At 32.9% G+C, this 50,106-nt stretch carries 49 protein-coding genes; 31 read left to right on the top strand and 18 right to left on the bottom strand.

The window, feature by feature from the left end:
* Nucleotides 1-139 precede the first annotated feature (139 nt).
* The gene (locus Q0075_RS09200) at nucleotides 140-814 is read right to left on the bottom strand and encodes a hypothetical protein (RefSeq protein ID WP_297869261.1); all 675 of its coding nucleotides are present in this window, start codon (nucleotides 812-814) and stop codon (nucleotides 140-142) included.
* Between the two features lie 123 nt (nucleotides 815-937).
* Here Q0075_RS09200 and Q0075_RS09195 point away from each other — a divergent pair, with 123 nt between their 5' ends.
* From Q0075_RS09195 to Q0075_RS09175, 5 genes are read left to right on the top strand one after another with little or no spacing between them, the layout of a single operon-like run.
* Entirely contained in the window at nucleotides 938-3,304 is a 2,367-nt protein-coding gene (locus tag Q0075_RS09195) for a TonB-dependent receptor (RefSeq protein WP_297869262.1), read from the top strand.
* Nucleotides 3,305-3,306: 2 nt separating this feature from the next.
* Nucleotides 3,307-4,131: a DUF4249 domain-containing protein gene (locus Q0075_RS09190; RefSeq protein WP_297869260.1), complete on the top strand. Its 825-nt coding sequence runs from the start codon at nucleotides 3,307-3,309 to the stop codon at nucleotides 4,129-4,131.
* Between the two features lie 39 nt (nucleotides 4,132-4,170).
* Nucleotides 4,171-4,833, top strand: a complete 663-nt coding sequence (locus Q0075_RS09185) for a thiamine diphosphokinase (RefSeq protein WP_291106761.1) — start codon at nucleotides 4,171-4,173, stop codon at nucleotides 4,831-4,833.
* Nucleotides 4,834-4,874: 41 nt separating this feature from the next.
* A complete protein-coding gene (gene uvrB, locus Q0075_RS09180) occupies nucleotides 4,875-6,866 on the top strand; it encodes an excinuclease ABC subunit UvrB (protein ID WP_297869259.1) in 1,992 nt (663 codons plus the stop codon).
* A gap of 12 nt (nucleotides 6,867-6,878) precedes the next feature.
* Nucleotides 6,879-7,349, top strand: coding sequence for a DUF4375 domain-containing protein (locus Q0075_RS09175; RefSeq protein ID WP_291106757.1), 471 nt, complete (start codon nucleotides 6,879-6,881; stop codon nucleotides 7,347-7,349).
* Here the strand turns inward: Q0075_RS09175 and Q0075_RS09170 are convergent.
* Entirely contained in the window at nucleotides 7,346-7,747 is a 402-nt protein-coding gene (locus Q0075_RS09170; protein WP_297869258.1) for an excinuclease ABC subunit B, read from the bottom strand. The two genes, Q0075_RS09175 and Q0075_RS09170, sit on opposite strands and share 4 nt — an antisense overlap.
* Before the next feature lie 74 nt (nucleotides 7,748-7,821).
* Between Q0075_RS09170 and Q0075_RS09165 the strand changes: the two genes are divergently transcribed.
* On the top strand, nucleotides 7,822-8,256 hold the full coding sequence (locus tag Q0075_RS09165; protein WP_297869257.1) for a DUF1456 family protein: 435 nt from the start codon (nucleotides 7,822-7,824) through the stop codon (nucleotides 8,254-8,256).
* Nucleotides 8,257-8,282: 26 nt separating this feature from the next.
* On the top strand, nucleotides 8,283-8,714 hold the full coding sequence (locus Q0075_RS09160; RefSeq protein WP_297869256.1) for a VOC family protein: 432 nt from the start codon (nucleotides 8,283-8,285) through the stop codon (nucleotides 8,712-8,714).
* Nucleotides 8,715-8,728: 14 nt separating this feature from the next.
* On the opposite strand, the gene menD is transcribed toward Q0075_RS09160, so the two are convergent.
* Complete coding sequence (gene menD, locus Q0075_RS09155) at nucleotides 8,729-10,381, bottom strand: 2-succinyl-5-enolpyruvyl-6-hydroxy-3-cyclohexene-1-carboxylic-acid synthase (RefSeq protein ID WP_297869255.1); 1,653 nt, start codon at nucleotides 10,379-10,381, stop codon at nucleotides 8,729-8,731.
* A 77-nt stretch (nucleotides 10,382-10,458) separates the two neighbouring features.
* Between menD and Q0075_RS09150 the strand changes: the two genes are divergently transcribed.
* On the top strand, nucleotides 10,459-10,953 hold the full coding sequence (locus Q0075_RS09150) for a GNAT family N-acetyltransferase (RefSeq protein ID WP_297869254.1): 495 nt from the start codon (nucleotides 10,459-10,461) through the stop codon (nucleotides 10,951-10,953).
* A gap of 70 nt (nucleotides 10,954-11,023) precedes the next feature.
* Here the strand turns inward: Q0075_RS09150 and Q0075_RS09145 are convergent, their stop codons facing one another.
* The 3 genes from Q0075_RS09145 to Q0075_RS09135 form a co-directional block, all read right to left on the bottom strand.
* Entirely contained in the window at nucleotides 11,024-11,617 is a 594-nt protein-coding gene (locus tag Q0075_RS09145) for a glutathione peroxidase (RefSeq protein WP_291106745.1), read from the bottom strand.
* 90 nt (nucleotides 11,618-11,707) lie between these two features.
* Nucleotides 11,708-14,866, bottom strand: a complete 3,159-nt coding sequence (gene ccsA, locus Q0075_RS09140) for a cytochrome c biogenesis protein CcsA (protein ID WP_297869253.1) — start codon at nucleotides 14,864-14,866, stop codon at nucleotides 11,708-11,710.
* Nucleotides 14,867-14,972: 106 nt separating this feature from the next.
* Nucleotides 14,973-15,704 (bottom strand): biotin--[acetyl-CoA-carboxylase] ligase, encoded by a 732-nt coding sequence (locus Q0075_RS09135; protein WP_297869252.1) that lies wholly within the window; start codon nucleotides 15,702-15,704, stop codon nucleotides 14,973-14,975.
* A gap of 85 nt (nucleotides 15,705-15,789) precedes the next feature.
* Here Q0075_RS09135 and rsfS point away from each other — a divergent pair, with 85 nt between their 5' ends.
* The 8 genes from rsfS (at nucleotide 15,790) to Q0075_RS09095 (ending at nucleotide 21,874) form a co-directional block, all read left to right on the top strand.
* On the top strand, nucleotides 15,790-16,161 hold the full coding sequence (gene rsfS / locus Q0075_RS09130; protein ID WP_291106740.1) for a ribosome silencing factor: 372 nt from the start codon (nucleotides 15,790-15,792) through the stop codon (nucleotides 16,159-16,161).
* Between the two features lie 7 nt (nucleotides 16,162-16,168).
* On the top strand, nucleotides 16,169-18,112 hold the full coding sequence (gene ftsH, locus Q0075_RS09125) for an ATP-dependent zinc metalloprotease FtsH (RefSeq protein WP_297869251.1): 1,944 nt from the start codon (nucleotides 16,169-16,171) through the stop codon (nucleotides 18,110-18,112).
* A 105-nt stretch (nucleotides 18,113-18,217) separates the two neighbouring features.
* Nucleotides 18,218-18,823 (top strand): LUD domain-containing protein, encoded by a 606-nt coding sequence (locus tag Q0075_RS09120; RefSeq protein WP_291108046.1) that lies wholly within the window; start codon nucleotides 18,218-18,220, stop codon nucleotides 18,821-18,823.
* Between the two features lie 2 nt (nucleotides 18,824-18,825).
* Nucleotides 18,826-19,632, top strand: a complete 807-nt coding sequence (locus Q0075_RS09115) for a phosphatidate cytidylyltransferase (RefSeq protein ID WP_297869250.1) — start codon at nucleotides 18,826-18,828, stop codon at nucleotides 19,630-19,632.
* Nucleotides 19,622-20,275, top strand: coding sequence for a phosphatidylserine decarboxylase family protein (locus Q0075_RS09110; protein WP_291108054.1), 654 nt, complete (start codon nucleotides 19,622-19,624; stop codon nucleotides 20,273-20,275). The genes Q0075_RS09115 and Q0075_RS09110 overlap by 11 nt, the downstream gene beginning before the upstream one ends.
* Nucleotides 20,276-20,278: 3 nt before the next feature.
* Complete coding sequence (locus Q0075_RS09105; RefSeq protein WP_291108057.1) at nucleotides 20,279-20,560, top strand: acyl-CoA-binding protein; 282 nt, start codon at nucleotides 20,279-20,281, stop codon at nucleotides 20,558-20,560.
* A gap of 8 nt (nucleotides 20,561-20,568) precedes the next feature.
* Complete coding sequence (locus Q0075_RS09100) at nucleotides 20,569-21,342, top strand: superoxide dismutase (RefSeq protein WP_297869249.1); 774 nt, start codon at nucleotides 20,569-20,571, stop codon at nucleotides 21,340-21,342.
* On the top strand, nucleotides 21,317-21,874 hold the full coding sequence (locus tag Q0075_RS09095) for an STM3941 family protein (protein WP_297869248.1): 558 nt from the start codon (nucleotides 21,317-21,319) through the stop codon (nucleotides 21,872-21,874). Before Q0075_RS09100 ends, Q0075_RS09095 begins: the two co-directional genes overlap by 26 nt.
* 398 nt (nucleotides 21,875-22,272) lie before the next feature.
* Here Q0075_RS09095 and Q0075_RS09090 read toward each other — a convergent pair whose 3' ends face one another.
* Nucleotides 22,273-24,459, bottom strand: a complete 2,187-nt coding sequence (locus Q0075_RS09090; RefSeq protein ID WP_297869247.1) for a glutamine synthetase III — start codon at nucleotides 24,457-24,459, stop codon at nucleotides 22,273-22,275.
* 125 nt (nucleotides 24,460-24,584) lie between these two features.
* Here Q0075_RS09090 and Q0075_RS09085 point away from each other — a divergent pair, with 125 nt between their 5' ends.
* Nucleotides 24,585-25,148 (top strand): DUF1543 domain-containing protein, encoded by a 564-nt coding sequence (locus Q0075_RS09085; protein WP_291108071.1) that lies wholly within the window; start codon nucleotides 24,585-24,587, stop codon nucleotides 25,146-25,148.
* A gap of 37 nt (nucleotides 25,149-25,185) precedes the next feature.
* Here the strand turns inward: Q0075_RS09085 and Q0075_RS09080 are convergent, their stop codons facing one another.
* Nucleotides 25,186-25,704 (bottom strand): hypothetical protein, encoded by a 519-nt coding sequence (locus Q0075_RS09080; RefSeq protein ID WP_297869246.1) that lies wholly within the window; start codon nucleotides 25,702-25,704, stop codon nucleotides 25,186-25,188.
* Between the two features lie 106 nt (nucleotides 25,705-25,810).
* Between Q0075_RS09080 and Q0075_RS09075 the strand changes: the two genes are divergently transcribed.
* Nucleotides 25,811-25,951 carry a hypothetical protein gene (locus Q0075_RS09075; RefSeq protein ID WP_291108076.1) on the top strand — a complete coding sequence of 47 codons (141 nt, stop codon included), beginning with the start codon at nucleotides 25,811-25,813 and terminating at the stop codon, nucleotides 25,949-25,951.
* A gap of 3 nt (nucleotides 25,952-25,954) precedes the next feature.
* Nucleotides 25,955-26,326, top strand: a complete 372-nt coding sequence (locus tag Q0075_RS09070) for a YchJ family metal-binding protein (RefSeq protein WP_291108079.1) — start codon at nucleotides 25,955-25,957, stop codon at nucleotides 26,324-26,326.
* On the opposite strand, the gene Q0075_RS09065 is transcribed toward Q0075_RS09070, so the two are convergent.
* The 6 genes from Q0075_RS09065 to prfA form a co-directional block, all read right to left on the bottom strand.
* Nucleotides 26,323-26,799 carry a GyrI-like domain-containing protein gene (locus tag Q0075_RS09065; RefSeq protein ID WP_297869245.1) on the bottom strand — a complete coding sequence of 159 codons (477 nt, stop codon included), beginning with the start codon at nucleotides 26,797-26,799 and terminating at the stop codon, nucleotides 26,323-26,325. The two genes, Q0075_RS09070 and Q0075_RS09065, sit on opposite strands and share 4 nt — an antisense overlap.
* A 56-nt stretch (nucleotides 26,800-26,855) precedes the next feature.
* A complete protein-coding gene (locus tag Q0075_RS09060) occupies nucleotides 26,856-30,281 on the bottom strand; it encodes a methylmalonyl-CoA mutase family protein (protein ID WP_297869244.1) in 3,426 nt (1,141 codons plus the stop codon).
* Nucleotides 30,282-30,714: 433 nt separating this feature from the next.
* Complete coding sequence (locus tag Q0075_RS09055) at nucleotides 30,715-31,497, bottom strand: alpha/beta hydrolase (RefSeq protein ID WP_291108087.1); 783 nt, start codon at nucleotides 31,495-31,497, stop codon at nucleotides 30,715-30,717.
* Nucleotides 31,498-31,555: 58 nt separating this feature from the next.
* On the bottom strand, nucleotides 31,556-32,344 hold the full coding sequence (locus tag Q0075_RS09050) for an ABC transporter substrate-binding protein (RefSeq protein ID WP_297869243.1): 789 nt from the start codon (nucleotides 32,342-32,344) through the stop codon (nucleotides 31,556-31,558).
* Nucleotides 32,345-32,362: 18 nt separating this feature from the next.
* Nucleotides 32,363-33,187, bottom strand: coding sequence for an orotidine-5'-phosphate decarboxylase (gene pyrF / locus Q0075_RS09045; RefSeq protein ID WP_297869242.1), 825 nt, complete (start codon nucleotides 33,185-33,187; stop codon nucleotides 32,363-32,365).
* An 81-nt stretch (nucleotides 33,188-33,268) separates the two neighbouring features.
* On the bottom strand, nucleotides 33,269-34,342 hold the full coding sequence (gene prfA, locus Q0075_RS09040) for a peptide chain release factor 1 (RefSeq protein ID WP_297869241.1): 1,074 nt from the start codon (nucleotides 34,340-34,342) through the stop codon (nucleotides 33,269-33,271).
* Between the two features lie 187 nt (nucleotides 34,343-34,529).
* On the opposite strand from prfA, the gene Q0075_RS09035 reads away from it, so the two are divergent.
* The 3 genes from Q0075_RS09035 (at nucleotide 34,530) to Q0075_RS09025 (ending at nucleotide 38,032) form a co-directional block, all read left to right on the top strand.
* Nucleotides 34,530-36,734, top strand: a complete 2,205-nt coding sequence (locus Q0075_RS09035) for a TonB-dependent receptor (protein WP_297869240.1) — start codon at nucleotides 34,530-34,532, stop codon at nucleotides 36,732-36,734.
* Between the two features lie 20 nt (nucleotides 36,735-36,754).
* Nucleotides 36,755-37,303, top strand: a complete 549-nt coding sequence (locus Q0075_RS09030) for a PepSY-associated TM helix domain-containing protein (RefSeq protein WP_297869239.1) — start codon at nucleotides 36,755-36,757, stop codon at nucleotides 37,301-37,303.
* A 102-nt stretch (nucleotides 37,304-37,405) separates the two neighbouring features.
* Nucleotides 37,406-38,032, top strand: coding sequence for a hypothetical protein (locus tag Q0075_RS09025; RefSeq protein ID WP_297869238.1), 627 nt, complete (start codon nucleotides 37,406-37,408; stop codon nucleotides 38,030-38,032).
* 232 nt (nucleotides 38,033-38,264) lie between these two features.
* Here Q0075_RS09025 and Q0075_RS09020 read toward each other — a convergent pair whose 3' ends face one another.
* Nucleotides 38,265-39,731, bottom strand: a complete 1,467-nt coding sequence (locus tag Q0075_RS09020; protein WP_297869237.1) for an aminoacyl-histidine dipeptidase — start codon at nucleotides 39,729-39,731, stop codon at nucleotides 38,265-38,267.
* Nucleotides 39,732-39,836: 105 nt separating this feature from the next.
* Between Q0075_RS09020 and Q0075_RS09015 the strand changes: the two genes are divergently transcribed.
* Complete coding sequence (locus Q0075_RS09015; protein ID WP_297869236.1) at nucleotides 39,837-40,913, top strand: DUF3810 domain-containing protein; 1,077 nt, start codon at nucleotides 39,837-39,839, stop codon at nucleotides 40,911-40,913.
* A 72-nt stretch (nucleotides 40,914-40,985) separates the two neighbouring features.
* Here Q0075_RS09015 and Q0075_RS09010 read toward each other — a convergent pair whose 3' ends face one another.
* Nucleotides 40,986-42,290: an NAD(P)/FAD-dependent oxidoreductase gene (locus tag Q0075_RS09010; protein ID WP_297869235.1), complete on the bottom strand. Its 1,305-nt coding sequence runs from the start codon at nucleotides 42,288-42,290 to the stop codon at nucleotides 40,986-40,988.
* A gap of 226 nt (nucleotides 42,291-42,516) precedes the next feature.
* Here Q0075_RS09010 and Q0075_RS09005 point away from each other — a divergent pair, with 226 nt between their 5' ends.
* The 3 genes from Q0075_RS09005 to Q0075_RS08995 are packed head-to-tail and all read left to right on the top strand — an operon-like array spanning nucleotide 42,517 to nucleotide 44,512.
* Nucleotides 42,517-43,011 (top strand): RNA polymerase sigma factor, encoded by a 495-nt coding sequence (locus tag Q0075_RS09005; protein ID WP_297869234.1) that lies wholly within the window; start codon nucleotides 42,517-42,519, stop codon nucleotides 43,009-43,011.
* Nucleotides 43,012-43,013: 2 nt separating this feature from the next.
* A complete protein-coding gene (locus Q0075_RS09000) occupies nucleotides 43,014-43,655 on the top strand; it encodes a hypothetical protein (RefSeq protein ID WP_297869233.1) in 642 nt (213 codons plus the stop codon).
* The gene (locus Q0075_RS08995) at nucleotides 43,655-44,512 is read left to right on the top strand and encodes a TraB/GumN family protein (RefSeq protein WP_297869232.1); all 858 of its coding nucleotides are present in this window, start codon (nucleotides 43,655-43,657) and stop codon (nucleotides 44,510-44,512) included. Before Q0075_RS09000 ends, Q0075_RS08995 begins: the two co-directional genes overlap by 1 nt.
* A gap of 39 nt (nucleotides 44,513-44,551) precedes the next feature.
* On the opposite strand, the gene Q0075_RS08990 is transcribed toward Q0075_RS08995, so the two are convergent.
* Together Q0075_RS08990 and Q0075_RS08985 are read right to left on the bottom strand one after the other, a co-directional pair.
* Nucleotides 44,552-45,361, bottom strand: a complete 810-nt coding sequence (locus tag Q0075_RS08990; RefSeq protein ID WP_291106787.1) for a lysophospholipid acyltransferase family protein — start codon at nucleotides 45,359-45,361, stop codon at nucleotides 44,552-44,554.
* Nucleotides 45,362-45,467: 106 nt separating this feature from the next.
* The gene (locus Q0075_RS08985; protein WP_297869231.1) at nucleotides 45,468-46,121 is read right to left on the bottom strand and encodes a CoA pyrophosphatase; all 654 of its coding nucleotides are present in this window, start codon (nucleotides 46,119-46,121) and stop codon (nucleotides 45,468-45,470) included.
* A 70-nt stretch (nucleotides 46,122-46,191) separates the two neighbouring features.
* On the opposite strand from Q0075_RS08985, the gene Q0075_RS08980 reads away from it, so the two are divergent.
* The 5 genes from Q0075_RS08980 to Q0075_RS08960 all read left to right on the top strand — a co-directional run bounded on the left by Q0075_RS08980 (nucleotide 46,192) and on the right by Q0075_RS08960 (nucleotide 49,380).
* Entirely contained in the window at nucleotides 46,192-46,635 is a 444-nt protein-coding gene (locus Q0075_RS08980) for a DUF4268 domain-containing protein (RefSeq protein ID WP_291106791.1), read from the top strand.
* 70 nt (nucleotides 46,636-46,705) lie between these two features.
* Nucleotides 46,706-47,182: a peptide-methionine (R)-S-oxide reductase MsrB gene (gene msrB / locus Q0075_RS08975; protein WP_297869230.1), complete on the top strand. Its 477-nt coding sequence runs from the start codon at nucleotides 46,706-46,708 to the stop codon at nucleotides 47,180-47,182.
* A 4-nt stretch (nucleotides 47,183-47,186) separates the two neighbouring features.
* The gene (locus Q0075_RS08970; protein WP_297869229.1) at nucleotides 47,187-47,675 is read left to right on the top strand and encodes a DinB family protein; all 489 of its coding nucleotides are present in this window, start codon (nucleotides 47,187-47,189) and stop codon (nucleotides 47,673-47,675) included.
* Complete coding sequence (locus tag Q0075_RS08965; protein ID WP_291106797.1) at nucleotides 47,663-48,337, top strand: NRDE family protein; 675 nt, start codon at nucleotides 47,663-47,665, stop codon at nucleotides 48,335-48,337. The genes Q0075_RS08970 and Q0075_RS08965 overlap by 13 nt, the downstream gene beginning before the upstream one ends.
* 2 nt (nucleotides 48,338-48,339) lie before the next feature.
* Nucleotides 48,340-49,380: a D-alanine--D-alanine ligase gene (locus Q0075_RS08960; RefSeq protein ID WP_297869228.1), complete on the top strand. Its 1,041-nt coding sequence runs from the start codon at nucleotides 48,340-48,342 to the stop codon at nucleotides 49,378-49,380.
* Nucleotides 49,381-50,106 lie beyond the last annotated feature (726 nt).

The raw sequence follows: 50,106 nt of genomic DNA, 5'->3' as shown, positions 1-50,106 counted from the left end.
GTGGTTACTATCATCCAAGTTTTGAACTAACGGAGAAAGCAATGCGTCCAAGTGAGACTTTAAATACAATTTTAGCTCTATTAAGCTAACTTGATATTCATAAATAAAACAAAAAAGCAACCATTAATGGTTGCTTTTTTTATTCTGATTTCTTTTGCTCTTCTTCTTTAATTACAATAATAGATGCTTTTACACCTATAGTAAGATTCCATTCATTAGATGTTATCAAATTTCCAGCATCATCATAAACACTAAATGCAGCCGTATTAGGACCCGATGCCCCTTGATTTAATGCCACAAAATCTAATTTATTAAATCCATCAACAACATCAATATAGTATTCTTTAGGAGCAGCCTCTAATAAGATATCATTTATTATTGACTTGTCGTTTAAATATAATCTTACTCGATCCCCATCAGGGTATTCATGGTCTCTACAAACAATTTTAACATACTTTGTTTTAACCCTAAACTCTCCTAAAAATTGATTAGATCTAAATTCTGGTTTTATTTCTTTATCTTTATTATTTAATTTTTTTTTAATTTCTTCCCCAGGATTTTTAAATTCATTTTTCTGAACCATTACACTTTCCTCGCCTTTCTTCTGATTAAGAATAGAATATCGTTTTAAATAATTATCCTCTTTATCAAAAACACTTTTATAGGGTAATGTAACTGTATTTTTATTGGACTCAACTTTAGATGGCTCATCCCATTTAAGCTTTAACTTAACACTTTTAAAAGGATTTTCTTTTTGTCCAAAAGTTGAAACTAAATGGAAAATAAATAATATAATTAAAAAATGCTTATTCATTTGTTCTTGTTGTAAGATGTAAAATTATAATATAAATTCATTTTCGGTTACAAATTAACATATGTTTTAAATTTTCATGCTTTTTTTTCATGAAATTTGCACAACAAAATCTATACCTAAATGATGTTTCTTAAAAAAATATTATTCTTTTTATTACTACCTTCTTTTGTTTTCAGTCAAGAGAAAGTTACTATAAGTGGAATTATTTCCGATACAAATAGCAATGAAACACTTATTGGTGTTTCAGTTTATGTCGCTGAGTTAAACATTGGCACTTATACTAACGAATACGGATTTTACTCTATTACCTTACCAAAAGGAAATTACACAATTCTAACTAGCTATATTGGTTTTGAAACACTTTCTGAAAAAATTGAAATCAATCAAAATGTTAAGAAAAATTTCAGCCTAAAAGAAAGTAAACAAGAACTAAAAGAAGTTGTCATTACAAGTAATATCTATAAAAACAATGTAAAAAAACCTGAAATGAGTGTTAACAAACTCTCTGTTAATACGATAAAACAAATGCCTGCCATTCTTGGAGAAACAGATTTAATCAAATCTATATTAACACTACCGGGGGTTACAAATGCTGGAGAAGGACAATCGGGATTTAATGTTCGAGGTGGAGCTGCTGACCAAAACTTAGTTTTATTGGATGAAGCTACCATATATAACACTTCTCATTTATTCGGGTTCTTTTCTGTTTTTAATACCGATGCGATAAAAGATATAAAACTGTATAAAGGAGGTATTCCATCGAGATTTGGTGGTAGAGTTGCTTCTGTTTTAGAAATTTATCAAAAAGATGGAAACAGTTCTGATTTTCATATGAATGGAGGAATTGGTATCATTTCAAGTAGATTGCTTGCAGAAGGTCCAATCATTAAAAATAAAGGTTCGTTCTTATTTGCAGGAAGAAGTTCGTATGCTCATTTATTTTTAAAACTTACGGATAATAAAAACTCGGCCTATTTTTATGATTTGAACACCAAACTAAGTTATAAACTTAACGAAAATAACAACTTATATTTATCTGGTTATTTTGGAAGGGATGTTTTTAGTTTAAATGAAAGCTTTATGAATACCTATGGAAACTCGGTGTTTAATTTGAGATGGAATCATTTATTTTCAGATAAATTGTTCTCTAATTTATCCTTAATTTATAGTGATTATTATTATGGATTAACTTTAGACTTCATTGGATTTAACTGGGATAGCGGGATTAAAAATTATAATTTAAAGTATGATTTTAAACACTATGTATCTGATAAAACAAAATTGTATTATGGTGTAAATGCCATTTATCACGATTTTAATCCTGGAAAGATTAAACCTACAAACAGTTCTTCAGGAATTAATCCAGATCAATTAGCCAAAAAATATGCATTTGAACCTTCAGCTTACATTGATGTAGAGCAACAAATTACAGATAAGCTAAGTATCAATTACGGAATTCGTTATAGTAAATTCTACCGATTAGGAAACGAAGAAATAAATATTTACGCCAATAATCAAGCTGTTACCTACAATCCAGATTTTGATATTTATGAAAAAGCGACTCCAATTGGAACAAAATATTATGAAAAAAACGATATAATTTCGCAATTTGGTAATTTTGAACCTCGTTTCTCAGTAGCTTATATTTTAAACGATAACAGTTCTATTAAAGCAAGTTACAATAGAATGTCGCAATATTTACATTTGATCTCTAATACGCAATCACCTACTCCATTAGATGTTTGGGCTCCAAGTGATGATTATTTAAAACCTCAAATTTTAGATCAAGTTGCACTTGGATATTTTACTAATCTTAATGATGATAATTACACATTAGAAATCGAAACATTCTACAAAAAACTAAAAAATAGATTAGATTATATTGATGGAGCTGATTTAATTGCTAACGACGATATTGAACAAGTTGTCCTAAATGGTGAAGCTAGAGCTTATGGATTAGAAATCTTAGCTCGAAAAAACAACGGAAAACTAAACGGTTGGGTTTCCTATACTTTATCGCGTTCCGAACAAAGAACACCAGGAAGAAATTCGATTGAATCTGGAATAAACAATGGCGATTGGTACAAAACGGGTTGGGATAAACTACATAATATTTCCGTTACTGGAATGTATAAAATTAATGAAAAATGGAGTTTAAGTAGTATTTTTTCGTTACAAAGCGGACAACCGGTTACTTATCCAAACGGACAATACCAATATCAAGGCATTACTGTACCAACGTACGGTCTAAGAAATGAAAACCGACTACCCACTTACCATCGTTTAGATATTTCGGCTACATTAATTCCAGAAAAAAATAAAAATAGAAGTTGGCACGGAGAATGGGTTTTTGGAATTTATAATGTTTACAGTAGAAAAAATGCCGCTTCAATTAGTTTTAGACAAAACCAAGATTCAGGAAATAATGAAGCGGTTCGTCTTTCTATATTCGGAATTGTGCCAAGTGTAACCTATAATTTCAAGTTTTAGTTATGGTAAAGAATTTATTAAAAATAGTTAGCCTGTTCATTATTTCAGTTGCATTTTTTAGTTGTGAAGATGTTGTTGACATTGATTTATCAACGGCACCTGCCAAATTGGTTATTGATGCCTCAATCAAATGGCAAAAAGGAACGACAGGAAATGAACAAACAATAAGATTAACCACTACGACCGACTTCTATGCTTCAACGATTCCGACTGTAAGTGGTGCTACCGTTTTCATTACCGATGGAAATGGCATTCAATATGATTTTATTGAAACACCTGGCAGTGGCAATTATGTATGCACTAATTTTAATCCCGAAATCAGACAAACCTACACTCTAACAGTCATTTATGACAGTCAGGTTTATACCGCAACAGAATCATTAATTGAAGTTCCAACAATCGATTATGTTGAACAAACCGAAAATGGTGGTTTTACTGGAGATCAAATAGAAGTAAAATTCTTTTACCAAGACATACCAAATCAAGATAATTTTTATTTGATAATGTTCAATAGTTCCAATGTATCACTTCCAATATTTGATGTAGTTAATGATAGTTTTTTTCAAAATAATCAGATGTTTGGATATTTAGCAAATGAATTGGAAAAAGATGATATTATTTTATTTACACTACAAGGCATCTCTGAAAGTTATTACAATTATATGAACATTTTATTAGGAATTGCTGGCACTAATGGAGGAAGTCCTTTTCAAACACCACCAGCAACGGTTAGAGGAAATATTGTAAATCAAACGAATACAAATAATTTTGCTCTTGGATTTTTTAGATTATCTGAAATCGATACAATAAGTTACACTGTACAGTAATTATCGTTACATTCGTAATCTAAAAATTGAACTTAAAAAATGTCATCACATCACATTGTTAGAGACGATCAAGAACCAGCATTAATTATTGCCAATGGCGCTGCATGTAGCGAAGAGCTTATTGGGCAATTATTGGAATGGTCTCCACTTGTAATTGTTTTAGATTCTGCTATTGAGCGCGTTTTAGAACTTGGTATCAAAGTTGATGTACTTTTAGGCGATTTTGATAGAGGTTTTAATCCAGAATATTACCTACAAAAACAATATCCACTAGAAATTGTTCATACGCCAAATCAAGATAAAACAGATTTAGAAAAAGCTTTTGATTATCTTATTGAAAAAGGTCATAAAGCGGTAAACGTAATTTGGGCAACCGGAAAACGCGCCGATCATACCATTACCAACATAACCAATATAGTAGCTTATCGCAACCAATTGAAAATTGTAGTGCTCGATGATCATTCAAAAGTATTTTTGCTACCCAATAAATATGAAAAATGGTATACTGCGAATACAACACTTTCTTTAATTCCAATTGGAACAGCATCGGGTATTACTACCAAAAACTTATTTTATCCTCTAAATAATGATGAATTAACAATAGGATATCGAACAGGAAGTAGCAATCATGTTACAGAAGATGGAATCGTTTCTATTGAACACACCGATGGCAATTTATTGTTGATGGAATGTTGGGATTAACTTCGTAACTTTGTAACTTATATTTTACACTTTGTACTTTAATGAAATTCCAAGTCGTTTCCGATTATAAACCTACTGGTGACCAACCGCAAGCCATTGAAAAACTCTCAAAGGGCATTTTTAATGGTGAAAAATACCAAACGTTATTAGGAGTTACAGGTTCTGGAAAAACTTTTACGATTGCTAATGTGGTGCAAGAAGTACAAAAACCTACACTAGTTTTAGCCCATAACAAAACCTTGGCTGCTCAATTATACTCGGAATTCAAGCAGTTTTTTCCGAACAATTCTGTACAGTATTTTGTTTCGTATTACGACTATTATCAACCCGAAGCTTTTATCCCCGTAACAGGAACTTACATTGAAAAAGATTTATCGATTAATGATGAGTTAGAAAAATTGCGATTAAGTACTACATCTGCCCTGCTTTCGGGTCGTAGAGATATTATTGTGATTTCGTCTGTTTCTTGTTTGTATGGTATTGGAAATCCTGTTGAGTTTCAGAAAAATGTGATTAATCTAGAAGTTAATCAACAGATTTCGCGTACCAAATTATTACATCAACTCGTACAAAGTTTATATTCGAGAACAGAAGCGGATTTTGCACCTGGAAATTTCCGAATCAAAGGAGATATTGTAGAAATTTTTCCAAGTTATGGAGATGAACCGTTCCGAATTCACTTTTTTGGAGATGAAATTGAAGAAATTGAAGCTTTTGATGCTAAAACAGCTCAAGTGATAGAACGTTATGAAAAACTAACGATTTATCCAGCCAATATGTTTGTGACTTCGCCTGATGTATTACAAAATGCGATTTGGGCTATCCAACAAGATTTGGTAAAACAAGTGGATTATTTCAAAGAAATTGGCAAACATTTAGAAGCCAAACGATTAGAAGAACGCACCAATTTCGATTTAGAGATGATTCGCGAGCTCGGTTATTGTTCCGGAATTGAAAATTATTCTCGTTATCTAGACGGAAGAGAACCTGGAACTAGACCTTTCTGCTTGTTAGATTATTTTCCAGATGATTATTTGATGGTAGTCGATGAAAGTCACGTTACGATTTCCCAAGTACATGCCATGTATGGAGGCGATAGAAGTCGTAAAGAAAATTTAGTAGAATATGGTTTCCGATTACCTGCAGCTATGGACAATCGTCCGTTGAAGTTTGAAGAATTTGAAGCGTTGCAAAACCAAGTCGTTTATGTTTCGGCAACTCCTGCAGATTACGAATTACAAAAAACGGAAGGTGTTTATGTGGAACAAATCATTCGTCCAACAGGATTACTAGATCCAATAATTGAAATTCGACCAAGCGCGAATCAAATTGACGATTTAATTGAAGAAATTCAATTGCGTTGTGAAGCAGATGAACGGGTTCTAGTTACAACATTAACCAAAAGAATGGCGGAAGAATTATCGAAATATCTAACAAAAGTTGCCATTCGTTGTCGTTATATTCACTCTGATGTAGATACTTTAGAACGTGTGGAAATCATGCAAGATTTGCGAAAAGGAATTTTTGATGTATTAATTGGTGTGAATTTACTTCGTGAAGGTTTGGATTTACCTGAAGTTTCGTTGGTTGCCATTTTAGATGCCGACAAAGAAGGATTTTTGAGAAGTCACCGCTCGTTAACGCAAACAGTAGGTCGTGCTGCGCGTAATGTAAATGGAAAAGCGATTATGTATGCGGATAAAATCACCGCTTCGATGCAAAAAACAATTGATGAAACCAATTACAGAAGAGAAAAACAAATTCGTTACAACACCGATAATAATCTCCAACCTAAAGCGTTGAATAAAAGTTTAGGAAATGCTTTGAGTGGAAATTCTGTTTCAACTGGATATTTTGAAAAAGAAGCACTAAAAGCAGCCGAACCAGAAAGTTTATACTTATCAAAACCCGAAATAGAAAAGAAAATTCGCGACTTAAGAAAAATGATGGAGAAAGCGGCAAAAGAATTGGATTTCATGCAAGCTGCAAAATTCAGAGATGAAATTCAGTCGTTACAAGAGAAAATTAAATAAAACAAAATACACATGAGCAACATTGCAAACATTCTAAAACTAGAAGACGAAATCAAAATCATCGAAGCTATTGGTGAGATTATTTGGGAAAAGAAAGAAGAAACAGATGATTTTTCAGCATTAACCGATGGCGAAAAAGTATTTGTTTACGTAGATATTTTTGAAGGCGCTATGGGAGAAGGCGGATTTTCGTTTTTCTTTACTTCAGAAGCTGGAGATTTTGTTGAAGACATAATTGTTGCTTATAAAGAAATCAAAGCTTTTACTACTGCGGAATTAATATCGAAAGCCTGGAGCTTGTTTCCTGCAAAAACCTATTCAACTGATGTAGAAATCAGAAGAAACTTCATCAAAAAAGCAGATGAAACTTTAGTTGGTGCTTGGGAAGACTTAGACGAACAATTTTTTAGTGAAGAAGGTGAAGATATTGTTAGTTTAATTGTAGATTACATCCGAAATAATTCCGAAGAATTTGGAAACTAATTATGCTGTTCTGTAAAAACCGCTAACAAAACATCTCCCTCGACCATTCGGTTTGGGGAGTTTTTCATTAAATTCAATACGCGTTTCATTGCATATGGATTCAATCCCATGTTGATTCCTATTTCGTTGATTTTGATTTGTTCAGCATCATGTAAAACGCCATCGCAATGCATTAATAACGCCAAACGGTAAAACTGACAAATTCTATGAAACTCATCTTTTATAACCGTAACAGCTCCTCTATTTTGGAATAATTGATGAAAAACAGCTTTTTCGATTTCCAATTCCATGGCTACCATTTCCAAAAAATCATACTCGCGATCATGCAATTCGCCATCAATTAAAGCAAATGCAATCATTTCTTGTAATAAACTAATTTTTTCTTGATGAGTATCCATAAAATATTTCTTTTCAGGTAAAAATAAGAATTCTTAATTTAAATAGATATCTTTGACCTAATATTTTACAAAAAATGAATAACAACGATGTTTTTAAAAAATTACGTGTAGCCTTACAATTACGCGATGACCAAATTATTGAGATATTAAACTTAGTGAATTTCAGAGTCTCTAAAGGTGAGCTAGGTAATATATTTAGAAGTGAAGACCATCCGAATTACATGGAATGTGGCGATCAATTATTACGCAATTTCCTTAACGGATTAGTCATTTACTTACGCGGTACAAAAGAAGAACCCAAAAATCCAAGAGAAGTTTTGGACCAAATAGCTAAAAACAAAACCGCTATACCAAGAGAAGACAAAAAACCAGAAACCAAAAAGCCGTTCAAACCTAAAACGGCAACCGATAAAAAACCTTTTGGACAGGGTAACCCTTCCACTAAAAAACAAAAACCAGAAAGTCCTGTAGAACGTTTTAAGTTTAACTCTGGGAAGAATAAAAAGTAACTATATTATTTCTTTAAAGAAAATACATGGCACAAATCAATCCACATATTAATTTTAATGGGAATGCTGAAGAAGCGTTTCGTTTTTATCAATCGGTATTTGGTGGCGAGTTTGCTCAAATTATGCGTTTCAAAGATTTGACAAGTGAAGAATTTCCTGTTTCAGAAAACGAAGCCAACAAAATCATGCACATTGCATTGCCAATTGGCAACAACGTTTTAATGGGAAATGATGTACCTGAAAGTATGGGACGCGTAAATGAAAATGAAAATCGTTCCAAGATTTCCGTTAGTGCAGTAAATAAAGAAGAAGCAGACAATTTATTCAACGGACTTTCAGCTGGTGGCACTGTCGAATATCCAATGAGTGATAGTCCTTGGGGGTCTTATTTTGGGATGTTTAGAGACAAATACGGTATCGAATGGATGATTGATTTTAATTCAAATAAAAAGGAATAGAATAAACCCAAATACTATTTCAAACTTCTAAAAAAACCCAACAAAATCCCATCATTCTCTTTTTCAGGTGTAAAAATTTCTAGAATACTTGGTTTTTCATTTTGGTTTAAGAATACTTTACATTGTTCTTCTAATGAAAGTTGATCATTCGCTTCAAAATACTCTAAATTATACATTTTGGCTAAATGAGAAGCATTTAATTGATGAGACGTTTCAAAATACGTATTGAACGTTTCCGTTTCTTGATGACCAGGTAGAATTCTAAAAATACCACCACCACTGTTGTTCAACAAAATAATCTTGAAGTTTTTGGGAATGTAATTGTTCCATAAAGCATTACTGTCGTATAAAAAACTAATATCGCCTGTAATCAAAATCGTTGGTAAATTTGTCGCAGATGCAGCTCCAATAGCTGTTGAAGTACTACCATCAATTCCACTTGTACCACGATTACAAAATACTTGTATGCTTTTTTCTAAATCAAACAATTGCAAATAACGTATGGCCGAACTATTACTAACTTGCAACTGAATATTCTTTGGCAGATTTTGACAAATAAAATCGAACACTTTAAAATCTGAAAACGGAATTTTTGCATTATATTCTTTATGTTTCGCTACTCTATCTTTCCAAATTGAAGCAATACTTGATTTATAAGAACTTTGAATAGTATTCTCCATCAATAACTTACTCAAAAAAATATTAATTTTAGTTTCAAAATGATTGGTAAGCGCTCCAAAAGTATCATAAGCTCTTAACTCATCCACATGCCAATGATGTGCTGGTTTGTACTTTCGTAAAAACGCTTTAATACGTTTCGAAACTACCATTCCACCAAAAGTCAAAAGAATTTCAGGTTGAAAATATTTAAAATCTTCATCCGTGAAAGGTGTAATCAAAGTATCAATCTGATCAATGAATGTTAGGTGATGTAAATTAGATGTTTTTTCGGTTAACACCACAACACTTGGATCATTCGCTAAAACATCCAAATATTTTTGCTCTACTGAATTTGGAAACAACTCTCCTACTAAAATCAATTTCTTAGTGGCTTTGTCCCAAGTTTCTATAGTTGAATTTCCTAATGAAAAAGACTTAATTTTGGTATTAAAATCTATAATTTCTGGTTGTACTTGCAATTCAGAAACGGTTTCGTACAAAGGTTCTTCAAAAGGTGCGTTGATGTGAACTGGTCCTTTTTGGGTAACCGCAACATGCAAAGCCATTTGAATAAGATTGTCATTTTCAACTGAAATAGCTTCTCTTAAATTGGCATTGTATAAACTGTGATTCGCAAAAACATTTTCCTGACGAATGGTTTGTCCGTCACCAATATCAATTTTGTTTTGTGGTCTATCGGCTGAAATAACTATCAACGGAATTTGGCTATAAAATGCCTCTGCCACCGCAGGATAATAATTCAAAACTGCGGAACCCGAAGTACAAACAACAGCAACAGGTTTCTGAGTTTGTTGGGCAATTCCCAAAGCAAAAAATGCAGCACAACGCTCGTCAGCAATACTGTAACATTTGAAATACGGATTGTTAGTAAATCCAATCGTCAAAGGAGCATTGCGCGAACCTGGTGAAATTACGATATGTTGGACTCCTTTTTGTTGGCAAATTTCGATAATGCTTTGCGCTAAAGGAATTTTTGGATACATCATTTTAAAAAATAACTGGACTACAAAGTTACGAAGTTGAAAAGGTTTTTAGTACTTTTACTACGTAATTTCTTTGCCAAATGGAGATAAAAATTAGAGACTATCAAAATCAAGATTGCCCAGCCATTTTAGACATCATTAACGATGCTATTTTGAATTCGACTGCTTTGTACGATTACAACATTCGAACTTTAACTACACAAGAAGCTATTTTTGAAGAAAAAATTCAGAAAGGCTTCCCTGTAATTGTTGCCGAAATGAATAATGAAGTCATAGGCTTCGGTTATTATAGTGAATTTCGTTTCAGAGAAGCGTATAAATTCACAGTAGAACATTCCGTTTATGCGAATAAGAATGTTATTGGAAAAGGTATCGGGAAATTATTATTGACCGAATTAATTGAAAAAGCCAAACAACAAAACCTTCACACGATGATTGGCGTTATCGATTCTGAAAACACAAACAGCATCGATTTTCATAAAAAGTTCGGTTTCGAAGAAGTTGGTTTTATTAAAGAATCAGGCTTTAAGTTTAATAAATGGTTGCATTCGGTTATTGTTCAGAAAATGCTTTAAAATTATTAGTCGCAGTTCTCAGTCGCAGTCAGCAAATACTGAACACTGCTACTGAACACTGAATACTATATTATTTCCCTTCAATCCAATTTACGATTTCAGCATCTGTAGGTAATGTTCTTGGTGACACTACTTTTGCTAATTCACCGTTTTCATTAATTAAGTATTTTTGGAAGTTCCATTCTACTTCACTGTCCTGTAATCCATTTTTAGCTTTCTGTGTTAGGAATTGATACACAGGATGCATATCGCCACCTTTTACCGAAATTTTAGCCATCATTGGAAACGAAACACCATAATTTTGTTGGCAGAAAGTAGCGATTTGTTGGTTGGTTCCTGGCTCTTGCGCTCCAAAATTATTGGCTGGAAAACCAACAATTACGAAGTTTTTGTCTTTGTATTTCTCGTAAATGGCTTGTAATTGTTCGTATTGCGGTGTTAAACCACATTCCGAAGCGGTATTAACTACTAAGATTTTCTTTCCTTTTAAGGTTGAAAAATCAAAAGTATCGCCACTTAAATCTTCTACTTTAAATTGATAAATCGTTTCTTTTGCCATAGGTGTTGTGGTTGCTGTTGGAGTAGCTGTTTGCTTTTTTTGTGCCTGATTTTGACAACTAAAAATCAATGCTGCTACTGAAAACAAGGTTACTAATTTCTTCATCTTTTTTTTTATTTCAAAGTTAGGATATTAAAACGCAATTTTTGATAAACATTTCTTAAAAAAAATGGCCGCTTATTAGCGACCAAATTCTTATTTTTTATAATATTTCTTATACGGAAAGTAAGCTATTGCCGATATTAATAAGACAATTGCTAAAATCACAAAGTAATACGTAACATTTTGTTTTTCTCCAGAAGCATAACTGTGTAAACCACTCAAGTGGAAGTTTACTCCAAAATACGTCATTAAAATTGAAGCGAAAGCTAAAACGCTCATTACGTTATAAATCCATCTTCCTCTCAATGCTGGTACAAAACGCGCGTGAATTACAAAAGCATACACCATAATACTGATTAAAGCCCAAGTTTCTTTTGGGTCCCAACCCCAATAACGTCCCCAACTTTCGTTAGCCCATTGTCCGCCAAGGAAGTTTCCTATGGTTAACATGACTAAACCTACAGTTAATGCCATTTCATTGATATACGTAATTTCGTCGATGCTTAATTTCATTCTTTCTTTGTTCTTTTCGTTTGTGAAAATCATCAAGAATAACGAAACTAAACCTAAAACCATCGCTAAAGTAAATGGTCCGTAACTCGCTACGATTACTGCAACGTGAATCATTAACCAATACGAATTTAAAACCGGTTGTAAGTTTCCAATTGAAGGATCCATCCAATTCCAATGTGCAATCATCAAAATCATTGAAGTTACAAAAGCAGTTGAAGCTACCGTAAGTTTCGAATCTTTCCCGAAAGCTAATCCAAAGAACATCGTTGCCCAACCCACATAAATCATACTTTCATACGCATCACTCCAAGGCGCGTGACCTGAAATGTACCATCTTACAATTAAACCTGCTAAATGCAAAATGAAAAACAATCCTATTAATCCATGAAAAACATTGATAATCGTTCGGATGGCTTTGGAATTTTTAAAAATTTGAACAATACAGAAAGCTAACATTAAAACACCAGCTAACATATACATATAATATAATCTCTTGAAAATATCATACTTATTGTACATGATTTCGGAGTTGATTTTACTTTCTGAAAGCATTACGGCTTTTCCGTATTTCTTTTGGTATTCGGTTAATCCTTTTAAAAGGCTATTTGGCAATTCGTAATTTTTGCTTTGAGATGCTTTATCTAAGGCATTTAAATAAAATGGTATTACGTTTTTAATCGAATCTAAAGCGGTTCCTGTTGGTTCATTTGTTTCTAAAAATGAAACCCATTTATTTGATTTATCACCTGGAATTGGGAACACTTTTAAAATTTGTCCACTTAAAGCCGAATACAAAAGGTTTACTTTTTTATCTGCTTCAATAAAATCTTTTTGGAATTGGTTTGGAACCGGCTCTTTGTAGGCAGTTTCTAAAAATTGAGCTAATTTATAATTCCCTGATTCATCAAAAAATGAGATTAGTGGCGCATATTTTGCCTCTTTTTCAACTCCTATTAACTTACGAATACTGTCATTTCCTCTTTTTAAATAGATGATTGGCAACGAATACCAATACTGAGGATATTGCGTCATCGATAAAAACGCTTGATCGGAATTCATGTCTTCATACGTATCACTTTTAGATACTTTACGAAGTAATTCCGATGAAAACGTATTGATAGGTTTCATACGACCACCATCTTGAATTACGATTTTTCCAAATTCATTCGCATGTTCAGCTGAAACTTCGTATTTCTTTAACAACTTCAGAATTTCTTCTTTACTAGGTTGGTGATTGTGTTGTTGTGCAAAAGTTAATGAAGAAAATAAAATCAAAAACACGCTCAATAAACCTGCTTTTTTAGCTTTTACTTTTTCTAATTTCTCTTTCAAACTTGAAAAACGACTATTTTTCGTAAATAATATCGCCATCAAACCAAAATACAACAAGAAATAACCAATGTAAGTAATCCAAGTTCCCCAGAAATCGTGACTAACCGATAATTGTGTTCCTTTTTCGTCTGGATCAAATCCGGCTTGGAAGAATCTAAATCCTCTATAATCTAAAATATGATTCATGAAAACACTATCATTAAATGTTTTTCCTTGTTCAGTATCCGCCACTTCAATTTTACTTTTGAAAGCCGAATAACTTTTTTCTGTTCCAGGATATTTATCCGCAATGAAATCGTCAAGTTTCACTGTGAAAGGCGTATTGTAAATTTTACTTCCAAAGAAAAGTGTAAATTCTAAATCACCAATCTTAACCGTTTGTGGAACTCCTTGCTTTCCTTTTGAACCAACTAAAGTTAAGATTTCTTCTTTACCTTGTGTTTTAATTTTTACTTTTAAGGCATCATCGGTTTGTTTGTCTTTGAAATCATTATTCGATTTGAAAGTCAATTCTCCTTTGATTGCTGGTTCTGGAAATACAAATTGAGCTCCACCAATATTATACAACGAACGTAACATTAAAGGTTGCACAGAATCTTTTACCACTTTACCTTGTAATTTATCTGCCATTCGCATAAAATCTCCTTCAAAAGGTGTTTGAATCGTGTAGGCTTCAGCAATTTTAGTAATGTTAATTGCACCTTCTGTATATTTATTGAAAGCAAAAAGCACGTTGTGTAAGTTTTGAACTTCACCTTCTTTTAAGTAATGTTCATGACGTGTTCCTCCACTCGACTCAACCATTTTAATCATCAATTGACCAGTTTCAGAAGCTAGAACCGTTTCGGTGGCGTTCATAACAAATTCTTGATGTTCCACTTCAAATGGAATTCCACTGAATTCACCACTCATTGAGAAATCGTTACTTGCAAAAGCATTCAAAAAAGCGTCGTCTTTAACTTCTGGCGCCAAATACAATCCTTTTTCAAAAGTTTTACGACGCATTTGTCCTTCGTGATTTCCATCAACCAAAACCGTTAGATAAGGTTTATCGGAATAAATCATATTGGCCGATTCGCCTTCTCTGATTGGCATCATTCCTTCATAACTGATATAACGAGTAACAAAAGCTCCAACTATAATTAGAATAAAAGAAAGGTGCAAAATTAAAGTCGCCCAATTTTCTTTTTTGTGTAATTGATAACGCTTGATGTTACCTAAAAAATTAATAACAAAAAACACCATAATTACTTCAAACCAAACGGCATTATAAACAATAACTCGAGCTGTATCAGTATTATAAGCATCTTCAATAAAAGTTCCAGCAGCCATGGCAACAGCAAAAAGAATAAACAAAACAGCCATTAAGCGTGTGGAAGATAACAGGGATAGTATTTTTTTCTCCATGAGATATATAGGAATACGTTTTTTTAAATTGGCACAAATGTACTCAAAAACAAAAACTTTTCCGCTAAGTTTAACAAAGGTTTGAGGAATTTATAACGTTCTTATTTTAGTACAACATTTTCACTTCTTTAACATCAAAAAAATGAATGGAATCATCTTCCATCATTACCGCTAATTTCCCATCTCGTGTAACTTCCTGAATTTTACCAACAAAGCGATTTCCTGCAACCGATTCAAAAGCTGAAACCACATTTTTCTTAAACAAAATTTTATGGTATGCATCCCAAAAATGAGTTTCTCCTAAAATAGGCAATTGTTTTAGATTGTATTCCAACTGATTTACAATAGAAATTAGCAATATTTCTCTGTCGAAAGTTTTATTTTCTAGCAAAAATAAAGACGAAGCTTGAGGTAAATTCTCAAATTTCGATTGATTCACATTTAAACCAATTCCGATTATCGATTGCACTTCGTTTGAATTTTTGAATGTATTTTCGATTAAAATGCCACCAATTTTCTTGTTTTCTGCCAAAATGTCGTTTGGCCATTTGATGACAAAATTTAAATTACTAACTGATTTTAAAGCTTCAACAACACTCAAAGCTACCATAATATTCAAAGTAAACAAACTCGTAATTCCATCTACTTTCTGACTATATAAAACACTAAAAGTAAGGTTTTTACCTGATTCAGAAACCCAACCTGACCCTCTTTGTCCTTTTCCTTCTGTTTGAGATTCAGTACTAACAACAGTGAAATTTTCACAACTTTCTTGAACCGAAAGCGCTTTTAAAAAATGGTTGGTTGAATCTATGGCATCGAGTTTGATTATTCTCATATTTTAATAACAAAATTTAATCTTATGTTAAGGTTCAAAAATAATCACAAAAAATGATACCTTTGCATAAAATGATAAATATTACATGACGAAAAAAAATACGAATAATGATGATTTATTAGCACTTATCATCAAAGGAATTGAAGACGTAAAGGGAAATGATATTAATATCCTTGATTTAAGGGAAATAGAAAACACGGTTTGTGATTATTTCGTAATCTGTAACGGTAATTCAAATACACAAGTTAATGCCATCATTGGCTCTATTCAAAAAGTGGTTTCAAAAGAATTAAAAGAAAAACCATGGCATGTTGAAGGAGAACAAAATGGCGAATGGGTACTTATGGATTATGTAAGTATCGTTGTTCATGTTTTTCAAAAACACATTAGAGAATACTACAATATTGAAAGTTTATGGGGTGATGCAAAAATTACAACTATAGACACTAATTACTAAAAATTTTATGGCACAAAATAATAATTCTGGCTTTAAGTTTAGTCCATGGATGAGTATTGTACTTGTCTTGATAATTTTTTTTACTATAAGTTTGTTTACACAAGGATTAGATTTAAGTAATCCTGCACCTACTACTTTATCAAAATTTTACCAATTTTTAGATAAAAATCAGGTTGAAAAGGTTGTTTTTACTAATACAAAAGCTACCGTTTTTTTAAAAAAAACAGCTTTAACAGACAAAACACATGACAAAGTTAAAAATGATGTTCTTGGTAAATTAAATACGAAAGGACCTCATTATTTCTTTGAAATTGGGGATTTAAAAACATTTCAAGAAAACTTACAAAAAGCTTCAAACGAAGGAAAACTTGTAGAGTATGAAAAGGAGCCTGAAAGTATGTGGGGTGAGCTTATTTCAATGCTTTTACCAATTCTTATTTTGGTTGCGATATGGATTTTCATGATGCGAAGAATGTCAGGTGGATCTGGCGGTGGCGGAGGTCAAATCTTTAGTATTGGAAAATCAAAAGCTAAATTATTTGACGAAAAAAATGATACAAGAGTAACATTTGAAAACGTTGCTGGATTAGAAGGAGCAAAAGAAGAAATTCAAGAAATTGTTGAATTCTTAAAAAATCCTGAAAAATATACTTCTATTGGAGGAAAAATTCCAAAAGGAGCTTTACTAGTTGGTCCTCCAGGAACAGGAAAAACCTTGTTAGCTAAAGCCGTTGCTGGTGAAGCTAAAGTACCTTTCTTCTCGTTGTCAGGTTCTGATTTTGTGGAGATGTTTGTAGGAGTTGGAGCTTCTCGTGTTAGAGATTTATTCAAACAAGCGAAAGAAAAATCGCCTTCTATCATTTTCATTGACGAAATTGACGCTGTAGGTAGAGCACGTGGAAAAAACAACATGACAGGCGCTAATGATGAAAGAGAAAACACTTTAAATCAGTTATTAACAGAAATGGATGGTTTTGGAACCAATTCAAACGTAATTGTTTTAGCTGCCACCAACCGTGCCGATGTTTTAGACAAAGCATTATTACGTGCCGGTCGTTTTGACAGACAAATCTACGTGGATTTACCAGACATTAGAGAACGTAAAGAAATTTTTGAAGTACATTTAAAACCTTTGAAAAAATCAGAGGAATTAGATACCGAATTTTTAGCAAAACAAACTCCAGGATTCTCAGGTGCTGATATTGCGAATGTTTGTAACGAAGCAGCATTAATTGCAGCTCGTAAAGACAAAAAAGCGGTAGACAAACAAGACTTCTTAGATGCTGTAGATAGAATTGTAGGAGGTTTAGAAAAGAAAAACAAAATAGTAACTCCTGATGAAAAACGCGCTATCGCAATTCACGAAGCAGGTCACGCAACTGTAAGTTGGATGTTAGAACACGCTGCACCATTAGTAAAAGTAACAATTGTTCCTCGTGGACAAAGTTTAGGTGCTGCTTGGTATTTACCTGAAGAAAGACTGATTGTACGCCCAGAACAAATGTTAGACGAAATGTGTGCTACTATGGGTGGCCGTGCTGCTGAGAAAGTAATTTTTAATAAAATTTCAACCGGAGCTTTAAGCGATTTAGAGAAAGTTACACGTCAAGCAAGAGCGATGGTAACGATTTATGGATTGAATGATAAGCTTGGAAACATCACTTATTACGATTCAACAGGACAATCTGACTATAATTTTTCGAAACCATATTCTGAAGAAACAGCAAAAGTTATCGATACTGAAATTTCGAAATTGATTGAAGAACAGTATAACAGAGCGATTCATCTTTTAGAAACCAATAAAGAAAAATTAGTCCAATTAGCTGATATTCTTATTGAAAAAGAGGTAATTTTTAAAGATGATTTAGAAAATATATTCGGAAAAAGACCTTTTGATAAAGAATCCAATATAACTCCTGAAATTTCAATAGATAATACTGTTTCAGAATAAGTAACTTATCAACAAAATAATATTAATAAAAATCTTAGTTCTTTAGGTTTAGAACTAAGATTTTTTTTATCTTTGATTTTCACAGTTTAAACCTGCTAAAGATACATGAGTCTTTTTAGAAAATTTTTTGGCACACCATCGGAAGAGGAAGGCAATGACAAAAAACAAGAAATCAAGAGTCCTTACACTCCTGATTCTTCTTTACCAATCGATGAACAATTTACTTTCAATTTCAAAGGAAATGGAGGTAAATTTATTTATTGTGAAAATTTAAATGAAATTGCCGAGAATTTTGAAAACATATTAGCAGAGAATGATTGGTTTGAGTGTAATGCTCAATGTTTTGACAATCGATTACTTTACTTACTTGACGACAATAAATTAACATACAACGATTCTACTAATCCCTTATTTTTTCTTTCTTCATGTGAAAATTTAATTGCTGATGAAGGTTCAATTTTATTCTCATCCTATCAATTAAAGCATTTCAAACCGAATGAACTGCCTACAAACATGATTGTTTTTGCTACCACTAGCCAAATTGTGAATAGTAAAAGTGATGGTTTGAGAAGAATAAAAAGTACACACGAAAAAAATTATCCCTCAAATATTACAACCATAAAATACTTTGAAGAAGTAAAAGAACAAGATTTTTTACACTATGGTAGTTGTCACAAAAATCTTTACTTACTTCTTTTAGAAGATTTATAATAATGAACGAAACGCTAAAAAGAGCATTATCTGGAGCCGTTTATGTTGTATTACTTTTAGGCTGCATTTCTTATTCTAGAGAGGGTTTAGCAATTCTTTTTGGTGCCTTTTTAGTGATTGGAGTTTACGAATTTTGTAAAATGTGTGGATTAAACTTTTACTTAAGTATTCCCATTGCAGCTAGTTCCTACTTCACCTTTTGGAATAAAAATTCAGATATCTATTTAAATACTGCTTTAACAGCTATTTCTATTGTAACTTCTATCAAATTATTACTTTATTTATTCAATGCGAACAAGTCTAATTTTAAAATTTACACGAGATATTTTCTTTTGTTTGGCTATGTAATTCTTCCTTTTATATTAGCAAATTATGTTGCAATGGGAATTAAAGGCTACAATCCTAAAATTTTAATTTCTATCATCGTTTTAATTTGGACAAACGACACATTCGCATACTTAGTTGGAAAAAACATAGGTAAAAACAAACTTTTCCCAAGTGTTTCTCCTAAAAAAACAATTGAAGGTTTTGTAGGTGGATTAGTATTTACTGTAATCGTTGGAGCTTTGCTAGCTAATTATTACATCATGGCATCCGCACTTTACATTTGGATTATTATTGCTGCAATTGTTAGTATTTTCAGCACATTAGGTGATTTAATCGAATCAAAATTAAAACGAGTTGCTGGCATAAAAGACACCGGAAATATAATGCCTGGTCACGGAGGTATACTAGATCGACTAGATAGTATTATATTTGTAATTCCTTTTATTAATTTATTTTATTTAATTTTATACTATGTTTCATAAAGAAGGCGCTAAAATCATTCTAATTACCCTACTATTAGTTGTTGGGATTATTTTCTTAACTGATGCATTTGTTTCAATAAATTGGTTACGAACTGCTTTATATTTGTTTGCTTTGGTAATTTTAATTTTGGTTTTACAGTTTTTCAGAAACCCAACTCGTGTTGCAGACAATAGTGACAATCATATTTTAGCTCCTGTTGATGGAAAAGTGGTGGTAATTGAAGAAGTTTTTGAACCTGAATATTTCAAAGATAAACGTTTGATGGTTTCTATCTTCATGTCGCCTATCAACGTTCACGTTACGCGTTATTGCGTAAACGGAATTGTAAAATACAGCAAATATCACCCTGGAAAATACTTAGTAGCTTGGCATCCAAAAGCAAGTGAAGAAAATGAAAGAACTACTGTTGTTATTAATAACAGAATATATGGCGAAATATTATATCGTCAAATTGCTGGTGCTTTAGCAAGACGAATTGTAAATTATGCTCAAGAAGGCATGCGAGTTGTTCAAGGCAAAGATGCTGGATTCATTAAATTTGGTTCAAGAGTAGATATTTATTTACCATTAGGAACAGAAATTAACGTAAAATTAGGTGATAAAGCTATCGGAAATAAAACTATTATTAGTAAAAAGGCATAGATAATGAGCGAAAAGGATTTAAATACATTATTTGATGAAGCATTTGCTAATGCGCAATTGATTCCACAGGAATCAGTGCCTCACGATGTGCAATTGATATTGTATGGTTTGTACAAACAAGCTACTTCCGAAACGACCAACTCACTATTATTTCAAAACCCACAAGATATCATAAATGCTTTCAAACTTAACGCTTGGATGCAAGTAAAACATTTAACTGTTACGGAAGCTAAAAGCGAATATATTCGAATTATAAACGAATTATTAAAAGAACGAAATCTATAACTACTATCATGAAAAAGTCTTTGTTGTGGATAGCTTGTGTATCGCTAATGATAACAAGTTGTAAAAAAGAAAACGATCTCGTTGAAGTAAAAATTCCAGATCCTGAAGTAGAAACTAAAATTTCGGCTCTAGGAAACCCTGCAGATGTTAAAGTTACTGAAGGCGGTATTTTCCAAATGCGAGGATTAAAATATACTTATGATGACTTAGAACCTCATATTGATGGTCGTACTATGGAAATCCACTATTCAAAACATCATTTAGGTTACGCAAACAAACTAAACAAAGCCGTAATTGGAACCGATTTAGAACTAAAAACCGTTGAAGATATTCTAAAAAACTTAGACGTAAACAATAAAGAAATCCGAAATAATGCTGGTGGCTACTACAACCACAATTTGTTTTTCGAAATATTAAATCCAAAAGGTGGTGGCACTCCAAAAGGCGCTTTAGCAGAAGCTATTACTGCCGAAATGGGTTCGTTTGACAATTTACAAAAACAACTTACCGATGCGGCTGCGGGCCAATTTGGAAGCGGTTGGGCTTGGTTAGTAGTAACACGAGACGGAAAATTAGCAGTTACTAGCACTGCAAACCAAGACAATCCTTTAATGCCAAATGCCGAAGTAAGAGGAACACCTATCTTAGCTATTGATGTTTGGGAACACGCATACTACTTAAACTACCAAAACAAACGCAATGAATATTTAACCGCTATTTTCAATGTAATCGATTGGAATGTAGTGAATGCAAAATATGAAACAGCGATTAGCAAGATTTAATTTTAAGACTAAAATGCCGAATAAAGAAATTCAATATAAATTTTCTCCTTTCGCAATTATTGTAAGTTTGATTGTTTTTCTTTTTCTTTTTACAATATTAGGTATTATTATAGTTTCTCTATTTAGTGTAAAAGCGTACTTAGCAGTTTTTTTTCTAGGATTTTTACTTTTTATAATATCTAACGAAGCTATTCCAAATCTTTTTCGATTTTCAAAACACTTAATCAAAGGTGAACCAGCACTTATCTTAACCGAAAAAGAATTAATTGACAATGTGAATAACATGACATATTCTTGGACAGAAATAAAAAAAATAAAATATCATTTTAATTATCCTGCAAATCACATTTCAATTGAAGTAAAATCCCCATCCTTCTTTTTAAAAAAAGAAACAAATTCATATAAACGCTTGATAATGAAATTGAATGCAAAATATTTTAATGGAACTTTTTCATTAAAACCTATGTTAATTAGTTGTAAAAAAAGTGAGCTAGAAGAAAATTTAAATCTTTTTTTAAAACAAAACAGTTAAATTATAATCCAACTAAGCCGAGAGTAATACTATACTATGTTAAAGCAATCAAAATTTATATATCAAAATCAAGTCTAGCAAAAGCTAGACTTTTTTTTATTCTTAAATGTAAAAAAAATGCATTTTAGCAAAAATATGCAGAAAAACTACAGCAACTTCTCGAACAAAACCTCTTAATTTTGACGTATCTAAATTTTTAAGCTTTTCAAAGCTATATCCCTTACTATAGTTTTGAAACTGTTAGTGTTAAATAATTTAAGGGGTTAAAAGTATTTCACTAACAAAATTTGCAAAATATTGCAAATAATTCTAAGTACTTGATTAGTTAATTTAGGGGTAAATTATCAACAAGTGCCAAACAAAAAATCCCAATCGAAAGATTGGGATTTTTATTTTAATTACTTTGTAAATAACAATTCTCTGTATTTAGTTAATGTCCAAAGTTCGTCGTCTACTAATAATTCTAATTTATCAGCATGATAACGAATTTCTTCAAAATATGGTTTTACTTTATCACAATATGCGTCTGCCATTTTTTCTGTGCTGGTTAAGGCATTTGCTTTTTTGCGTTCTTCGGTCATTTTTTCAACCTTAGAATTAATTCCTTCAATATGTTCTGAAATTTCTTTGATTAACGAAATTTGTTCTTTTGCAATTTTCTCAAAGTCTTTACCAAAGATTTCTTTTAATCCTTTTACGTTTTCAATTAATACATTTTGGTATTTAATTGCTGTTGGAACCACATGATTACGAGCAATATCACCAAGAACACGACCTTCGATTTGGATTTTTTTCACGTATTCTTCCAATTCAATTTCGTAACGTGATTCTACCTCAACATGATTCATTACGCCCATTTCTCCAAACAATGCAATTGCTTTTTTAGAAACTTTCGCTTTTAATGCTTGTGGAGTTGTTTTGTGATTACTCAAACCGCGTTTTTTCGCTTCTTTTTCCCAAGCTTCGCTATAACCGTCGCCTTCAAAAAGAATAGTTTTCGTTTGCTTAATGTATTCTCTCAATACATTGAAAATTGCTTCGTCTTTCTTTAAATCCTTTTTTTCGATTAAAGCGTCAACTTCATTTTTGAAATCTTTTAATTGTTTTGCCACAATTGTATTTAAAGTCGTCATTGAAACGGCACAGTTTGCAGAAGAACCAACTGCTCTAAACTCAAATTTATTTCCTGTGAATGCAAACGGAGAAGTCCTGTTTCTATCGGTATTGTCTAATAAAACGTCTGGCAACTTACCAACTACGTTTAATTTTAAATCCGTCTTTTCTTCTGGTGATAATTTCCCTTGAGAAACACCTTCTAACTCAGCCAACACTTTAGTTAATTGTTGTCCGATGAAAACCGAAATAATTGCTGGTGGCGCCTCGTTAGCTCCTAAACGGTGGTCGTTGCTTGCTGATGCAATCGAAGCTCTTAATAATTCTTCATTATCATGAACCGCTTTGATCGTGTTGATGAAAAACGTTAAGAATTGTAAGTTACTCATTGGCGTTTTTCCTGGAGATAACAAGTTAATTCCAGTATCTGTAGCTAATGACCAGTTGTTGTGTTTCCCTGAACCATTAACTCCTTTAAATGGTTTTTCATGGAATAACACTTTGAAATCGTGACGTTCTGCCACTTTTTGCATTACATCCATTAATAACGAGTTGTGGTCAACTGCTAAATTGATTTCTTCAAAAATTGGTGCTAACTCAAATTGATTTGGTGCAACCTCATTATGACGAGTTTTAACTGGAATTCCCAACAACATACATTCGTTTTCTAAATCACGCATATACGTTAAAACTCTGGTAGGAATCGAACCAAAATAATGGTCGTCTAATTGTTGTCCTTTTGCAGCAGTGTGACCTAACAAAGTTCTTCCTGTTGCTAACAAATCAGGTCTTGACGCAGCTAAAGCACTATCCACCAAGAAATATTCTTGTTCCCAACCTAAAGTTGGTGTTACTCTTTTTACGTTTTTATCGAAGTATTTTGCAACCTCAATAGCTGCCAAATCTACTGCTTGTAAGGCTCTTAATAAAGGGGTTTTGTTATCTAATGCTTCTCCAGTATACGATACGAAAACCGTTGGAATACATAAAGTAGTTCCGAAAATAAATGCTGGAGATGTTGGATCCCAAGCGGTATATCCTCTTGCTTCAAACGTATTACGAATTCCTCCATTTGGAAAAGAAGACGCATCCGGTTCTTGTTGTACCAATTGACTTCCACCGAATTTTTCTACTGGATCACTTCCATCAGGAAATGTTTCAAAGAAAGCATCGTGCTTTTCCGCAGTGGTTCCGGTTAAAGGTTGGAACCAGTGCGTGTAATGAGTTACTCCTTTAGATAATGCCCACTCTTTCATTCCCAATGCAATATAATCGGCAATTTTTCGGTCGATTTTTACTCCTTCAGCAGCAGCTTTAACGGCTTTGTAAGCCTCTGGGGTTAAAAACTGTCGCATTGCTTTATCTCCAAAAACATTACTACCAAAAATAGCTGATTTTCTGTCCAATTCCTCTACGTGAACTGGTTTTCTGTCGGTTGCCTTTCTTAAAGCTTGAAAACGAAATGTTGACATAAGTTGTGTGTGTGTTTAAAGTTATACCCTTGAAAAGTTATGCAAATATATAATTTTTTTATATTTTTTTATAAATATACCCCCTATTTTTTTAGGGGTAAAAATTTTTTTAATACTTTTACATTATGAAAACATCTAATTTATACATGATAATGCTAGGTTGCACCCCAAAAGGTCGTTTTACCGAACAACACGATATCTTTTTTGGTATTGGAAATGGTTTGAAAGAATTAATTCCATACATGAAAGATTTTTGGCCTGAAGCTAAAGGAAGAATCCATATCGATGCTTGGCAAAAAGTAACTTCTGTTGATGGATTTGCTATTGAAATAGTTTCAAATAAGGAAAAATTAGAACAAGAAGAGCAATTATTTTTTTTAAACTTAGGCGGATATAAAGAAGGAGAATTTGAAGAATATCATTATAAAGTATTAGCAGTTGCTAAAACAAAAGCCGAAGCCATTAAGAAAGCCAAACAAACTACTTTCTATAAACATTATGGTTTCAAAGGAGCCGAATCACATATTGATGATAAATATGGAGTTGATGTTGATGATATTCACAATATTGAAGATATTCTTTTGGATAAATTCAAATCGAAGTATCGTTTGAAAATAACAAAAACCAATGTAATTTCAGAAGATGAAAAGCACATTGGTTATTTAAAATTGGATAAAATATTGGCATAAAAAAGAGCTATCGGATTGGATAGCTCTTATTTTTTATTTACATTTCAATCTTAGTTACTTTAGCAGAATCTAAATTAAAATGTTCTTTTACTGAATTATAATCTTCAAAGTCAAATTTACCAGAAGATGATTTGTTATTCTCGTAAGCTGGAATGACTACTACTCTGAACACTTGATCTAATCTATTCCCATTGGGTAATCCTGGTAAATCATATCCAAATAAACTTACTTGTGCATCATATCGAGTAAAATCATTTCTATATCCAAAATCCAGAGTACCGTCATCAAAATAATAGGTTTCTGGTAATAATTTCCAAACATCTCCATCAGCACCATAATCCACTAAACGATAAACCAAAACCATGTCAGATGTATAAGTGGCGTGTGGATATGCTAATAAAGCCGAATATCCATTTGCATAAGTTAAGTCAACATTAGTATATTCAAAAACTTCACTTATAGTATCACTATCATAATCATCTCGAACTTCATTAACTGTACAACTTTGAAGTGTTATCATCCCGATAAAAGCTATCAATAAAGTAATTTTCTTCATAATCTTTGAGTTTTAAATTATTTCCTATTTAATCATAACCAATTGTTGTGCCAAAAATTTATCATACTTTATTTTCGTATCTTTGAAACTTCAAAAAAGCTTGTAAATGGGAAGAAATAATCCAAAAAATATTAAAGCGCATAACGATAAATTACACAAAGAACAGGCAAAAGAAAAAGCTAAAAAGAATGCTCGTGCCGAAAAATTGAAAGAGATTACTAGAATGTTCAATGAATCTAAACAATAATTTATGCCGAATTGTTATTGCGGAAATTCTATTCCTTTTCAAGACTGTTGCGAACCTTATATTAAAGGAATTGATAATGCTCCAACAGCAGAAAAATTAATGCGGTCTCGTTACAGCGCTTTTGCATCAGGTGCCGCTGATTATTTGGCAAACACTACTCATATTTCTAAAAGACGCTACCACAACAAAAAAGAGATTTTAGCTTGGAGTAAAGCCAACAAATGGTTAAAACTAGAAGTTTTAGCTTCAACTGAAACCACAGTAACTTTCAAAGCTTATTATTTGGATGAAAATTTAAAAGCACAAGTCCACTATGAACATTCTACTTTTAAATTCGAAAATAATAAATGGTTTTATGTGGATGGAGAATATTAAATTCTCTTTTTGATTGGAATCCAAATTTCCTCTTCAGAATCAGGAGCGTTATTTTTGTATTTTTCTCCTAAAATTTCAAATTGAGGACGATTATCTAATTCATATTCGGAATTTGGCAACCAAACTCCAAAAATATAACCAAAGGTTTCTCTTGCTTTTACTGCATCACCCACATGATTAAAAACAGCATACAATCCTTCCTCAACAATTAATGACTGCATTCCTTCGGGAAGAAAATCAAAATCTGATACAGGAACCACAGCCCATTTTACAAATTCGGTTTGTGGGTTGAAATCGAAATTTTCAGGGTTGATTTGAATGTTAAATAAATCTTTGCCAATCGCATTTCGAATTTCATTTCTTCTAGGCATAAAACTACTCCATAACTCAAAAGCACGATAATCAGTATAAGTAAATGAAAGATTTTTACCTATAAATTTTGTCTCGGGAAATATTTTAATGGTTGGTTTCATGCTTCAAAAATAAAAAAACCTTTCATTTCTGAAAGGTTTTTTATAAGATATTCAAATTACATATTTCTTCTATACTGACCACCAACTTCAAATAATGCGCTGGTGATTTGTCCTAACGAACACACTTTAGCTGCATCCATTAATTTTTCAAAAATATTTTGGTTTTGAATAGCTGCCTCTTGAATGATTGAAATTTGATTTTCTACTTCTTTCGCTTTGGCTTGATGTAAATTCTCTAAGGTTTTAATTTGGAATTGTTTCTCCTCTTCCGTTGCACGAATGACTTCTGCTGGAATCACTGTTGGGGAACCTTTTGAACTCAAGAAGGTATTTACTCCAATAATTGGGAATTCTCCTGTGTGTTTCAACGTTTCGTAATACAACGATTCCTCTTGAATTTTACTTCTTTGGTACATGGTTTCCATTGCACCTAAAACTCCACCTCTTTCGGTAATTCTATCAAATTCAGCTAAAACTGCTTCTTCTACCAAATCAGTTAATTCTTCAATTATGAACGAACCTTGGATTGGGTTTTCGTTTTTCGCTAAACCTAATTCTTTATTGATAATCAACTGAATTGCCATTGCTCTACGCACAGATTCTTCTGTTGGAGTGGTAATCGCCTCATCATAAGCATTGGTATGCAACGAATTACAGTTATCGTAAATGGCATATAACGCTTGTAAAGTCGTACGAATATCATTGAAGTCAATTTCTTGAGCATGTAACGAACGTCCGGAAGTTTGAATGTGATATTTCAACATTTGCGCTCTTTCGTTAGCTCCGTATTTATTTTTCATGGCTTTTGCCCAAATTTTACGAGCCACACGACCGATTACAGCATATTCAGGATCAATTCCGTTTGAGAAGAAGAACGATAAATTCGGACCAAAGTCGTTGATGTTCATTCCTCTACTCAAATAATATTCCACGTAAGTGAAACCATTCGCTAACGTAAAGGCTAACTGCGTAATTGGATTCGCTCCTGCTTCTGCAATATGATAACCTGAAATCGAAACCGAATAGAAATTACGAACATTTTGTTTGATAAAATATTCTTGAACGTCTCCCATTAAACGTAACGCAAATTCTGTTGAGAAAATACAAGTGTTTTGTGCTTGATCTTCTTTTAAAATATCCGCTTGAACTGTTCCACGAACTTGCGCTAACGTTTTCACTTTGATATCTTGGTATACATCCGCTGTTAACACTTGGTCTCCCGTTACTCCTAAAAGCAACAATCCTAAACCATTGTTTCCTTCTGGTAATTCTCCGTTATATCTTGGACGCTCTAAACCTTTATCGTCGTATAATTCTTTTTTCTTTTTCTCAACCTCTGCTTCTAAACCGTGTTCTTTGATGTATTTCTCACAGTTTTGATCGATAGCAGCGTTCATAAAGAAACCTAACAAAATGGGTGCCGGACCGTTAATGGTCATAGAAACGGATGTCGCTGGGTGACTCAAATCGAAACCTGAGTATAATTTTTTAGCATCGTCTAAACAACAAATAGAAACTCCTGCATTACCAATTTTCCCATAAATATCGGGTCTATGGTCTGGGTCATTTCCGTATAAGGTAACTGAGTCGAAAGCAGTTGATAATCGTTTTGCTGGCATTCCCAAAGACACATAATGGAAACGACGGTTCGTTCTTTCTGGTCCTCCTTCTCCTGCAAACATACGTGTTGGGTCTTCTCCTTCACGTTTGAATGGATATAATCCTGATGCGAATGGGAATTCTCCTGGTACGTTTTCTTGTAAATTCCATTTTAAGATATCGCCCCAAGCTTGGTATTTTGGTAAGGCAACTTTTGGAATTTGAGAATGCGATAATGATTCGGTATGCGTTTCAATTTTAATTTCTTTATCACGAACTTTAAACGAATACACCGGATTTTTGTATTTATTTACTTTTTCTTCCCAAGTCAACAAAATTTCCCAATTGTATGGGTCTAAATTCATTTTTACACGGTCGAATTCTTTCAATAATAAACTCAAGAACTCTTTGTTACCATCGTTAATCTGTAAAGAACTTTCAATAATTCCTGCTTTATCAATTTGAGGTAAATTTCCGTTAACTGATTCAATGGTTTTGAAAATTCCGTATAGTTTTTGCGCTACTTCTACTTGCGTTAAAGCAGTTTCGTCGTATTTTCTGTTGTTTTCTGCAATTTCAGATAAATAACGCGTTCTGTGTGGAGGAATTACGAAAATTTTCTCGCTCATTTCACGCGTAATTTCAAAAGTCGATTTTAAATCCGCTCCTGTTTTGGCTACAATCTTATCCATGATAGATTTGTAAAGCGTATTCATTCCTGGATCGTTGAATTGCGACGCGATAGTTCCAAAAATTGGCATTTTATCGGTATCTACATCCCACAAATTATGATTTCGTTGGTATTGTTTTTTTACATCGCGAATTGCATCTAAAGCTCCACGTTTGTCGAATTTATTCAAAGCCACTAAATCCGCAAAATCCAACATATCGATTTTTTCCAACTGAGTTGCCGCTCCAAATTCCGGTGTCATTACATATAACGAAACATCAGAATGTTCTAAAATTTCGGTATCTGATTGACCAATTCCTGAAGTTTCTAAAATGATTAAATCATATTTAGCCGCTTTCAACACTTGAATCGCTTCTGCTACATATTTCGATAACGCTAAATTCGATTGACGAGTCGCTAACGAACGCATATAAACACGAGAATTATTAATCGCATTCATACGAATTCTATCACCTAATAAAGCACCGCCTGTTTTACGTTTTGATGGGTCAACTGAAATTAATCCGATAGTTTTTTCGGGGAAATCAATTAAAAAACGACGCACTAATTCGTCTACTAACGAAGATTTTCCTGCACCACCCGTTCCTGTGATTCCTAAAACTGGGATTTTTGATGTTTCATTCTTTTGGTGAATTTCATCAAAAACCGATTTTGCAATTTCTGGAAAATTCTCAGCTGCAGAAATTAATCTTGCAATTGCCGTTGGATTTTTCTCTTCAATATGCGACAATTCTCCAGTAAGTTTATCACCAATTGGATAATCAGAACGTTGCACTAAATCGTTAATCATCCCTTGTAATCCCATGGCACGACCATCATCTGGAGAATAAATTCTTTCGATTCCGTATTCGTGTAATTCTGAAATTTCAGAAGGTAAAATTACACCTCCACCTCCACCAAATATTTTGATGTGACCTGCTCCTTTTTCCTTAAGCAAATCGTACATATATTTGAAATATTCGTTATGACCTCCTTGGTAAGATGTCATTGCAATCGCATTAGCATCTTCTTGGATAGCTGTATTTACTACTTCTTCCACACTTCTATCATGTCCAAGGTGAATTACCTCAACACCCGTAGCTTGAATAATTCTACGCATGATATTAATGGCTGCATCATGTCCATCAAAAAGTGACGCTGCGGTCACAATTCTTACTTTATTTTTAGGAATATAAGGAGTTTGTAGTTCCATATGTAATTTTTGTTCGTTTTAAAGGGTGCAATTTACGAATTTAATAATTTTATTTCATTCAAAATTTTGAATTAATTACAAATAAAACAATAGTATTTTAATTTGTATTTTACTACTAATAGAAATTACTTTCTAATACAAAATTTAGAAAAAATACGAATCAAAACGCTTTTCATAAATCAAAATATAAAAAGAATGCTTTTTGTAATTTAATATTTAGTAAAAAACTTTTTCGTAAAAATTTAATAATCAATAACATAAGAATAACATAACCTTAACATTAGAATTCAAAAAAAGGTAAGATATTTGCAAAGTAATAAGAGAAAAATTCTCATTTAGTTAGGGTTAGTTTAGAAAAAATCACTCCGATGCAAATCGGAGTTTTTTGTTTTTATATTGATTTTTTACTAATGAAACTATTGTATAAATCAACCTACTTTCTTTTCAAATACCCAATCACCGTTTCATTAAAAACAACCGGTTGTTCTACATTCACCACATGTCCACAGTTTTGTATGATGAAAAGTTCAGCTGTTTTAACGTGATTGGCGACTACTTGCTTTACGGAAGGTAAAAACATATAATCTTCTTCGCCCATGACGTAAAGTGTTGGGATATTCAGTTCTTTTTGACGGAACCAACGTAAAACTGGGTTAATTTCAGCCGTAAGTTTGAACCATTTGATGAATTCTTTTTGGTACAATTTCTTCGCTTCGTTAATGAACAACAAACGCGATTGTTTGTGATTCTTTTTCGGCATAATCACAAAGGCAAAAAACTTGTACAATACCAAATACGGTAAGACATATTTAAACATATTTCCCAATCGCATTAAGACTTGTGAACGGAAATTCATTTTTAAAATGGCACCACCTAAAATCATGCTTTTTACGCGTTCAGGATGCATTTCTGCTAATTGGCGAATAACGATGGAACCTAAAGAAATCCCAACAAAATGGGAAGATTCAATCTTTAAAAAATCGATTACCTCTACAATGTCTTCGGCAATGGCTTTAAATGTGTATTGTTGCTTGAATGCCGATTTTAATTGGTCTTTTGAATTTCCATGACCGCGCAAATCCAACAACAATACATTAAAATGCTTCTGAAAATCGCGAATTTGCTTGAACCATATAGACGAACTTCCTCCTGCTCCATGAACAAAAGTCACCCATTCGGTACTGGTTTCGTTTTTATAAATTGTGTAGGAAATCAAATGTTTCAATTTTTGTCAAATGTACTGTTTTTTAAACAACTACATGGTTGAACAAATTTTAAATTTTAGCATGCACTAATTTGAAATAATCAAAGGCTTTCAACAAGCGACTGCCGTACCAAGAAAACATTTCGCCATCGACAAAAACAGTTTTGGCATGATGTGTAAAACGTCCAATTTCAAACGCATGTTCGTCTTTGAACGGAAATGGTTCGGAAGACAAAAACACATAATCAGGATCGCCTTCTAAACGAATTTTCTTCAACTCGATTTCGGGATAACGTCCTTCTTTGTTGGCGTAAATATTTTCGAAATGATTCAGTTTTAGTAATTCATTTATAAACGTATGATTTCCCGCTACCATGTGAGGATTGACCCAAATAAAATAAGCCGCTTTTTTAATCGGTTTATCTTTGATAAATTGTTGAAAATCTTGATATGCAAAATTGATTTTATCTACCCATTTTCGAGCTTCCGTGCGTTTATTGAAGAGTTGACCGAAATCTTGTATCATTTGTAGATTATCTTCAATCGTAAGAATATCGGTCACCCAAACGGGACAAATTTGGGATAATTCTTCTACGATTTCTTTGGTGTTTTCTTCTTTATTGCAAATGATAATATCAGGCTGAAGTGCTTTTATTTTATCGAATTTGATTGTTTTCGTTCCACCAACAATCGTCTTTGTAGCTTTAAAATGAAACGGATGCACACAGAATTTAGTAATTCCAACAATGTTATCTTCCAAACCTAAATCGTATAACAATTCGGTTTGCGAAGGCACTAACGAAATGATTCGTAAAGGTGTTTTTTCGAAAGTGTGTTGGGTTCCTAATTGGTCTTGCATGGGTTCAACATTCAAAATTTACCCTAAAATTTCTTCCATTTCCTGTTGCAACTTCAATGCTTCTTCCCTAGCCTTTTCAGCGAAATCCACTCCGTTTGAAGCGTAAATAATCCCTCTAGAAGAATTGATTAACAAGCCAACATTAGCATTCATGCCGTACTTACAAACCTCAGCTAAACTTCCGCCTTGAGCGCCAACTCCTGGCACTAATAAGAAACTATCAGGAACTATTTTTCTAATTTCAGTAAAATATTCGGCTTTGGTTGCACCCACTACATACATCAAATTATGCGCGTTTTTCCATGATTTTGAAGTTTCCAAAACTACTTTATACAATTCCTTTCCTCCCGAAGTTTCGGGATCATTTTGCGTTTGGAAATCGAAAGCACCTTCGTTTGAAGTTAACACCAACATAATCGTGTGCTTATCCTCAAAAGCCAAAAACGGCTCTACCGAATCTTTTCCCATATAAGGAGCAACAGTTACCGAATCAAAATCTAAATCGTTGAAAAAAGCACGTGCATACATGGAAGACGTATTGCCAATATCGCCACGTTTCGCATCGGCAATAGTGAAAATTTCAGGGTATTTCTCGTTGATGTAATTGATTGTTTTTTCTAACGATTGCCAGCCTTTGATTCCGTAAGCTTCGTAAAAAGCAGTATTCGGTTTGTAGGAAACACATAAATCGTGAGTCGCATCGATAATGGCTTTGTTGAACTCGAAAATGGGATCTTCGGTTTGCAGTAAGTGTTCTGGAATTTTATTTAAATCGACATCCAAACCTATACAAAGAAATGATTTTTTAGTTCGGATTTGGGTAATTAGTTGTTCAGTAGTCATTGTGTTGTTGTTTGAACGCAAATTTGCGAAATATTTTTGATTTTGACCATAAAAAAAGCCTCAATAAATGAGGCTTATATTTTAGAAAACTTCGCTTTCTTTTAGTTTTTCGGTGTTAGCTACTAATTGTAATTCTTCAATCATTTTGTGAAGATTTCCATTCATGAAACCATCTAAATCGAAGATACTTAACCCAATTCTATGATCGGTAATTCTACCTTGAGCATAGTTATAAGTACGAATTTTAGCCGAACGGTCACCCGAACTTACTTGAGAATTACGTTTTTTCGCATCTTCTTCTTGTTTTTTGGCCAATTCCATTTCATACAAACGCGAACGTAAAACCGTTAACGCTTTATCTTTGTTTTTATGTTGCGATTTCTCGTCCTGACATTGCGCTACCAATCCTGTTGGAATGTGCGTCATACGAACCGCCGATTTCGTAGTATTTACCGACTGACCTCCAGGACCAGACGAACAGAAAAAGTCGATACGAACGTCGTTCATGTCGATTTGCACATCAAATTCCTCTGCTTCTGGTAACACCATTACGGTTGCTGCTGAAGTGTGAACACGACCTTGTGTTTCTGTTTGTGGAACACGTTGTACACGGTGCACTCCTGCTTCGTATTTTAAAGTTCCGTATACATCTTCTCCTGTAACTTCAAAAATTACCTCTTTGAAACCTCCAGAAGTTCCTTCACTTACATCTACTACAGAAGTTCTCCAACCTTTAGAATCGCAATATTTAGTGTACATACGGTACAAATCACCAGCAAAGATAGAAGCTTCATCTCCACCCGTACCTGCTCGAATTTCTACCATAACGTTTTTCGCATCTTCAGGGTCTTTAGGAATCAACATGAATTTGATTTCCTCTTCTAATTGAGGCAAACGCTCTTTAGCTTCATCCAATTGCATTTTAGCCATTTCTACCATTTCGGCATCGGAACCATCTGCAATAATTTCGTTGGCTTCTTTAATATTTCCGTCAAGATTAATGTACTCTTCACGTTTATCTACTAAAGCTTTAAGGTCTTTATATTCTTTATTTAATTGTACATAACGCTTTTGATCGGCAATAACATCAGGCTGAATAATCAAATCTGATACTTCGTCAAAACGTTGTTTTACATATTGTAATCTATCTAACATAGCTGTTATTTATTTTGGAGTGCAAAGTTACACTTTTAGTTGAAAGTTTAAAAATTTCCGTCTTTAAAAGTTGTATTCCTGAAAATCAAATCCTTAAAATTTTTATTTAAAATAAATCTAAATAAACTTTGTGAATTCATTTTGACTTTATACATTTGCATCGTTATTTTAATTAAATCTAAATAAGATGTATAAAACCATTTTTAAAACCATAGTCATATTGTCTTCCCTACAGGCAATGGCACAAGAACATAATAATGACATTAGCGACAATTTTTTTACGGAAAATGATACTGTGAAAAAATTAAAAGAAGTCATTATAGAAGCTAAAAACAATCCCTCTAAATCTTCCGTAAACAGAGCTGGAATCAAAGAAAAAGATTTACCTCAAGCCATCCAAGTTATTGGAAAAGAAATCATCCAACAACAACAATCCATTCGTTTGAGTGATGTTGTTAAAAACGCTAACGGTGTTTATGTGGGTTCGGCTCGTGGTGGCGCACAAGAATCGTTTTGGTCTAGAGGCTATGACATGTCGGCAAACAATATGTTTAAAAATGGATTCCGTTTTAATGGCGGTTCCATTCCAGAAGTTTCATCATTAGAAAAAGTAGAAATTTTAAAAGGGAGCGCTGCTTTATTATATGGAAATGTAGCGCCTGGAGGAATTATGAACATGGTAACCAAAACACCAAACTTTAAAACTGGTGGCGAAATCAGCATGCAAGCTGGAAGTTACAATTTCTACAAACCTTCGGCTGATGTTTATGGCGTACTTAGTAAATCTATTGCGTATCGTTTTAATGGCTCGTACGAGAATTCAGAGAGTTTTAGAGATTATGTAACTAAGAATCGCTACTACGTTAACCCTTCACTACTTTTCAAAGTAAGTGACAAAACAGAAATAACATTACAAGCCGATTATTTAAGCGACGATTGGACGCCTGATTTTGGAACTGGTTCTATCGGAAAAGAAATTGCCGATATACCAAGAAACGCTTATTTAGGTGCCAAATGGTCGAATGGAAACACAAAACAAACAACTGCTTCGGTTTTAGTGAATCATGAATTCAATAAAAATTGGAAACTGAACTTTAATTCTTCTTTCCAAGATTACAACAGAGAATCTATTGGAACAGAACGTATTCAACCAGCAGCAAATGGTGATTGGAATCGTCCGTATGGAAGAAATAAAGCAGTAGAACAAATTTTGGCTAACCAAATTAGTTTACAAGGCAACTTTAAAACAGGAAAAATCAAACACCAATTATTCACAGGAATTGATACCGAAATTTCAAATGCCGACACTTATACATTCCGATTTTACGATCCAATTACAGGCGCAACCGTTACAACCTATGACTCAGTAAATATATTTGACCCTAACGTATATAATGCTTCTTTAGATGGTCCTGTTTTACCTTCAGAAGTTACCAGAATCGTAAAAACAGAAACTACACGTTTTGGAGTTTATGCACAAGATTTAATTTCGTTTTCTGAAAAATTCAAAGCGTTATTAGGCGTTCGTTATTCATATCAAGAAGCGAAACCTGAAACTCATAATATAGCTGCAAATACAGTTACAGAAGAAACAATCCGAAATGACAGAGCTTTTTCTCCAAAAGTAGGATTGATTTACCAACCTACTAAATATACTACTATATTTTCGAGTTACTCTAATTCTTTTACTCCAAATACAGGTGTAGACATTTACAACAACGCTATTGAACCTTCTATTATTGACCAAATTGAAGCGGGAATTAAAAATGAATTTTGGAAAGGAAAATTAACAACAAATGTTACTTTGTACCAAATTGTGAACAGTAATTTAGCACAAACAGCTGAATTTGACGCAAATGGAAACCTCAACACAAACACCAATGTAAAAGCGTTAAGCGGTGAAACAACCAGTAAAGGAATCGAATTGGATATTACCTACAAACCAATTGATGATTTTAATATTATGGCAGGTTACAGCTACAACGATATGCGCTACACTAAAACCACTGGTGCTACTGGAAGTTTTATCGAAGGTGATCGTTTGGTAAGAACACCGCAACATACAGCAAACTTAAGTTTCTTCTATACGGTTCCAACCGGAATGTTCAAAAATGTATCGATTGGTGCTATTGGAAACTACATTGGTAACCGATTAGGCGGATGGAACAATCAAGTAAATCCGGCTTATCCAAATAATGTTTGGGATAGAGAAATTCCTGTAGATGGATATACCACAATTGATGTTTCTTTAGGCTACACTTGGAAAGATTTTACTTTACTTTGCAAATTATCCAATATTACCAACGAGTTAAATTATACCTTACACGAAAATTACAGTGTAAATCCAATTGCTCCAAGACAAATTTTAACTTCGTTACGTTATAAATTTTAAGAATTCAATCAAATAAAAACATGAAACAAAAATTAATTAGAGACATTCACCGCGATTTTGGTTACTTCTACGTAGGATTGATTATTTCGTTTGCCTTTTCAGGAATTTTAATGAACCATAGAGAACATTGGCATCCTGAAAAATATACCATCGAAACCAAAAACATCAAAGTACAATTGCCAGAAGAAAGCCAAATTACAGAGGAATTTGCTGAAAACTTAGGAAAACAATTGGGCATCGATGATAAAATGCGTCGCCATAACGTAAAGAAAGGCACGTTTAAAATTTCGTTTGAAAAGCACGATGTAGAAATCGATATGAAAACAGGTAAAGGCGAAATTGTTGCTTTCAACAAAACACCAATTATCAGCCAAACAATGAAGTTGCATAAAACTACTTCTAACTGGTGGATTTACTACTCTGATATTTTTGGAATCTCATTAATACTTATTGCCATCACGGGAACTTTAATGGTAACCCACGGCAAAAACACCTTTAAACGCCGAGGCTGGAAACTAGCCGTAGCCGGAATTATTTTCCCCATCTTAGTTTTAATTATTTTGAGTTAATAAAAGAAAAGGTTCACGAAAGTGAGCCTTTTTTGTTTAAAATGAAAATTTCAATATTGAATTTATATGATATCTTTGTTGTAAGAAAAATCAAATGCTATAATGAAACTATTTACCTTCAATTTATTTCTATTTCTACTTTTAAACAACTTTTCAGCGTTTTCTCAAGACCAAGAATGCATTATCTATTTTAAAGATGGAACTGCTTTAGAAGGATTTGGAATGCTTAAAATTGTAAACATTTTAGATCCTAAAGAAAAAATAAAATTTAGATTAACAAAAGAAGAAAAAGGTGATTTTTGGGATTTCGAAGACATTTCTAAAATTACCTTCATTGGTTTTGAAATGACTAAAACATTTGAATATGTAAAAACAAGTAAGTATGAATATCCTAAATTATTAGAAATTTTAGTTGATGGCGAAGTAAAACTTTATCGAAGTCCAGAAACCATGACCTATAGATTATATTTTGAAAATTATAATGTAAATAAAAACAACTTTCCAAATACAAATACTCCTAAAACCAATGTACAAAACAATTATTTAAAAAGAGATAATGAAGAAATTGCAACATGTATTGATTGTTCAATTATTAAGAGTTGGGCAAAAAATGTTTCTAATTATCTTTCAGATTGTACAACATTAGTAGATGATCTCAAAAACTATAAATATACTTTTGCTGAACTTGAAGATGCCATTATCTTTTATAATGATTATTGTACGGAATAATACAATAAGTATAAGAGTAGACTTTTTTTGTTAATAACTTATATTGAGTTTTATTAAGGTTTTTGGTATTTTTTAAAAAATAAGAATAAAATTACAAATTTTCCTCGCTAGCGTGAGCGTCACGCTCTTGAACACAAATTAAGGCAAATAAAATAATGGTCACAAGCAAGATGCTCGCGCCAGCACAAAAAAATCCCGATTTTCATCGGGATTTCCTCTTTATTCTATCTTCTTATTTCTTAACCGGAATATTTTGTAAAATTTCCAAAACAAACTTCCAATATTTTTGAGCAGAAGAAATACTCGCTCTTTCATCTGGGCTGTGTGCTCCGTGAATGGTTGGTCCAAAAGAAATCATGTCCATGTTTGGATAATTCGTTCCTAAAATACCACATTCTAATCCAGCGTGACAAGCCACAACATTTGGTTTAGAACCGTTTTGTTTTTCGTAAATAGACGTTAATACATCTAAAATTTCTGATTTTACGTTTGGTGTCCAACCTGGGTAACTTCCTGAAAACTCTACTTCACAACCAAACAATTCGTAAGCCGAACGTAAAGCATTGGCCAAATCAAATTTAGAACTCTCCACAGACGAACGCGTTAAATTCTGAATCGAAATTTCGCCATCTTTTACAATTACTCTTGCAATATTATTAGATGTTTCCACTAAATCAGCCATATCAGTCGACATTCTGTAAACGCCGTTGTGAGCGGCATAAATCGCTCGTAACAAACCTTCTTGCACGCCTAAATCCATCACTTTTGCTGGAGTTGTCTCGCTTTTAACAATTTCAATCGTTAAATTAGGTTCCATTGTTTTGAACTCGGCTTTGATTTCGTTGATGATTTCTTGCATATCAAAAACAAAAGCTTCGTCATAAATCGCTGCGATAATTACTTTTGCCACACTTTCTCTTGGAATCGCATTACGCAAACTTCCACCAGAAATTTCAGAAATTTGAAGACCAAAATTCTCAAATCCGTCAAATAACAAACGGTTCATGATTTTGTTTGCATTTCCTAATCCTTTGTGAATATCCATTCCCGAGTGACCGCCTTGTAAGCCTTTCACTGTAATGGTATAACCAACCGAACCTTCTGGTGTTTCTTCTTCGTTGTAAGTTCTAGTAGCGGTTACATCTACTCCACCCGCACATCCGATATCGATTTCATCATCTTCTTCAGTATCTAAATTCAATAAAATTTCTCCGTCAAGCATGCCGCCTTGTAAGCCCATTGCTCCTGTCATTCCCGTTTCTTCGTCAATGGTAAACAACGCTTCGATTGCTGGATGTGGAATATCAGTACTTTCTAAAATCGCCATGATGGTTGCCACTCCTAAACCGTTATCAGCACCAAGCGTAGTTCCTTTAGCACGCACCCAATCGCCATCGACATACATTTCAATTCCTTGTGTATCAAAGTCGAAATTTGTATCGTTATTTTTTTGGTGTACCATATCCAAATGCGATTGCATTACGATAGTTTTGCGGTTTTCCATGCCTGGAGTTGCTGGTTTTTTGATAATCACATTCCCCACATGATCTTTCACAGTTGGCAATCCTAATTTTTGTCCGAATTCCATCATGAACGCAATCACACGTTCTTCTTTCTTAGACGGACGCGGAACGGCATTCAAATCGGCAAATTTGTTCCAAAGTGCTTTTGGCTCTAAATTTCTTATTTCTTGGCTCATTGTTTTATTTGAGTTTTAATGTTTCAAATTTTAAGATAACAAAGTTACAAAGTTTAATTGCTTTACAAATTGATTTGTGATTATATTTACGTTTTAAAAAGCGCTGTGAAAAGAAAATTTATCCTTCCTTTATTCTTACTTATCCAAATCATCGTAGTGAAAACGATAGGTTTGTTTCCTGATTTTGTAGAAAATGTATACAGCAAAGGTTTTTATCCGAAATTGGCTTTTGTATCGAGAAAAGTTTTCGGTTGGTTGCCGTTTTCGTTTGGCGATGTTACTTATTTCATTCTAATTTTACTTTTATTCCGTTGGATTTGGAAACACCGAATTGGCTTTTTTAAAGAATGGAAAGATAACCTATTAGCAATATTGAGTTGGGTTTCGGTGTTTTACTTGTTCTTTCATTTGCTTTGGGGAATGAACTATTACCGAATTCCGCTGCATGAAAAACTACATATTGAAAAAGAATATTCGAAAGAACAATTGGAAATTTTCATTGAAAAGATGTTGGTAAAAACCAATGCTTTACAACTTAAAATCACTAAAAATGATTCGGTTGCCGTTGTGATTCCGTATTCGCATGATGAAATTTATAATTTGGCCTTGAAAGGTTATGAAAATATCCCAACCGATTTACAAGAATTTCGTTACGAAGTAAAAAGCATTAAATCGTCGTTGTTTAGTTATCCTTTGAGTTATATGGGATTTGGCGGTTATTTGAATCCGTTTACCAATGAAGCACAAGTCAATTATTTAAAACCGAAATACACTTCACCACTAACCACTTGCCACGAAATGGCGCATCAAACTGGAATTGGAAGCGAAAGCGAATGTAATTTCATTGGATTTGTAACGGCTGCCAAAAATGAGGATTTGTATTTCCAATATTCCGCCTACAGTTTTGCATTGCGCTATGCGTTGCATAATTTAGAGATGATGCAAGAAGGAAATTCAGAAGTTTATATCAAAAAAATCAACAAAGGCGTTTTGAAAAACTTTGAGGAAAACGAAATCTTTTGGAAGAAATACCAAACGCCAATCAATACTTTTTTTGAATATTTCTACGATAATTTCCTTAAAGCCAACCAACAAAAAGACGGCATGGAAGGGTATAATAAATTTGTAGGATTAGCGATTGGGTATGGAGAAGTCGACAGTCGCAGTGATGAGTCACAGTAATTTAATGTGAAAATTCTATAATTTCATGTTAAGCGACTTCTCTAACTGAAAACTGCGACTGCGACTGAACACTTACAATTCATCACTTGTAAAACTTACTTGATTTCTATTTTTATATGGACGCATAATTAACCTTGCTTCTCTATCAAAACGGATGTAATTGTACACCCAATTTAAGAATACTACCGCTTTATTTTTGAATCCGATTAACGAAAATAAATGCACAAACATCCAAACAAACCATGCGAAAACGCCACTAAATTTGAATTTTGGTAAATCGACAACTGCTTTGTTTCTTCCAATGGTTGCCATCGAACCTTTGTCTTTGTATTCGAATGGTTTAGGTTCTTTTTTATTGATGATTTTAATTAAATTATTGGCTAATAATCGTCCTTGTTGCATCGCAGGTTGTGCCATCATCGGATGTCCTTGAGGATATTGTTCTGAAGCCATTACGGCAATATCTCCAATTGCAAAGAGATTATCATAACCTTCAACTTGATTGAATTGATTAACCTTGATACGGTTTACATTTTTGATAAAACTATCGGCTTTTAAACCATGAGGCAAAGCTCCTTGAACTCCAGCAGTCCAAATCACCGTTGCGGAATCAAAAGATAAATCAGAACTAGTGGTAACGGTTTTTCCATCGTAACCTGTTACACGAACGTTTTTCCAAACACTTACACCTAAATCTAACAGAAACTTTTCAGCTTTCTCCGAAGCATTTTCACTCATCGAATCTAAAACGCGATTACTTCCTTGAATTAGATTGATTTCCATTTTTCGAACATCTAAATCGGGATAATCTTTTGGCAAAATGGCTTTTTTCATTTCGGCCAAAGCACCCGCTAGTTCTACTCCTGTTGGTCCACCGCCTACCAAAACAAAATTCATCAAACTATGACGTTCATCAATATCATTCGTAAGCAAAGCTTGTTCGAAATTCTCTAAAATTAAACTACGAATATTCAACGATTGTGGAATGGTTTTCATCGCCATACTATTGCGCTCGATTTCTTTATTTCCAAAATAATTGGTTTTCGAACCCGTTGCAATGACTAAATAATCGTATTTGATATCACCAATATCGGCATAAATGATATTGTTTTCGGGGTCAATATCACGAACTTCGGCCAATCGGAAATAAAAATCTTTATACTCTTGAACGATTTTCCTTATCGGATAAGCAATCGAATCGGGTTCTAAACCGCCCGTTGCCACTTGATACATTAAAGGTTGGAAATTATGGTAATTATGTTTGTCTAATAAAACAACTTGAACTTTTTTATTGCGAAGTCTTTTCGCTAAAGAAATTCCTGCAAAACCACCACCAATGATGACAATTCTAGGAAAGCTACTACGAGGTATGTTCATCGTTTATAATCTAATTAGTCAAAGGTAATAAATTTCAAGTTCAAGTTCAATCGGGCCAACTAAAGTCAATTCACATTTAACTAAATTTTATATTTTCAATCTAAATTTATCTTAAAAAATTAAATTTTGAGTTTGCCCTTGTGATTAAATTTGAATTTGTTCTTGAACTTGTATTTGATTTTTACTAAACTTGTAACATATTCTTTCAAATGACTACTTATTGTATATGAAATCGGAATCGGAAGCACTTTTTGTTAAGCAACTCAAAGAGAATCAGAATATAATCCACAAAATTTGTCGATTGTATACTACTGATGAGGATGCGCATAACGATTTGTTTCAGGAAATTACGATACAACTTTGGAAAGCCTTTCCCAACTTTAGAGGCGATTCTAAATTTACTACTTGGGCGTATCGCGTTGGATTGAATACTGCCATTACTTTATATCGAAAAAAGAAAAGAACCATTGATACCATTGAGTTTGACAATACTTTTCATAAAGTAACACAAGACGATTACAATTTTGAAGAAGAAGAAAAATTAAAGCTTTTATACAGCGCTATTAGCGAATTAAATGACATTGAAAAAGCCTTAGTTTTGTTGTATTTAGAAGATAAAGATTACACCGAAATTTCAGAAACCTTGGGGATAAGTGAGGTAAATGCACGAGTAAAAATGAATCGTGTAAAAGGGAAATTAAAAAAAATATTAAATCCGTAGCTATGGATGAATTAGAATTATTAAAAAAAGACTGGAAAAAACGAGAAAGTTCGTTCCAACAAATAGGTGAAAATGAAATTTATGGTATGCTGCATAAACGTTCTTCTTCTATTGTAAAGTGGATTGTTATTATTAGTGTTCTAGAACTTGTTTTGTGGGCTAGTATTTCTTTTTTTACAGCTGATGAAGAATATTTCAAAACATTAAAATTATACCACTTAGAAACCGCAATGCCTGTAATTTCAGCTGTTAATTATGGGGTTATTTTATATTTTATTTATCTATTCTTCAAAAATTACAGAAGCATTAATACAACAGATACAATCAAACAATTAATGCAAAGTATTATAAAAACAAGAAAGACAGTTAAATATTATGTTTGGTACAATTTAGCCATGACTGCTTTTTCATTTATTTTAGTTTTTATTTTCCAATTCATGTATGATCCAAACATTCGTAAAATAATAGATAAAATGTCGCAAAACATTGATGCCAATACCTTTTACTTTATAATGTTAGTTGTTTATGCTGCAATAATTGCTATTTTTATTGGACTTATTTGGTTATTCTATAGATTACTTTATGGAATTTTACTAAAAAGACTTCAAAAAAACTTTGACGAACTTAAAAAAATAGACTATTAATGAAACATTTCTTTATTTCCCTTTTAACATTAATTACAGGATTATCCTTTTCTCAAGAATTAGAAAAAAGTTTGCTATGGAAAATTTCGGGTAATGGATTAAAGTACGATTCTTATTTATTTGGAACAATACATGTATCATGTGATGCCTCATTAGATGATAGCACAATAAAAGCGCTTAAAACTACTGAACAGCTTTTTTTAGAAATAGATATGAATAAACCTATAGAAATGGAAATGATGAAATACATTACCATGAAAAATGAAAATAAAATATCAAAATTACTAAATTCAGAAGATTTTAATTTGGTGGATGAATTTTTAAATAAAAAAATGAAGATGTCTTTAAAATTTTTTGATAGTTACAAACCATTTATGATTGCTACTATGCTATATCCATCAATATTAGAATGTTCAATTCAAAATATTGAAAGAGAATTAATTATTATAAACAAAAACAATAATAATAAAGAAGTTTTTGGTTTAGAAACCATTAAAGAACAAATGGAAATTTTTGATCAAATCCCATATGAAATTCAAGCCGAAGAGTTAGTTAAAATGGTGAAGAGTGATTTGAAAAAAGATAAAGAAGAAATAAAAAAAATGATTGCTATCTACAAGAATAAAGATATTGATGCAATGCAACAAATTATGGATGAATCTGAAAATAAAATAACTTCTGAAAATAAGAAAATTTTAATCTATGACAGAAACAATAAATGGATTCCAACAATAATAAAAATTATCAACGAAAAACCAACTTTTATTGCTGTTGGAGCAGGGCATTTAGCCGGTAATGAAGGCATCATTAAACTTTTAAGACGCAATGGTTATAGAGTTGAAGCGGTGATTCATTAATTTAACATATTAAAAAAGTTCTGAATATCAGAACTTTTTTTAATAACTCCATCTTCTTTGTTCGTCTTCTTTTCGTTTTTCTTCAAGCACTTCTGCCGGTATCACTTTTAATAAAGAAGGGTGTTGTTCTATTGCAAATTCGATCATTTCAACTACTTCGTCAACCGTTGCTGTTTCATAATCGATTTTTAAAGGTTCTTTAATTACCATCGATTGTAAGATTCCTTTTTTCTTAATCATCAATCCTTTTCTATCAAAAGAACGCCTAAATCCATCAATAACAATAGGTACAACTATGGGTTTATGCTGTAAAATAATGTGAGCCGTTCCTTTTCTTACTGGTTTAAAAGAACGTGTAGTTCCTTGAGGAAAAGTTATTACCCAACCATCCTCCAAAGCAATTTTAATGTTCTCTGTATCATTTGGATTTACTTCTTTCTTCTCCGTAACATCTTGCCCTTTTGCTCTCCAAGTTCTCTCAACAGTAATAGCGCCAGCATAAGCTAAGATTCTAGGCAGTAACCCCTCTTGCATGGTTTCTTTAGCGGCAACATAATACATATTAAGTTTCGGATTCCACAAATACATTACGTTCTTAATATTATTCTCTCTTCCTTTTAATGCTGCATTAAAAACATGAAACATCGCTACTACATCAGCAAAATATGTCTGATGATTAGAAATAAACAATACATTTTTGTCAGGTAAACTTCTGATAATTTCTGAACCTTCGATTTGTAATTGGTTAAAATTACGATAACGACGGTGTGTTAAAAAACCCGCAATACGAATTAACCAAGTTTTTAAAAACAATATATGTCCGAAAGGATTTCTCTTAAATAATCCCATAATTTTTTATTTTTTTTACAAAACAAGAACGCAAAAGTAATAAAATAGGTGACTTTAGAAAGAAAAACAGCTTAAAATCACATTATAAGGTAATAATTTGAAATCGCTAAAAATTACATTTACTCAAAGCACATTTTATAGTTTCCTTTAACTCGCTCATCATCATAGCAGTAGCTCCCCAAACAACATATTTGTCCACCATAAAAGCAGGCACCTCAATATCCGTTGCGTAAGACGTTGACATTTTGACTTTTGTAATACTTTTTTCGTCTAAAAAATCGGCAATTGAAAATTCTAAAACCCGCTTAACTTCATCCAAATCAGGAATAAAAGTTAATTCTTCATGCGAAATTCCCATAAATGGCGCTACCAAAAAATTACTTGGTGGAATATAAATTTCGCTAAAAGGCTTAATGATTTGAATTTTTTCTGGATGAATCCCAACTTCTTCATGTGTTTCTCTAAGCGCTGTTTCCTCTAAATCAGCATCGAACTCTTCTACTTTTCCTCCTGGAAAACCTATTTGAGAAGAATGAACTCCTGGATAGGAATTCCGAACAATTAAAGCCAAATGCGTTACTTTATTTTTAGGATAAAACAACATTAAAACCGCCGCCTTTCTAGGATTATTATCCATATAATTTTCCTCCTTTAAATAAGAAATACGCTCTAACGGTGCCATTTTTGCATGTGCATCCGTAGAAAGAAGAGTTTCTTTTTCTATCTTTGGAAGGTGTTTTATAAAATCATTAAAAAGCATACCATCTCAATTTAGCAACCTTAAAGGTAGCTATTTTTTTTCAAACAAAATAAATTTCTAATTCAATAATATGTTCAGTAAAGAAGAAGCACTACAAATAAAAAAAGATTTTTGGATAGCCTTTGCCGAAGAATATCCCCGCAAATGGTTGTTATACAATACCAAAATCAAAGATGTAACCTTCAAATTTTATGTTGACAATAAAAAAGCACAAGTTTTACTCGATATAGAACCAAAAGACGAAGAAAAACGTAAAATATATTATGAGAAAGTAGAATCGTTAAAAACCATTCTTTTAGAAGACTATTTAGACGATGTTATTTTTGAACGCAATTTTTATTTAGAAACAGGAAAAGTAATCAGCCGAGTTTGGGTAGAAAAAACAGGAATTAGTATCAACAACAAAAATACGTGGCTTGAAATTTTTGACTTCTTTGCCGAAAAAATGGATGCTTTTGAACGCTTTTTCTATGAAAACGAAGATTATATTAAAGATTTAGAAATCAATACGTAATTCAAATACTTTGTAACATTGTTAACACTTTATTTGAATTCTAACCCTTAAATTTGAAAAAATGTTAGCTATGAAATCGTTATTTTTATTAATCGCAATTGTAACTTTACAATCGTGTCAATCCCAAACCAAAGAACCTAAAACTATGAATTCAAATTCTAAAAAAACCGAAGCCGAGTGGAAAGCACAGCTTACTCCAGAACAGTATGAAGTACTAAGAAACAAAGGTACGGAAAGAGCTTTTACAGGAGAATATTGGGATCATTTTGAAAAAGGAAAATACGTTTGTGCAGGTTGTGGAAACGAATTATTTACTTCTGATACTAAATTTGATTCGCACTGTGGATGGCCTTCATTTGATAAATCGATAAAAGGCTCTGTGGTTTACAAACAAGATTTGAGCTATGGAATGATTCGTACTGAAGTTTTATGTGCCAAATGTGATGGTCATTTAGGACATATTTTTGATGATGGACCAAAAGAAACTACTGGTCAACGTTATTGTATGAATTCGGTTTCTATAAAATTTGTTCCAGAAACCAAGTAAGAATATGTTGGTCCAAATTGTAAAGCAAAACTTATCTGAAAATATTGATCTTCTTCAGCAATTAACAAATGAAGAACTGACATTGCCGTTCCTAGAATTAAGCAATGCTACCATTGGTGAACATATGCGACACATCATTGAACTTTTGGGTGCATTGTTAAACCATTACGAAAGTGGTAGCATCAATTACGATAAAAGAAAACGCGACATTATCCTTCAATCCGATACCAAAGTAGCGATTAAAATCCTTGAAAAATATCGTTCTGAACTAGATAAACCGAACAAGTCACTTTCTTTAGCACACAATTGTTTCAGCGATACAGAAATGCTTGAAACCAACTATTTCCGAGAATTGCTTTACAATTTGGAACACAGCATTCACCATCAAGCCTTGATAAAAGTAGCATTGTTTCGCTTACCGCACATTAAAATTGCAGATTCTTTCGGAATTGCGCCATCAACTCTAGAATACCGAAAACAATGTGCACAGTAACGTATATTCCAACGAAAGAAGGCTGTATCATCACTTCTAATCGTGATGAAAAAATTACACGTGAAAGAGCACTTCCTCCAACTGAATATCATATTGAAGGAAAAAAAATCACCTTCCCAAAAGACCCAAAAGCAGGTGGCACTTGGATAGCACATAGCGAAACTAAAATTGTCGTTCTACTCAATGGAGCGCAAGAAAAACACCTTCCAAAACCCAATTATCGAAAAAGTAGAGGCTTAGTAGTTTTAGAATTAATAAGTGTAGAAAATTCGCTGCAATACTGGGAATCAGTAGATTTAACTGATATCGAACCTTTCACTATTATCTTGTTCGAAAACAATAAACTAGTTCAATTACAATGGAATGAAGTAGAAAAAACCGAAGAAGTTATTGATGAAAAACAATTTCACATTTGGTCTTCTTCTACGCTATATTTTAAAGAAATTCGGGAACAAAGAAAAACTTGGTTTCACAATTTTATGCAAAATAAAAGTAATCCAACAGGCGAAGAAATCTTACATTTTCATCAATTTACTGAATCTGAAAATAAAGATTTTGGATTACAGATTAATCGTAATAATGTATTAAAAACCATTAGCATCACACAATGCCAAGTAACTCAGAACAATATTGAAATGCGCTATTTAGATTTATTCGAATAAAAATGACAAAACTGAATCTCTTTCTACATAAACTAATTCATTGGGAATATTGGCCGTATCAAGTGGTTTATGTTCCTGTGTACTTTCAATATTTGTTTTATGCAGCAAGAACACGTTCGTTTTTTTATTTCAATGCCTCAAATCCTACTATAAAAAATGGAGGCTTTTTCATGGAATCAAAAAAAGAAATTTACGATTTAATTCCATCTGAATATTATCCCAAAACCCTTTTGATTGAGCCTACTGAAACATTAGAAGCTATTCAAGAGAAAATAAAAGAAGCGGCTATAGAATTCCCACTAATTGCAAAACCTGATATCGGTTTAAGAGGAACAGCCGTTAAAAAAATTCACAATGCGGAAGAATTAGCAGCCTATTTTTCTAAAGCGAATTTCAATGTTTTAATTCAAAGTTTGATTCCTTATGAGAATGAAATCGGACTTTTCTATATAAAATTGCCTAACCAACCCGGTAAAATTACTGGAATAGTAGCAAAAGAATTCATGATTTTAACAGGAAACGGGAAAAACACGATTCGCGAATTATTACATCAAGACAAACGCTATCTATTACAATTAGAAGTACTTGAAGAAGAATACAAAGACAAATTAAACACTATTTTAAGCGAAGGAGAAACCATTAATTTAGTTCCTTACGGAAATCATTGTCGCGGAACCAAATTCGTAGATGCAAGTCACGAAATCACTCCTGAAATGATAGAAAGTTTCAGCATTATTTGTAGTCAAATCAATGGTTTTCATTTCGGAAGAATGGACATTATGTACCATTCCTATGAAGATTTAGCACAAGGAAAAAACTTCCAAATCATAGAAATCAACGGTGCCATCAGCGAACCCACGCACATGTACGACCCAAAACACTCCCTTCTATTCGGTTGGAAAGAACTCACACGTCATTTCCATTACATGTACCTAATCAGTAAAAACAACCATAAAAAAGGTGTGAAATACCTAACTTTTAAAGAAGGCGTTCGCGAATTCAAAAAACATCAGAAATATTACAATACCATATTAGAGTTTTAGGGCGTTACTCCGCTTTAGCGAGTCGGGTTATCCACACTCGCTTTAATTGGTTGCCTGAGGTTCTCGAAGGCAACCAATTAAGAGCTCAAACAATTGCTCCACCCGAGCTTGCAACTGACGAAGTAATTCCTAACGCAGAATTGGTTTTCATTAGAAAAATTATGCTTTTCCCAGTACATTAGTCGCGATATATTGGTAAAAAACACTCTTTAAAATATTCAAAAGCCTTGATAATGCTCGCAGATTCACAAGCGAGTCGCTCTCCTTAGTGGTTCATGAAGTAGAAAACCACTTTCCAGTCCCGTAGGGACGATATACTGGTAACAAAACCGCATAAAGATTTCAAAAAAGCTAAAAGGCTTTAGCCGAACTAGCCAAGTACATTCGTTAGCAAACGCTAAGTTTAGTCTTTCATGAAGCATACAAACAACTAAACCACCCTTATGAGGTGGTTTTTCAGTTTCGTATTGACGGTTATAGGTAACAAAAAACTGTTTATAACTAGACAGGCTTTTCAAAACAAAGGCTACGACATACTCTCCCACATAACTGCAGTACCATCTGCGCAGTCGTCCCGAAGTTTCGAGATTAACTTCTCTGTTCGATATCTTAAATTATTTTTTTTAAAAAAATTACACAAAACAAAAAACCCCTCATCGTTAGATGAAGGGTTTTCAAAAGAAAGGCGGCGACATACTCTCCCACATAACTGCAGTACCATCTGCG

Source organism: uncultured Flavobacterium sp. (assembly GCF_937967675.1).
Taxonomy (GTDB): Bacteria; Bacteroidota; Bacteroidia; order Flavobacteriales; family Flavobacteriaceae; genus Flavobacterium.
The sequence above is the reverse complement of the archived record's forward strand: the minus strand, read 5'-3'. Positions and strand labels throughout refer to the sequence as shown.

Bases quoted from the DNA above. Each gene is read 5' to 3' on its own strand.
- Q0075_RS09200 (WP_297869261.1), bottom strand. From the start codon at position 814: ATGAATAAGCATTTTTTAATTATATTATTTATTTTCCATTTAGTTTCA.
- Q0075_RS09195 (WP_297869262.1), top strand. From the start codon at position 938: ATGTTTCTTAAAAAAATATTATTCTTTTTATTACTACCTTCTTTTGTT.
- Q0075_RS09190 (WP_297869260.1), top strand. From the start codon at position 3,307: ATGGTAAAGAATTTATTAAAAATAGTTAGCCTGTTCATTATTTCAGTT.
- Q0075_RS09185 (WP_291106761.1), top strand. From the start codon at position 4,171: ATGTCATCACATCACATTGTTAGAGACGATCAAGAACCAGCATTAATT.
- uvrB (WP_297869259.1), top strand. From the start codon at position 4,875: ATGAAATTCCAAGTCGTTTCCGATTATAAACCTACTGGTGACCAACCG.
- Q0075_RS09175 (WP_291106757.1), top strand. From the start codon at position 6,879: ATGAGCAACATTGCAAACATTCTAAAACTAGAAGACGAAATCAAAATC.
- Q0075_RS09170 (WP_297869258.1), bottom strand. From the start codon at position 7,747: ATGGATACTCATCAAGAAAAAATTAGTTTATTACAAGAAATGATTGCA.
- Q0075_RS09165 (WP_297869257.1), top strand. From the start codon at position 7,822: ATGAATAACAACGATGTTTTTAAAAAATTACGTGTAGCCTTACAATTA.
- Q0075_RS09160 (WP_297869256.1), top strand. From the start codon at position 8,283: ATGGCACAAATCAATCCACATATTAATTTTAATGGGAATGCTGAAGAA.
- menD (WP_297869255.1), bottom strand. From the start codon at position 10,381: ATGATGTATCCAAAAATTCCTTTAGCGCAAAGCATTATCGAAATTTGC.
- Q0075_RS09150 (WP_297869254.1), top strand. From the start codon at position 10,459: ATGGAGATAAAAATTAGAGACTATCAAAATCAAGATTGCCCAGCCATT.
- Q0075_RS09145 (WP_291106745.1), bottom strand. From the start codon at position 11,617: ATGAAGAAATTAGTAACCTTGTTTTCAGTAGCAGCATTGATTTTTAGT.
- ccsA (WP_297869253.1), bottom strand. From the start codon at position 14,866: ATGGAGAAAAAAATACTATCCCTGTTATCTTCCACACGCTTAATGGCT.
- Q0075_RS09135 (WP_297869252.1), bottom strand. From the start codon at position 15,704: ATGAGAATAATCAAACTCGATGCCATAGATTCAACCAACCATTTTTTA.
- rsfS (WP_291106740.1), top strand. From the start codon at position 15,790: ATGACGAAAAAAAATACGAATAATGATGATTTATTAGCACTTATCATC.
- ftsH (WP_297869251.1), top strand. From the start codon at position 16,169: ATGGCACAAAATAATAATTCTGGCTTTAAGTTTAGTCCATGGATGAGT.
- Q0075_RS09120 (WP_291108046.1), top strand. From the start codon at position 18,218: ATGAGTCTTTTTAGAAAATTTTTTGGCACACCATCGGAAGAGGAAGGC.
- Q0075_RS09115 (WP_297869250.1), top strand. From the start codon at position 18,826: ATGAACGAAACGCTAAAAAGAGCATTATCTGGAGCCGTTTATGTTGTA.
- Q0075_RS09110 (WP_291108054.1), top strand. From the start codon at position 19,622: ATGTTTCATAAAGAAGGCGCTAAAATCATTCTAATTACCCTACTATTA.
- Q0075_RS09105 (WP_291108057.1), top strand. From the start codon at position 20,279: ATGAGCGAAAAGGATTTAAATACATTATTTGATGAAGCATTTGCTAAT.
- Q0075_RS09100 (WP_297869249.1), top strand. From the start codon at position 20,569: ATGAAAAAGTCTTTGTTGTGGATAGCTTGTGTATCGCTAATGATAACA.
- Q0075_RS09095 (WP_297869248.1), top strand. From the start codon at position 21,317: ATGAAACAGCGATTAGCAAGATTTAATTTTAAGACTAAAATGCCGAAT.
- Q0075_RS09090 (WP_297869247.1), bottom strand. From the start codon at position 24,459: ATGTCAACATTTCGTTTTCAAGCTTTAAGAAAGGCAACCGACAGAAAA.
- Q0075_RS09085 (WP_291108071.1), top strand. From the start codon at position 24,585: ATGAAAACATCTAATTTATACATGATAATGCTAGGTTGCACCCCAAAA.
- Q0075_RS09080 (WP_297869246.1), bottom strand. From the start codon at position 25,704: ATGAAGAAAATTACTTTATTGATAGCTTTTATCGGGATGATAACACTT.
- Q0075_RS09075 (WP_291108076.1), top strand. From the start codon at position 25,811: ATGGGAAGAAATAATCCAAAAAATATTAAAGCGCATAACGATAAATTA.
- Q0075_RS09070 (WP_291108079.1), top strand. From the start codon at position 25,955: ATGCCGAATTGTTATTGCGGAAATTCTATTCCTTTTCAAGACTGTTGC.
- Q0075_RS09065 (WP_297869245.1), bottom strand. From the start codon at position 26,799: ATGAAACCAACCATTAAAATATTTCCCGAGACAAAATTTATAGGTAAA.
- Q0075_RS09060 (WP_297869244.1), bottom strand. From the start codon at position 30,281: ATGGAACTACAAACTCCTTATATTCCTAAAAATAAAGTAAGAATTGTG.
- Q0075_RS09050 (WP_297869243.1), bottom strand. From the start codon at position 32,344: ATGCAAGACCAATTAGGAACCCAACACACTTTCGAAAAAACACCTTTA.
- pyrF (WP_297869242.1), bottom strand. From the start codon at position 33,187: ATGACTACTGAACAACTAATTACCCAAATCCGAACTAAAAAATCATTT.
- prfA (WP_297869241.1), bottom strand. From the start codon at position 34,342: ATGTTAGATAGATTACAATATGTAAAACAACGTTTTGACGAAGTATCA.
- Q0075_RS09035 (WP_297869240.1), top strand. From the start codon at position 34,530: ATGTATAAAACCATTTTTAAAACCATAGTCATATTGTCTTCCCTACAG.
- Q0075_RS09030 (WP_297869239.1), top strand. From the start codon at position 36,755: ATGAAACAAAAATTAATTAGAGACATTCACCGCGATTTTGGTTACTTC.
- Q0075_RS09025 (WP_297869238.1), top strand. From the start codon at position 37,406: ATGAAACTATTTACCTTCAATTTATTTCTATTTCTACTTTTAAACAAC.
- Q0075_RS09020 (WP_297869237.1), bottom strand. From the start codon at position 39,731: ATGAGCCAAGAAATAAGAAATTTAGAGCCAAAAGCACTTTGGAACAAA.
- Q0075_RS09010 (WP_297869235.1), bottom strand. From the start codon at position 42,290: ATGAACATACCTCGTAGTAGCTTTCCTAGAATTGTCATCATTGGTGGT.
- Q0075_RS09005 (WP_297869234.1), top strand. From the start codon at position 42,517: ATGAAATCGGAATCGGAAGCACTTTTTGTTAAGCAACTCAAAGAGAAT.
- Q0075_RS09000 (WP_297869233.1), top strand. From the start codon at position 43,014: ATGGATGAATTAGAATTATTAAAAAAAGACTGGAAAAAACGAGAAAGT.
- Q0075_RS08995 (WP_297869232.1), top strand. From the start codon at position 43,655: ATGAAACATTTCTTTATTTCCCTTTTAACATTAATTACAGGATTATCC.
- Q0075_RS08990 (WP_291106787.1), bottom strand. From the start codon at position 45,361: ATGGGATTATTTAAGAGAAATCCTTTCGGACATATATTGTTTTTAAAA.
- Q0075_RS08985 (WP_297869231.1), bottom strand. From the start codon at position 46,121: ATGCTTTTTAATGATTTTATAAAACACCTTCCAAAGATAGAAAAAGAA.
- Q0075_RS08980 (WP_291106791.1), top strand. From the start codon at position 46,192: ATGTTCAGTAAAGAAGAAGCACTACAAATAAAAAAAGATTTTTGGATA.
- msrB (WP_297869230.1), top strand. From the start codon at position 46,706: ATGAAATCGTTATTTTTATTAATCGCAATTGTAACTTTACAATCGTGT.
- Q0075_RS08970 (WP_297869229.1), top strand. From the start codon at position 47,187: ATGTTGGTCCAAATTGTAAAGCAAAACTTATCTGAAAATATTGATCTT.
- Q0075_RS08965 (WP_291106797.1), top strand. From the start codon at position 47,663: ATGTGCACAGTAACGTATATTCCAACGAAAGAAGGCTGTATCATCACT.
- Q0075_RS08960 (WP_297869228.1), top strand. From the start codon at position 48,340: ATGACAAAACTGAATCTCTTTCTACATAAACTAATTCATTGGGAATAT.